The 57,671-nt window shown below is 32.3% G+C and carries 52 protein-coding genes, 1 other RNA gene and 2 other annotated features (1 of these 55 running past the window's edge); of the genes, 26 read left to right on the top strand and 27 right to left on the bottom strand.

Annotation, left to right across the window (positions count from 1 at the left end; all coding sequences use genetic code 11):
• Window positions 1–27, bottom strand: partial view of a desulfoferrodoxin family protein gene (locus tag DWY01_RS05015; RefSeq protein ID WP_117994138.1) — the 5' end (the start) only. The gene continues 342 nt to the left of window position 1, outside the view; 27 of the gene's 369 nt are visible here — the first part of the coding sequence; its start codon is at window positions 25–27; its stop codon lies off the left edge, out of view.
• A gap of 91 nt (window positions 28–118) precedes the next feature.
• Between DWY01_RS05015 and DWY01_RS05010 the strand changes: the two genes are divergently transcribed.
• Window positions 119–880, top strand: a complete 762-nt coding sequence (locus DWY01_RS05010; RefSeq protein ID WP_199519882.1) for an RluA family pseudouridine synthase — start codon at window positions 119–121, stop codon at window positions 878–880.
• Here DWY01_RS05010 and DWY01_RS11960 read toward each other — a convergent pair.
• From DWY01_RS11960 to DWY01_RS04990, 4 genes are read right to left on the bottom strand one after another with little or no spacing between them, the layout of a single operon-like run.
• Window positions 853–1,314: a prepilin peptidase gene (locus DWY01_RS11960; RefSeq protein WP_199519881.1), complete on the bottom strand. Its 462-nt coding sequence runs from the start codon at window positions 1,312–1,314 to the stop codon at window positions 853–855. The genes DWY01_RS05010 and DWY01_RS11960 overlap by 28 nt on opposite strands.
• A gap of 53 nt (window positions 1,315–1,367) precedes the next feature.
• A complete protein-coding gene (locus DWY01_RS05000) occupies window positions 1,368–2,564 on the bottom strand; it encodes a cation:proton antiporter (RefSeq protein WP_117994125.1) in 1,197 nt (398 codons plus the stop codon).
• Between the two features lie 15 nt (window positions 2,565–2,579).
• On the bottom strand, window positions 2,580–3,467 hold the full coding sequence (locus tag DWY01_RS04995; protein WP_117994121.1) for an RluA family pseudouridine synthase: 888 nt from the start codon (window positions 3,465–3,467) through the stop codon (window positions 2,580–2,582).
• Window positions 3,454–4,095 (bottom strand): HAD family hydrolase, encoded by a 642-nt coding sequence (locus DWY01_RS04990; protein ID WP_158553655.1) that lies wholly within the window; start codon window positions 4,093–4,095, stop codon window positions 3,454–3,456. Before DWY01_RS04990 ends, DWY01_RS04995 begins: the two co-directional genes overlap by 14 nt.
• A 137-nt stretch (window positions 4,096–4,232) precedes the next feature.
• Between DWY01_RS04990 and DWY01_RS04985 the strand changes: the two genes are divergently transcribed.
• Window positions 4,233–5,750: a 4Fe-4S dicluster domain-containing protein gene (locus tag DWY01_RS04985; RefSeq protein WP_117994114.1), complete on the top strand. Its 1,518-nt coding sequence runs from the start codon at window positions 4,233–4,235 to the stop codon at window positions 5,748–5,750.
• 59 nt (window positions 5,751–5,809) lie between these two features.
• Complete coding sequence (locus DWY01_RS04980) at window positions 5,810–7,720, top strand: NAD(+) synthase (RefSeq protein ID WP_243001964.1); 1,911 nt, start codon at window positions 5,810–5,812, stop codon at window positions 7,718–7,720.
• Window positions 7,721–7,734: 14 nt separating this feature from the next.
• Here DWY01_RS04980 and DWY01_RS11790 read toward each other — a convergent pair whose 3' ends face one another.
• Together DWY01_RS11790 and DWY01_RS11785 are read right to left on the bottom strand one after the other, a co-directional pair.
• Window positions 7,735–7,827 carry a hypothetical protein gene (locus tag DWY01_RS11790; protein WP_243001963.1) on the bottom strand — a complete coding sequence of 31 codons (93 nt, stop codon included), beginning with the start codon at window positions 7,825–7,827 and terminating at the stop codon, window positions 7,735–7,737.
• Window positions 7,828–7,850: 23 nt separating this feature from the next.
• The gene (locus DWY01_RS11785) at window positions 7,851–8,312 is read right to left on the bottom strand and encodes a YitT family protein (protein WP_243001962.1); all 462 of its coding nucleotides are present in this window, start codon (window positions 8,310–8,312) and stop codon (window positions 7,851–7,853) included.
• 659 nt (window positions 8,313–8,971) lie between these two features.
• Between DWY01_RS11785 and DWY01_RS04970 the strand changes: the two genes are divergently transcribed.
• The gene (locus DWY01_RS04970) at window positions 8,972–10,438 is read left to right on the top strand and encodes an ISL3 family transposase (RefSeq protein ID WP_117994105.1); all 1,467 of its coding nucleotides are present in this window, start codon (window positions 8,972–8,974) and stop codon (window positions 10,436–10,438) included.
• Window positions 10,439–10,630: 192 nt separating this feature from the next.
• Here DWY01_RS04970 and DWY01_RS04965 read toward each other — a convergent pair whose 3' ends face one another.
• The 6 genes from DWY01_RS04965 to mutS are packed head-to-tail and all read right to left on the bottom strand — an operon-like array spanning window position 10,631 to window position 18,838.
• A complete protein-coding gene (locus DWY01_RS04965; protein ID WP_117994101.1) occupies window positions 10,631–11,902 on the bottom strand; it encodes an HlyC/CorC family transporter in 1,272 nt (423 codons plus the stop codon).
• Window positions 11,903–11,940: 38 nt separating this feature from the next.
• Window positions 11,941–12,840 (bottom strand): diacylglycerol kinase family protein, encoded by a 900-nt coding sequence (locus DWY01_RS04960; protein ID WP_117994097.1) that lies wholly within the window; start codon window positions 12,838–12,840, stop codon window positions 11,941–11,943.
• Window positions 12,841–12,854: 14 nt separating this feature from the next.
• On the bottom strand, window positions 12,855–13,541 hold the full coding sequence (locus DWY01_RS04955; protein WP_117994093.1) for a ThiF family adenylyltransferase: 687 nt from the start codon (window positions 13,539–13,541) through the stop codon (window positions 12,855–12,857).
• Window positions 13,528–14,442 (bottom strand): tRNA (adenosine(37)-N6)-dimethylallyltransferase MiaA, encoded by a 915-nt coding sequence (miaA, locus tag DWY01_RS04950; protein WP_117994089.1) that lies wholly within the window; start codon window positions 14,440–14,442, stop codon window positions 13,528–13,530. The genes DWY01_RS04955 and miaA overlap by 14 nt, the downstream gene beginning before the upstream one ends.
• Window positions 14,435–16,267 (bottom strand): DNA mismatch repair endonuclease MutL, encoded by a 1,833-nt coding sequence (gene mutL / locus DWY01_RS04945; RefSeq protein ID WP_117994085.1) that lies wholly within the window; start codon window positions 16,265–16,267, stop codon window positions 14,435–14,437. Before mutL ends, miaA begins: the two co-directional genes overlap by 8 nt.
• Before the next feature lie 30 nt (window positions 16,268–16,297).
• Window positions 16,298–18,838 carry a DNA mismatch repair protein MutS gene (mutS, locus tag DWY01_RS04940; protein ID WP_117994081.1) on the bottom strand — a complete coding sequence of 847 codons (2,541 nt, stop codon included), beginning with the start codon at window positions 18,836–18,838 and terminating at the stop codon, window positions 16,298–16,300.
• A gap of 85 nt (window positions 18,839–18,923) precedes the next feature.
• Between mutS and DWY01_RS04935 the strand changes: the two genes are divergently transcribed.
• Complete coding sequence (locus DWY01_RS04935) at window positions 18,924–20,138, top strand: FtsW/RodA/SpoVE family cell cycle protein (RefSeq protein ID WP_117994077.1); 1,215 nt, start codon at window positions 18,924–18,926, stop codon at window positions 20,136–20,138.
• On the opposite strand, the gene DWY01_RS04930 is transcribed toward DWY01_RS04935, so the two are convergent.
• A complete protein-coding gene (locus DWY01_RS04930; protein WP_117994072.1) occupies window positions 20,135–20,908 on the bottom strand; it encodes an NAD kinase in 774 nt (257 codons plus the stop codon). The two genes, DWY01_RS04935 and DWY01_RS04930, sit on opposite strands and share 4 nt — an antisense overlap.
• A gap of 54 nt (window positions 20,909–20,962) precedes the next feature.
• On the opposite strand from DWY01_RS04930, the gene DWY01_RS04925 reads away from it, so the two are divergent.
• Complete coding sequence (locus tag DWY01_RS04925) at window positions 20,963–21,508, top strand: CYTH domain-containing protein (protein WP_117994069.1); 546 nt, start codon at window positions 20,963–20,965, stop codon at window positions 21,506–21,508.
• Here DWY01_RS04925 and DWY01_RS04920 read toward each other — a convergent pair.
• The 13 genes from DWY01_RS04920 to dnaA form a co-directional block, all read right to left on the bottom strand.
• Window positions 21,505–22,053, bottom strand: a complete 549-nt coding sequence (locus DWY01_RS04920) for a hypothetical protein (protein WP_117994064.1) — start codon at window positions 22,051–22,053, stop codon at window positions 21,505–21,507. The two genes, DWY01_RS04925 and DWY01_RS04920, sit on opposite strands and share 4 nt — an antisense overlap.
• A gap of 681 nt (window positions 22,054–22,734) precedes the next feature.
• Window positions 22,735–23,322 (bottom strand): recombination mediator RecR, encoded by a 588-nt coding sequence (gene recR / locus DWY01_RS04915; protein ID WP_117994060.1) that lies wholly within the window; start codon window positions 23,320–23,322, stop codon window positions 22,735–22,737.
• A gap of 10 nt (window positions 23,323–23,332) precedes the next feature.
• Window positions 23,333–25,096 carry a DNA polymerase III subunit gamma/tau gene (dnaX, locus tag DWY01_RS04910; protein WP_117994056.1) on the bottom strand — a complete coding sequence of 588 codons (1,764 nt, stop codon included), beginning with the start codon at window positions 25,094–25,096 and terminating at the stop codon, window positions 23,333–23,335.
• A gap of 123 nt (window positions 25,097–25,219) precedes the next feature.
• Complete coding sequence (gene tadA, locus DWY01_RS04905) at window positions 25,220–25,699, bottom strand: tRNA adenosine(34) deaminase TadA (RefSeq protein WP_243001961.1); 480 nt, start codon at window positions 25,697–25,699, stop codon at window positions 25,220–25,222.
• A 40-nt stretch (window positions 25,700–25,739) separates the two neighbouring features.
• Window positions 25,740–25,837, bottom strand: an RNA gene (gene ffs, locus DWY01_RS04900) — signal recognition particle sRNA small type.
• Window positions 25,838–25,897: 60 nt separating this feature from the next.
• Complete coding sequence (gene serS / locus DWY01_RS04895) at window positions 25,898–27,181, bottom strand: serine--tRNA ligase (protein ID WP_117994048.1); 1,284 nt, start codon at window positions 27,179–27,181, stop codon at window positions 25,898–25,900.
• A gap of 39 nt (window positions 27,182–27,220) precedes the next feature.
• Window positions 27,221–27,431 (bottom strand) — a binding site (T-box leader).
• 561 nt (window positions 27,432–27,992) lie between these two features.
• The gene (locus tag DWY01_RS04885) at window positions 27,993–28,328 is read right to left on the bottom strand and encodes a helix-turn-helix domain-containing protein (protein ID WP_117994041.1); all 336 of its coding nucleotides are present in this window, start codon (window positions 28,326–28,328) and stop codon (window positions 27,993–27,995) included.
• An 86-nt stretch (window positions 28,329–28,414) separates the two neighbouring features.
• Entirely contained in the window at window positions 28,415–30,883 is a 2,469-nt protein-coding gene (gene gyrA, locus DWY01_RS04880) for a DNA gyrase subunit A (RefSeq protein WP_117994037.1), read from the bottom strand.
• Between the two features lie 12 nt (window positions 30,884–30,895).
• Window positions 30,896–32,863: a DNA topoisomerase (ATP-hydrolyzing) subunit B gene (gyrB, locus tag DWY01_RS04875; protein ID WP_117994034.1), complete on the bottom strand. Its 1,968-nt coding sequence runs from the start codon at window positions 32,861–32,863 to the stop codon at window positions 30,896–30,898.
• Window positions 32,860–33,951 carry a DNA replication/repair protein RecF gene (gene recF / locus DWY01_RS04870; protein ID WP_117994030.1) on the bottom strand — a complete coding sequence of 364 codons (1,092 nt, stop codon included), beginning with the start codon at window positions 33,949–33,951 and terminating at the stop codon, window positions 32,860–32,862. Before recF ends, gyrB begins: the two co-directional genes overlap by 4 nt.
• Complete coding sequence (gene yaaA, locus DWY01_RS04865; protein WP_117994027.1) at window positions 33,948–34,151, bottom strand: S4 domain-containing protein YaaA; 204 nt, start codon at window positions 34,149–34,151, stop codon at window positions 33,948–33,950. Before yaaA ends, recF begins: the two co-directional genes overlap by 4 nt.
• A 114-nt stretch (window positions 34,152–34,265) precedes the next feature.
• The gene (gene dnaN / locus DWY01_RS04860) at window positions 34,266–35,384 is read right to left on the bottom strand and encodes a DNA polymerase III subunit beta (RefSeq protein WP_117994024.1); all 1,119 of its coding nucleotides are present in this window, start codon (window positions 35,382–35,384) and stop codon (window positions 34,266–34,268) included.
• Between the two features lie 145 nt (window positions 35,385–35,529).
• Window positions 35,530–36,897, bottom strand: a complete 1,368-nt coding sequence (gene dnaA, locus DWY01_RS04855) for a chromosomal replication initiator protein DnaA (protein ID WP_199519880.1) — start codon at window positions 36,895–36,897, stop codon at window positions 35,530–35,532.
• Between the two features lie 442 nt (window positions 36,898–37,339).
• On the opposite strand from dnaA, the gene DWY01_RS04850 reads away from it, so the two are divergent.
• The 20 genes from DWY01_RS04850 to DWY01_RS04755 all read left to right on the top strand — a co-directional run bounded on the left by DWY01_RS04850 (window position 37,340) and on the right by DWY01_RS04755 (window position 57,591).
• Complete coding sequence (locus tag DWY01_RS04850; RefSeq protein ID WP_117994020.1) at window positions 37,340–38,563, top strand: peptidoglycan bridge formation glycyltransferase FemA/FemB family protein; 1,224 nt, start codon at window positions 37,340–37,342, stop codon at window positions 38,561–38,563.
• A gap of 100 nt (window positions 38,564–38,663) precedes the next feature.
• Window positions 38,664–38,798 (top strand): 50S ribosomal protein L34, encoded by a 135-nt coding sequence (rpmH, locus tag DWY01_RS04845; protein WP_117994015.1) that lies wholly within the window; start codon window positions 38,664–38,666, stop codon window positions 38,796–38,798.
• Between the two features lie 44 nt (window positions 38,799–38,842).
• The gene (gene rnpA / locus DWY01_RS04840; RefSeq protein WP_117994011.1) at window positions 38,843–39,184 is read left to right on the top strand and encodes a ribonuclease P protein component; all 342 of its coding nucleotides are present in this window, start codon (window positions 38,843–38,845) and stop codon (window positions 39,182–39,184) included.
• Between the two features lie 11 nt (window positions 39,185–39,195).
• A complete protein-coding gene (locus DWY01_RS04835; protein ID WP_117994006.1) occupies window positions 39,196–40,188 on the top strand; it encodes a YidC/Oxa1 family membrane protein insertase in 993 nt (330 codons plus the stop codon).
• A gap of 9 nt (window positions 40,189–40,197) precedes the next feature.
• Entirely contained in the window at window positions 40,198–40,824 is a 627-nt protein-coding gene (locus DWY01_RS04830; protein WP_117994002.1) for a R3H domain-containing nucleic acid-binding protein, read from the top strand.
• A 42-nt stretch (window positions 40,825–40,866) separates the two neighbouring features.
• Window positions 40,867–41,427, top strand: coding sequence for an aminoacyl-tRNA hydrolase (pth, locus tag DWY01_RS04825; RefSeq protein ID WP_117993998.1), 561 nt, complete (start codon window positions 40,867–40,869; stop codon window positions 41,425–41,427).
• Window positions 41,428–41,439: 12 nt separating this feature from the next.
• Window positions 41,440–44,835 (top strand): transcription-repair coupling factor, encoded by a 3,396-nt coding sequence (gene mfd, locus DWY01_RS04820; protein ID WP_243001960.1) that lies wholly within the window; start codon window positions 41,440–41,442, stop codon window positions 44,833–44,835.
• Window positions 44,826–45,095 carry an RNA-binding S4 domain-containing protein gene (locus DWY01_RS04815; RefSeq protein WP_003865701.1) on the top strand — a complete coding sequence of 90 codons (270 nt, stop codon included), beginning with the start codon at window positions 44,826–44,828 and terminating at the stop codon, window positions 45,093–45,095. The genes mfd and DWY01_RS04815 overlap by 10 nt, the downstream gene beginning before the upstream one ends.
• Window positions 45,082–45,501 (top strand): (deoxy)nucleoside triphosphate pyrophosphohydrolase, encoded by a 420-nt coding sequence (locus DWY01_RS04810; protein WP_117993989.1) that lies wholly within the window; start codon window positions 45,082–45,084, stop codon window positions 45,499–45,501. The genes DWY01_RS04815 and DWY01_RS04810 overlap by 14 nt, the downstream gene beginning before the upstream one ends.
• Window positions 45,468–46,667 carry an HD domain-containing protein gene (locus DWY01_RS04805; RefSeq protein ID WP_117993986.1) on the top strand — a complete coding sequence of 400 codons (1,200 nt, stop codon included), beginning with the start codon at window positions 45,468–45,470 and terminating at the stop codon, window positions 46,665–46,667. Before DWY01_RS04810 ends, DWY01_RS04805 begins: the two co-directional genes overlap by 34 nt.
• 167 nt (window positions 46,668–46,834) lie before the next feature.
• Window positions 46,835–47,221 (top strand): DUF1934 family protein, encoded by a 387-nt coding sequence (locus tag DWY01_RS04800; protein WP_117993981.1) that lies wholly within the window; start codon window positions 46,835–46,837, stop codon window positions 47,219–47,221.
• Window positions 47,208–48,842, top strand: a complete 1,635-nt coding sequence (argS, locus tag DWY01_RS04795) for an arginine--tRNA ligase (protein WP_117993977.1) — start codon at window positions 47,208–47,210, stop codon at window positions 48,840–48,842. Before DWY01_RS04800 ends, argS begins: the two co-directional genes overlap by 14 nt.
• A gap of 25 nt (window positions 48,843–48,867) precedes the next feature.
• Entirely contained in the window at window positions 48,868–49,212 is a 345-nt protein-coding gene (gene rpoE / locus DWY01_RS04790; protein WP_117993972.1) for a DNA-directed RNA polymerase subunit delta, read from the top strand.
• A gap of 144 nt (window positions 49,213–49,356) precedes the next feature.
• A complete protein-coding gene (locus DWY01_RS04785) occupies window positions 49,357–50,187 on the top strand; it encodes an ABC transporter permease (RefSeq protein WP_117993968.1) in 831 nt (276 codons plus the stop codon).
• Between the two features lie 9 nt (window positions 50,188–50,196).
• Window positions 50,197–51,015 (top strand): ABC transporter ATP-binding protein, encoded by an 819-nt coding sequence (locus DWY01_RS04780; RefSeq protein WP_117993964.1) that lies wholly within the window; start codon window positions 50,197–50,199, stop codon window positions 51,013–51,015.
• A gap of 82 nt (window positions 51,016–51,097) precedes the next feature.
• Complete coding sequence (gene tagD, locus DWY01_RS04775; protein WP_040466417.1) at window positions 51,098–51,484, top strand: glycerol-3-phosphate cytidylyltransferase; 387 nt, start codon at window positions 51,098–51,100, stop codon at window positions 51,482–51,484.
• A 1-nt stretch (window position 51,485) separates the two neighbouring features.
• Window positions 51,486–53,723, top strand: coding sequence for a bifunctional glycosyltransferase family 2 protein/CDP-glycerol:glycerophosphate glycerophosphotransferase (locus DWY01_RS04770; protein ID WP_117993961.1), 2,238 nt, complete (start codon window positions 51,486–51,488; stop codon window positions 53,721–53,723).
• 17 nt (window positions 53,724–53,740) lie between these two features.
• Window positions 53,741–54,946: a CDP-glycerol glycerophosphotransferase family protein gene (locus DWY01_RS04765; RefSeq protein WP_199519879.1), complete on the top strand. Its 1,206-nt coding sequence runs from the start codon at window positions 53,741–53,743 to the stop codon at window positions 54,944–54,946.
• A 1-nt stretch (window position 54,947) separates the two neighbouring features.
• Window positions 54,948–56,012 (top strand): CDP-glycerol glycerophosphotransferase family protein, encoded by a 1,065-nt coding sequence (locus tag DWY01_RS04760; protein ID WP_117993954.1) that lies wholly within the window; start codon window positions 54,948–54,950, stop codon window positions 56,010–56,012.
• An 87-nt stretch (window positions 56,013–56,099) separates the two neighbouring features.
• Window positions 56,100–56,337: a binding site (T-box leader), on the top strand.
• 60 nt (window positions 56,338–56,397) lie between these two features.
• Window positions 56,398–57,591: a hypothetical protein gene (locus DWY01_RS04755; RefSeq protein WP_117993950.1), complete on the top strand. Its 1,194-nt coding sequence runs from the start codon at window positions 56,398–56,400 to the stop codon at window positions 57,589–57,591.
• Window positions 57,592–57,671 lie beyond the last annotated feature (80 nt).

The following is a 57,671-nucleotide window of genomic DNA, read 5'->3' as shown; positions in this document are numbered from 1 at the left end:
AGTTTCTAAATTTTTAAAGATTTTCATACAGTTTCCTCCTGTTCTTCTATTGACATTATGACACGCATCATTAAAATATTCTATTGATATGCTCATAAAAGAATTAAACGAAAACTACATGCGCTATAAGACAACTTCTCAAGAAATTTTTGAGACTTTTTTTATTTCAAAAGCGCACAAAAAATATTTGAAGATCGATGAAAATAAAAAGACGATTTATTTTAACTATCCCGAAAACAATGTTGAAATCAATTATGAACCCGTAAAAATCTTATACGAAAATAGCTTTTTAATTGTTGCCTTTAAACCTCCCTTCTTATTAGTACACGATGATGGAAACAACCAAGATACTTTGCAGGCTCGAATCAATGGTTATTTACAATTACATGGCAACAAATATCCAGCTCAAGCAATTCATCGTATTGATTATGAAACTAGTGGCTTGGTTTTATTTTGTAAGCACCCATTTTTTCAAGCTTATTGTGACAACAATATGCAAAACCATACAATTAAAAAGGAATATATTGCTCTTGTTGATGGAAAGACAAACTACAAAAATAAGAAAATCGTTTCTTATATCGCAAGAGATCGTCACAATGCCAAAAAAATGATTATACATCCCAATGGCAAAGAAAGTATTTCAATCTTTAATACACTTAAAAATTATAAGGATTGTTCATTAATTCAAGTCACAATTCTAACGGGTAGAAAACATCAAATCCGTGTTCAATGTGCTTCCTTGAAGCATCCCATCTTGAACGATACTTTATATGGCGGAAAAAAAATCGATAACACAGGACTACTTCTTCAAAGTCATCATATTCAATTTAATGATATAGATATCACATGTCCTCAAGAAAACAGATTCATAAGAAAATAAAATAAGGTATATCCCTTCATATAGGCAATCCATACTCCAATGGAAAGACATGACAAATATGGAAGGATATGCTTTTTTCTATATAAAATCCATAGAAAACCCAAAAACACACTAATATACAGAGCTATGAGCATCCGTTCAACACCCAAATAAAAGCCAAAAAAAGCTAAAAAGCATACATCCGCACTTCCAATCCAGTTTGGTTTTATAAACTTTATAGTTCCACTTACTATTAAGAAAAATAAACATGTACAAATTCGATTAAACATAGGTACATAGCTATATCCAAATATCAATAGTCCAACGGATGGAAAAATCCAATATCTTTCTATATACATCGTCTCATAATCTTTTTTGGCAAGGAAATACAAAAATAAAACTATATAAATAGTCGATAGTTGAAATGGTTTGATTAAAAATGTAATGATAAGCATTAAAAAAAGAGTCTTCATACATTATAGTATAAAGACTCTATGTGAAAACATTATTAACAATTTGCAATTTCTACAAAATCTGCATCATTTGATTTCTTTTTATATACAATCTTCAATAAAATCGGCGTAATAACCGTAGTAAATACGACACACAATAAAACCGGTGTAACAAACACTTCTGGTAAAATGCCAAGTGCCATTCCCTTATTTGCGACAATCAAGGCAACTTCACCACGACTAATCATACCACAACCGATACGGATAGCCTGTGTTGGTGTATATTTACAAATAATAGCACCCAATCCACAACCAATGATTTTTGTCAACACAGCAATCACACATAATACAATAACTAATTCAACTAGTTTTGCACTCCATACGATTGGCGAAAGCTTCAATCCAATGCTCGCAAAAAATACAGGTGTAATCAACATATAAGACAATGTTGAAGTACGTTTTGTGACATAAGCACATTGTTTTGTACCAGATAAAATCAATCCGGCCACAAAGCTACCTGTAATATCAGCAACGCCAAAGAAGGCTTCTGAACAGAATGCCATAATCAATGCGAACGCAAAAGATACGATTGAATATCTCTGTAGTCCGCCACGTGAATCATGTTCAAACCACCATGAAAATAGTTTGTGTAAAATAACACCAACAACAACCGCAAACACAAAGAATAATAAAATTTTAAACATGACAACACCAATATTGACAGAACTATCGGCCATACCTGTTACCAATGTCAAACAAACAATACCTAAAACATCATCAATAACGGCTGCAGCTAAAATCGCATTTCCACTTTCCGTAGACATACATCCCATTTCTTTTAATGTTTCTACTGTAATACCTACACTTGTTGCCGTTAAAATAACACCTAAGAATAAATTATGTAACCATGCATCAGGACCCACATTATAGAATCCTCCTACTACATAACCTACTGCTAACGGAACTAAAACGCCCAATGTTGCAATAATAAATGCTTTAAATCCGGCTTTTTTTAAATCTGTAATACTTGTCTCTAGACCAGCCGCAAACATCAACACAATAACACCAATCTCTGATAAAGATTCAATCAATTTGCTTGGCTCAACTATATTTAATACTGCAGGCCCTAAAACAATACCTGCAATCAATGCACCTACTACAGATGGCATACGTAAACGACGAGAAAAAAGTCCAAAGGCTTTTGTCATTAATAAAATTAAAGCAATATCCAATAAATATCGATATTCTTGCATATCCATGTCCTCCCACTATGCTCTAGGAATTTCAAACTCCATTTGTTGAAGTGGCAAATCTATATCATGAAACTCCAATCGATACGCCATCAATTTTATCGATTTCTTCTTTCCACGATATCCATATTTGACGTCACCCAACAAAGGATGCTCTATATGCCCCATTAGAGCACGAATTTGATGAAATCTTCCTGTATGAAGTGTAATTGTACATATTGAATTCTCGCCATCATCTGTTTCAACATGCACATCCATTAATGCCTTTTGATAGCCTTCCCTTTTTCTATCGCTTACCTTCGCAATCGTGTTTTCTTTTCGCAAGTAATAGCACATACTAAAATCTTTTTGTTTAAAAGTCCCAGACACATATGCTCTATACATTTTTTGAATACTGCGATTCGCGATTGCTTCATTTACTTTTCTTAAGGCATTCGCATTTTTTGCAGCTATGACTAAACCAGTTGTATTTCGATCCAGTCTATGACAGATACTAGGAGCAAAAGAATGTTCTTTTCTTGGATCATATTCATTCTTTTCCATTAAGTATGCCTGTATGCGATTGACTAAACAGTCTTGATTTTGACTTTGATCACTTTGCGACAATAAGCCATAGGGTTTATTTACAATCAAGATATTTTCATCTTCATAAACAACATCCAATTCAGAGGATATATATTCTTTTTCAACGCTTTTTTCTTCTAAAACATCCGGTGGTAAAAACAACAAAATAATATCGTTCTCCTGAATTTTTTGATCAAATATACAGCGCTTGCGATTCACCTTGATTTTTTTATTTCGAATCGCCTTATACATCATTGATTTAGTTAATTTAGGAAATGTCTTCATCAAAAATTTATCTAATCTCTGATTGGCATCATTCGAATTGATCTTAATCTCTTTCATAAATTAAATCCAAACTTTCTGTTAAACTGTCCATAACAGGTACATTAACACTTTCTAAAGTCTTACGATTTTGATGCCCCGTTGTGACCAAGATACATTTGGCATCAATACTTTTTGCGACTTCGAAGTCATGAACGCTATCTCCTACAAAATAAATTTCATCATCCAGGCTACAAGTTTGTTTAAACGCATGTGCAAGCTCCACCTTACTTTTTGCGTAAATATCATTAATTCCATAAATGGAATCAAACAACCCATTTACATGTAAGGTTTCCATTTGCTTTAGAAGATAATCCATTTTGCTGGCAGATAATACAGTTTGCGAAAAGCCTAATTCTTTTGCCTTTGCGACAACACTTAACACGTCTGCATGCAAATTACAGGCATAGCTTTTTTCTTGATAATCTTCCATATATTCGTGAGCTAATATGGAAAAAGGAATTTGATCAAAATCAAAACCTACTGTCCTATAATAATCTTCAATTGGAAAAGTAAATACTTCGCGATATTGATCTAATGTATCTAATGGTTTTAAATCATGATTGACTAAAAGTCGATTGATACAAGAGAAACATAAATCAACATCATCCAACAAAGTTCCATTCCAGTCCCATACAATTTTCTTCAAACAATTCACCCCGCTCGGTATTATATCACTATTAGAAAAAAATAATAACATTTTATACTAATTAAAACTTTCACAAAGACTCTTTTTACTATATAATGTTATTGAGTCTATGTTGAGGAAAAGAATTAGGAGGAAATATGAGAGGAATTTATAACTCGGTAACTGACCTTCGTCGTCAGGTCTTTACTGCCATCGCTTCAATGGCATACGATGACAATACAGATTATTCTAAACGTATGGAAGAAATCCCATACGAAATTTTACCAGGTACAAAAGCTAAATATCGTGAAAGCATATTCTTGGAACGTGCAATTGTAGGTGAAAGATTACGTTTAGGAATGGGATTGCCTGTTCGTGACATCACTGAATACACAAATGTTTCAGATGGTATTGAAGAAAGTACAATTGCGAAAAAATATTATGATGACCCTCTTATCAATATTATTAAATTCGCATGTAACGCTTGTCCAGAAAAGAAAGTTTTCGTAACAAATGCTTGTCAGGGATGTTTATCTCACCAATGTACAGAAGTGTGTCCAAAAGACGCTATCCATATTGTGAATGGAAAAAGCTGCATTGACCAAGAAAAATGTATTAAATGTGGACGTTGTATGGATGCATGTCCATATCACGCAATCACAAAATTAGAACGTCCTTGTGCTGCAAGCTGTGGAATGGACGCAATCAAATCAGATGAAGATGGAAAAGCAGAAATCGATTACGATAAATGTGTAAGCTGTGGAATGTGTCTAGTTAACTGTCCATTTGGTGCTATTGTTGATAAAGGACAAATTTTCCAAACAATTTATGCCATGAAAGAAGGTTATGAAGTAATTGCAGCCATTGCGCCTGCTTTCGTTGGTCAATTTGGTCCAACTGTAACTCCAGATAAGGTAAAAGATGCATTGAAAGCCGTTGGTTTTGCGGATGTTGTTGAAGTTGCGATTGGTGCTGACTTATGTACAATCGAAGAAGCTGAAGACTTCTTAGATAAAGTTCCAGAAAAACAACCATTCATGGCTACTAGCTGCTGCCCAGCATGGTCAGTTATGGCGAAGAAAAACTTCCCTGACTTTGCACCATACATTTCAATGGCACTTACTCCAATGGTATTGACAGGTCGTTTAATCAAAAAAGAAAAACCAAACGCAAAAGTCGTATTCATCGGTCCTTGTGCAGCTAAAAAATTAGAGGCTAGCCGTAAATCCGTACGTAGTGATATTGACTTCGTATTAACTTTTGAAGAAGTTATGGGTATGTTTAATGCGAAAGGTATTCAATTAGATCAAATCACAACTTCAGATCCAATGACAGAAGGAACAAATGCTGGTCGTGGATTTGCAGTAAGTGGTGGTGTTGCCAAAGCCGTTAAAGATTTAATTCTAAAACAACATCCTGGAACCGAGGTTAAGGTTCAGGCTGCTGAAGGATTAAAGAACTGTAAGACAATGTTAATGATGGCTAAAGCCGGAAGATTAAATGGATACCTACTTGAAGGTATGGCATGTCCTGGTGGATGTGTTGCCGGTGCAGGTACTTTGCAGCCAATCAATAAATCAAGCGCATTGGTTAAAAAATACGCTACTGAAAACGATAAGAAAGATGCAGATGAATCTGCATACGGAGATCGTCTTCACGATTTAAGTGAACATTAATCAAAGACGTCCTTAAAAAGGACGTCTTTTTTTGGTATAATCTTCTTTGGAAATGAGGTATGAACATGCATCGTTATTCATATTATAAAACGGCTGCCTGCACTCCTGAAGTTTATATTGGAGATCCACAGGCTAATAAAGAAGAAATTTTAAAATGCATCCAAGAATTAGATAAAGATACACAACTTGTAGTATTTCCAGAACTATGTATTACCGGTTATACATGTCAGGATCTATTTTATGAACACAGCTTATTGAACAAGACAAAACAAGTCCTATTTGAAATTGTAGAAGAACTACCCGAAAACCTAGTTACAGTTTTAGGCTTACCTTTAGAAATTGATAATAAGCTTTATAACTGTGCTGCCATCTGCTTCAATCATGATATTTTAGGTATTCAAGTTAAAACATATATTCCTAGCTATAATGAATTCTATGAGACAAGATGGTTTTCAAGCGCAAATGAACTTAAAGAAGATACTACATTTACATTTAAAGATAAAAAAGTTCCTGTATCGAATCACATTGTATTTAAAGATACAACTACATCAGCTACCTTAGGCATTGAAATTTGTGAAGATCTTTGGGTAACCATTCCAGTAAGTTCAACCCATGCTCTGGCTGGAGCTAATGTATTGTGTAATTTAAGTGCTTCGAATGAAATCATTTCAAAGGCCAACTATAGAAAAAATCTAGTCAAAGATCAAAGTGCTAAATGTTATGCAGGCTATGTATATGCCAGTGCTGGTCCTACAGAAAGTTCTAGTGATTTAGTTTTCTCTGGACACAATTTAATTTGTGAAAATGGAGCTATTTTAAGTGAAACAAAAACAGATAAAATCATTTATGGTCAAATTGATTTAGACCATTTAAACCATGATCGTCTACACTATAAGACAAGTATGCAAGATATTTTCCATGTAAACTATACAACTGTAGAATTCGCATCAAAACCAATTGATGAAATTGAATTCAATCGATTTATTGATGCCTATCCATTTGTACCAAACAATCAAGAAGAACGTATTGCCCGCTGCTTAGAAATCTTACATATTCAAGCACAAGGATTGGCAACCCGCCTTTCAAAAATTCATTGTCAAGATGTTGTAATTGGAATTAGTGGTGGATTGGATTCGACTCTTGCTTTACTTGTATGTCATGAAGCCTTTAAAATCAACAACTATGACGCTAAAGGAATTCATGCGATCACAATGCCAGGCTTTGGAACGACAAAACGTACAAAATCCAATGCACAAATCTTAATGGATCTATTACATGTTTCTAGTGAAGAAATTTCAATTGTGGATGGTGTAAATCAGCATTTTAAAGATATTCACCATAATCCTGAGATTCATAATATTACGTATGAAAACTCACAGGCTCGTGAAAGAACACAAATTCTTATGGACTTAAGCAATGCCTACAATGCAATTGTTGTGGGTACCGGAGATTTGAGTGAACTCGCATTAGGTTGGTGCACATACAATGGGGATCACATGAGCATGTATGCCGTAAATGCGAGTGTTCCTAAAACATTAGTTCGCTATATCGTTGAAAGTGTTGCACTAAAAGATGAAGTACTACATGATGTATTGATGGATATTTGTGACACACCTGTATCACCGGAGCTTTTACCACCTGATAAAAATGGCAAAATTGCACAAAAAACAGAAGAGGTATTAGGATCTTATGATCTTCATGATTTCTTCTTATATCAAATGTTAAGATATCATGATGAACCAAAGAAAATCTATGATTTAGCTTGTGTTGCATTCAAAGATGTAGAAAAAGAAACAATAAAAAAGGCCATCTCAACATTCTATAATCGTTTCTTTACGCAACAATTCAAAAGAAACTGTATGCCAGATGGTGTTAAGGTTGGATCTATTTGTTTCTCACCTAGAGGTGATTGGAGAATGCCAAGTGATGCATCAAGAAATCTATGGACAAAACAAGTGGAGGAAATTTAATTCCCCCACTTTTCTTATGCTTTATCTATATTATTTGAAAAGATATCTGCAACTTCACTCATAATAATATAAGCCCCAGAATCGATTTCATGCACTCTTTCTTTCATGCGGTTTACCTGATAGCGATTGACTACAAAATACACAATAGATTTCGTCGTTTTGAATATCCACACGTGCCATCAACTCTAGTAACGCCACTTGCAAACGTTTCACATATTTCTTTAGGATATTCTGTAACAATCATAGCACATTTTTCACGATCAATACCTTCAACAACAAAATTAATTGTCTTTAATGCCGCTGAATAAGCAACTACCGAATAAAGTGGTAATACCCAGCTATTTAGTACGATTCCACAAAACATGTATAAAATCACATTATAGATCATCACAAAGGTTCCTACTGTAATTCCAATGCGTTTTGAAAATATCACAGCCATGACTTCAATAACATCCATAGCACCACCAAAACGAATGGCTAAACCACTTCCAATGCCTGAAATCATACTACCAAATAGTGCACAAAGAAGTAAAGAAGTACCCGCTAGCGGTGAAGCAATACTTACATCAATGGGTAAAACATCCATAATCAACCATGCGAATAAAAAATAGATTAATACGGTATATATGGCATAGAGTATAAACTGCTTTCCTTATTTTTTGAGTCCAATCAAAAATAAAGGAATATTTAAAATCAATAAGAAGAACGACAAGGATAAATAAAGATGGTGTAATCTGTTCAAGTGACATGGATGTTCCAGAAATGCCACTATCATACAATTTCACAGGTGTCATACATAATATAATCAATTCCTGCAATTGTCATCATACATAAATTTGTAATACGAGGTGTTTGGTTTTGTTTAATAACTCAGCACTCCTTTTTAGAGCTTCATTTTAACATACATATACACTAAAATCATTTCATCAACAAATCTTTTAGACAATTTAAAAGAACAGACTATTTTTTAGCCTGTTCGGGTAACCAATTTTAATTGGGGTCATTATTTTTGGGGTCTAATTTGGGGTCAATTTTAGGGGTGACTTTTGGGGTCTATAAATTGACCCTTTTTCTTTTCTCTTTTCACCATAGATTGTTCACTTTTTATTTATTATTTCTCAGTTGTTTATTTATATTCGTTCAGAGCTATTTATAACCGACTCTAAAAGCTTTCTAGATTTATCAGAGTGAGTTATCACCTATAATGTTTATGTTGTGTTTTTCTTTGTTGTTCAGGAGGTAAACATTATTATGGAACACAACACTAATCAAAATTCTAATTATCTGGCTCTTCTTAATCTAGCCGATGATGGCACTTATACTGTTACTAAAATTGAAATCATTGGTTCTGATAAATTTGTTTATATTGAGAAAAACTTGAAACCTACTCTTTGTCCTATGTGTCAGTCTCGTATGCATTCCAAGGGTATATATGTTCGAAAAGTAAATCATCCTATCTCCCAAGATTCAATGGATACTTACTTGATAGTACGACAACGTAGATGGGTGTGTAAGGAATGTGGTCATACGGAGAATGATTCCTTCCCGTTTTTGGATAAATACTCGCATTCTTCAAATATCACTCCATATTTGATTCTTAATGCATTCAAGACTCTTACTAAATCAACAGCTGAGATTGCTGCTCAATTCAATATTTCTGATTCAACTGCACGTCTGATATTTAAGCGTTACGTAGATCTTCCCAGACTTCCTTTGCCTGAATACATATCAATAGATGAAGTATATCTGGATATCAGTAACACTGAAAAATATGCATTTGTCATTATGGATTTTTCTACAGGACAAATCATTGATATCATCCACAATCGCTGGCATTCTACTCTTGAAAGTTACTTCCTATCCATCCCACTTAAGGAAAGATTAAATGTCAAAGGTGTTATATCAGATGCTTACAAGGCCTACCTTACTATGCCTGAAGAGTTTTTTCCTAATGCGATCACAATCCTCGACTCTTTTCATGTGGTTAAAGTTATCATTTCTCAAATGAATGCTTATATCTACAAAGTAATGAAGAAATACAAGAAAAGAGACGAACAAAGGCTAAAAGAAAAAAATCACGATACGAACCGTGATGATAAGTCTATAAAGCCTTCTAAAGAAGTAATCCTGCTACAAAATTATAAATGGGTCATCCTTAAAAACCGTGATGAGATCAATTATTCTACAAAGAGATATTATCATAAAATGCTTGGTATGAATGTAGATACATTCACTATTGAAAAAATGTTCCTGGAACTAGATTCAAATTTTGAAAAGCTTCGCGATTTAAAAGAAGATTATATTGAATTCAACAACCAGGAATATGAAAGCGAATTGGATGTATTGACCAATTTAAATACTTTGATCAACAAATACAAATATTCAGATCAGTCGATATTTAGTGATTTTGCCTTGTTTCTTATAAAATACAAAGAACCAATCGTTAATTCCTTTATTAAAGTAAAGGTCTATAGAAAGAGTGCACGAACAGAACAAGAATACTATGCACGTCTTTCCAATGGACCTATGGAATCTTTCAACAGGAAGCCAAAAGATCTTAAACGAGAATCTAGAGGATTCTCTGATTTTAATTATACACGCAATCGTATTCTCTGGGCTACAAGAGACAATCCAAGTGTTAGAGGCATTCCTAAATCAAATAATGAGATAAAAAAGAACAAAGGAAAAAAACGCGGACCATACAACAAAAAGAAATAACTCAAAAAATATAACCATAATCAAATAATCATAGTAAGAAAAACACAACTAAAAAAGAGATGCACTTCTGCATGTACCAACATACAGATTTACATCTCTTTTTATTTTAAAATTTTAACGAATCTTACAGACCCCAAACTAGGCCCCAATTGTTTACGCTAAAACCCTAAATGATTTTGGTTACCCTTATAGTTAAACATCCTTTTCTTTTAATGTATCTGGTAAAATTAATCTTACGGATTCAATACGATTTTTTTCTACTTTTAAGACTTTAATACGAATTCCATTTGGCAATATCGTTTCATCATTTGTCTGTGGCAAACGTCCTAATGTATCAATTACCAATCCTCCAATTGAATCAAAATCTTCACTGTCTAAGTCTAAATCCAAATAATCATTTAGATCATGTAAACTTAAATAACCTTTCACATCATATGTCTGATTATTTAGTTTTACAATATTTTCTTCTTCATGCGCATCATATTCATCTTGAACATCACCAACAATTTCTTCAATGATATCTTCCAATGTTACAATTCCGGAAAACTCTCCATATTCATCCATTACAATTGCTAGGTTAAATGTAGATTCTTTCATTTCCATCAACAATTCAGACACTTTTTTATTTTCATATGTGAATTTTGGTTTACGGAGTATTTTTTTTATGTCAAACTGTGAAAAATCATCGTACATCAATAAGTCTTTCATATTCACAATTCCAACTATATTATCGATTTTTTCTTTATAGATTGGAATACGCGTAAACTTTTCTTCTCTAAATATCGCCAATAAATCCTTATATGTGCAATTTTCCTCCGCCATCACAACGTGTACACGAGGAACCATGACTTCCTTTGCTTTGGCATCCCCCAAATCAAACACTTTATTGATCATATCTTTTTCATCTTCTTCGATGACACCTTCTTCGTGGGAAACATCTACAATTGTACGTAGCTCACTTTCAGTCATAGATATGTTTTTATTAGGATCCTGTATACCCATCAATTTTAAAATAGCTGAACTAAATAAGTTTACAAACCATATAACAGGTGTCAACAATTTCATCAATAAAGATATAATTGGTGCATATGTAATGGCGAGTTTATCCGCATTGATTGTTGCCCATGTTTTAGGTGTAATTTCTCCAAAAACCAAAATTAAAAAAGTAATGATAAAAGTAGCAATACTAACAGCAGCTCCACCAAAGGAATAGGCTATTAAAGAAGCAATACTGGCCGCTGATGTATTAACTAGGTTATTTCCAATCAAAATTGCACTTAGCATTTTTGATTGATTCTCCAATATTTTTAAAGCCAATGCAGCTTTTTTATTGCCTTCTTCTTCTAATGTTCTTAAGCGAATTTTACTTACTGAAACCATTGATGTTTCAGCTGAAGAAAAGAAGCCAGATAAAGCTAATAAAACAATTAATTCTAGGATTTGTATCCATAAATCCGAGTCCATTTTTCACACTCCCTATATTTTTGACTATTGTATCATACTCACGAAATTCTAGGAAGAGCGAGACGAATTGCTTTTTCTACAATTTCAATTGTAGGATTTTTAAATTCTTTTACTTCACCATCCAAATTCGCATAAATAATTTCATTTTCTGTATCTATATGAACCGTTTTAGCTTGGTACATAGAGACTAAATTTTTATATTGTGTATGTGTTCCTTCTTGATACTTTTTAGCTAATTTTACAATCTGATGCCTTTTTACATTTGAAATCAGACACACGTCCATCCAACCATCGGCAATATTGGCTTCTGGACAAGGTTTAAATCCTCCTCCATAGTATTTTCCGTTCGCAAATACCAAGAATCCATAATTATCTTTTGCTAATTTTTCTGTATCAATCTGGACTTTGTATTCTTTACATATTGGTTTTCTTAAGCTTACCAAGGCCGATAAGGCATATGGAATAATACCTTCTGTGGGCATTTTTTTCTTTAATTCATTTACTTGTCTTGCGACTTCAACATCAAAACCAAAAGAGACAGTATTTATTGAGTATTCTCCATTTACACGTATTAAATCACAGTCCATATATTCTGGATTTGAATAGTTTGCCAAATTTAAAAAATCTTCTTTTTTGATGTTTTCAAAGTATTTGACAAAATCATTCCCTGTACCAATTGGAATTACTGAAATAATCACATTTTCCTTTTGCGCACACCCATTGATTACTTCATGTAATGTTCCATCTCCTCCGCATACATATAAATGTACAGGTTCATTCGATAAAGCATATTTTTTCGCAATAAAAGTTGCATGTTCAGGACCTTTTGTTTTTTCAATGATAATTCGTTTACCTTGAAAATGCTCTTTAATTTCTTTTATTAATTCATACTGGTTATTCTTTCCAGATTTGGGATTTACAATAAATACATCCTTCATATGCTTTTTCCTCTTTATACTTCAATTAATCTATGTATACACTCACTCGCAAGAAGTAACCCCGCACTCGCTGGTACAAATATTGCACTTGGCAATGGTTGACCTGATTCTACCGGTGTTGGAATTTCTGTCGATGCAACAACCCATATTTTATTTCGGATACGATTTTTTCTTTTCCATTGACGAATTTGTTTTGCCATTGGATCGTAACTTGTTTTTTCAATTTCTGTAACAATCAATTTAGTAGGATCTTTTCGTCTAGCCATCCCCATACTTGATAAAAACGGAATATTTCGGTCAATACATGCCTGCATTAAATCTTTCTTACTTTTTATAGAGTCAATGCAATCTACGACAAAATCGATAGGTTGTGAAAAAATCTCTTCATCCTTTGTCTGATCGTAAAAAAATGCATATGTATCCACAATACAATTAGGATTTAACTTAGCGATTCTTTCCTTTAATACGTCTACCTTGATTCTATTTACCGTATCTAAGGTTGCGACTAATTGTCGATTTATATTGCTTGGCTCCACACAATCCTTATCAATTAGAATTAAATGTCCTATACCCGTTCTTGCGAGTGCCTCAACACAAAATGAGCCAACACCACCAACTCCAACAACTAGAACAGTCTTTTCCTTAAGTGTTTCTAAAGCTTCTTTTCCTAACAATAGTTCACTTCTCTCATTTGTCTGCATGACTTAACCATTCCTTTACTGCATCATATATTTCATCTCTATCCTGTGCTTCAAACCAATGTACTGGCATTTGATTTTTGAACCATGTATATTGTCTTTTCGCATATTGCCTTGAATGTGTCTTGATAGCTGTCTTTACTTCATCTAAATTCTTTTCACCTAAAAAATAATCTTTAAACTCTTTATATCCTATTCCTTGAAAGCTTGTATATTCCCATGTTTGTGGATTAGAAAATAATTCTTCTACTTCTTTAACCAAACCATTTTCAAACATGATATCCACTCTTTTATTGATTCGATCATGTAAAATATTACGATCCACATCCAGTCCTAAGAAATAAACATCATATAATGGAATGTGCTGCTGCTTGTCTTCTTGTTCTGATTTTGATGTACCACTATGGCAAATCTGAAGAGCTCGTATCAGCCGTTTACGATTATTGGGATGAATCTTTTCCAAAGCTTTTCTATCTTGTTCTTCCAACATCTTAACAAGTTCTTCATTGCTTTTTGAATCTAAATAACTTTTAAAAGCTTCATCTTCTTTTTCTTCTTGAAATTCATAATCATATAAAGCAGCCTTTAAATAAAGCCCTGTTCCACCACATAAAATAGGAAACTTTTGTCTTTTTACTACATCATCTATTGCCTTGCGACATTTTTCTTGAAACACTTTTACATTATAAGCTTCATCATAATCTTGAACATCAATAAGCTCATGATGTATACCTTCCATTTCTTCTTTGGTAACTTTTGCAGTTCCAATATCCATTTTTTTATATACCTGCATACTGTCACAAGAAATGATTTCCCCATTAAATCGCTTTGCCAGCCATACAGATAGACTTGTTTTACCAATTCCTGTTGGTCCTACAATCGCTAATATTTTTTGTTTATCCACGTTCAAATTCCTTTCTTAATTCACTATCACTCATCACAATAACAGTTGGTCTTCCGTGCGGACAATGATATGGCTGTTTACACTTTTGTAAATCGAGAATGACCTGCTTCATCTCCTGCATCGATAATGGACGATTGAATCGAATCGAACTATGGCACGCCATAGTCGCAATCATATGCTTTCTGAGTTTTGCCATATCAACATCTTGATTTTCCACAAAATAATCAAGTAAATCTTGTAAAAATTGTTTTTGATCTACATCATGAAACCAAAGTGGAATTTCTCTTAAAATCAATTGATCGGTTCCAAAGGGTTCAAATTCAATCCCAAAAAACGCTGTTTTTTCATTGATTGTCATATATTGTGCCAATACATTACTTGATACATCTAATTGAATTGGCACCATTAATGGCTGTTTATTTGTGCATTGCACCAATAGTTTTTCATTTAATTGTTCATAATGATATCTTTCTTGGGCAGCATGCTGATCAACAATCACAAGTCCGTCTTCATTACTGCACAGGATATATGAATCGTGTAATTGAGCTAAAACCTGTAAATGTAAAAAGAATTCTGGTCCTTTATCATTCTTATCTTCCTTAGGAATTGGATATGAAATCGGCTCTTCCTGTATTTTTATTTCAGAAACTCTTTTATCTTCATATACTTTTTTTTCCACAGTAATCGGTTTTGTATCAATTTCTCTTATAGGTTTATAATTTTTAAAGCTTTGTTCAATTACTTTATTCTCTTTTTGTTGCTTCACCGGATATGAATATTGAATTTCAGGCTGCTCAAAAACCACACTCCTCTTTTCCGGCTTACTTACAGAAACCGTTTTTAAAGAGGCGTTTAATGCATTTTGAATCGTAGTTTTGATTAAATCCAACATTTCTCCTTGTTTAGATAAACGTACTTCCCATTTATTCGGATGTACGTTTACATCCACCAATTGCGTATCTGAATCCATTTGTAAAACAACAATTGGAAAACGATTTGGTGGCATATAGTCACTATATGCATCTAAAATTGCTTTTTGAATAGCTACACTTCGAATAAGTCGTGTATTTAAAGTCAAAAACATAAAATATTTTGTAGCACGATTGATTTTTGGTTGAATTGCATATCCATGAATATGAAAATCATCATTACTTCCTTCAAAAGGAATTGCATTCTGTGCCACTTCTTTTCCATACATTTGGTAAAGAATCTCTTGTATATTCCCATTTCCACTTGTTTGAAATACAACTCTTCCATCATGCGAAAGTGTAAATCGTATATTTGGATGTGATAAAGCCATTTTATTCATTAAATCGGCAATAACTGAAAATTCATAGGATGTACTTTTTAAATGCTTAAATCTAGCCGGTGTTTTCACGAATAATCCAGATACATCTAATTTAGTTCCTCTAGGACAATTGCATTTTTCATCGACATCTAAGCTTCCATAGTTATATCTTAATAAGGTTCCTTCGTTTCCATCGCTTGTTTGTAGCTCAACTTGTGCTACTGAAGCAATACTTGGCAAAGCTTCTCCTCGAAACCCCATCGTTTGAATATTGAACAATTCTTCTTCTGAATGCATTTTACTTGTGGCATGGCGCATAAAGGCTAAGTGGGCGTCTTCATGATCCATTCCGCATCCATCATCTGTTATAACGATTCGCTCTATACCACCTTGATATACTTCCACTTCAATCACTGTTGAACCAGCATCAATACTATTTTCCACGCATTCTTTTACAATTCCCGCAGGACGTTCAACAACTTCTCCTGCTGCAATCATATTTGTTAAATGTTCACTTAAAACATGTATTTTAGCCATTTTCACACCTCCATTCATATGAATTTCATATTATGAATCGATTTTTTCACTAAGTTTCTTTAACTCATATAAACAATCTAAAGCTTCTCTTGGAGACATCGAATCAATATCCAATTCCTGTAATCGTTGTAAGAGCATCGATTTTTCTGGTTGAACTTGATCCATGACAAATAAGCTTGGTTGATAACTTTGATTTGTTTCTTGATTTTCATAATTTGATAAAAGTTGCGCTGCTCGATCTAAAACAACTTTAGGCAAATGAGCTAATTTAGCAACATTAATTCCGTATGATTTATCTGCTTTACCATCGACAACACGATATCTGAATTCAATTTCATTTTTTTCTTCTCTTACATCAACATGAACATTACGCATTGATTTATGTTCTGCTTCTAAATCCGTTAATTCATGATAGTGAGTCGAGAAAAGTGTTTTTGCACCAATAGCTTCATCAATATATTCAAGCATCGCTTGTGCCAATGCCATACCATCATATGTTGCGGTTCCACGTCCAATTTCATCAAACAGAATCAAAGAATGCTTTGTGGCGTAGCGTAAGGCAACATTAGCTTCCATCATTTCAACCATGAAAGTACTTTTTCCTGTCAAAATATCATCGGATGCACCTATTCTAGTAAATATTCGGTCAAAGATTGGTAATTCAGCTTTTTTAGCAGGAACAAAGCTTCCCATTTGTGCCATGACCACTAACAATGCATTTTGACGCATATACGTTGATTTACCACCCATATTTGGCCCCGTAATTAATTGGATATGCTCATCTTTTGACATTTTCCAATCATTAGAAACATATCTTTTTTTCTTCATACGGTCATCCAAAATAGGGTGTTTTCCTTCTACCACATTTACTTCATAATTCGGATGGAAGGTCGGGCATACATATCCTTTTTCACTTGCCAAAATAGCTAAAGAAACAAGTACATCAATTGTTGCCAACGCTTGTGCACATGCATGTAAATCAAACAAATCCCTTTTGATTCTTAACAATAAATTCGTAAATAAAGTCTGTTCTAATTTTACCTTCGTTTCTTGTGCATGCAATATTTGATCTTCTTTTTCCTTTAATTCCTGCGTAATAAATCGAGTCGCATTCGTCAATGTTTGCTTTGTATGATACCCAAATTCCTCTTTGATATTTCCTAAGTTACCATTTCGAACTTCAATGAAATATCCAAAAATACGATTATATCCAATTTTTAAAGACTTTACTCCCGTTCTTTCGCGTTCCTTAGCTTCAAGTTCTAAAATAAAATCTTTGCCCTTCTTCGCAATCTCTCTTACTTCATCCAATTCTTGGTTATAGCCATCATTAAAGACGCCACCTTCTTTTAATGTTAATGGTGGATTTTCAACAATTGCATTTTTTATTTCATTATATAAGTCTTGGCATGATGGCACACTCAAAAATTCTGGATATGAATTTAATGAAGAAGCTAAATCTAATATTGGTTTGGCATGTTCTAATGTAGCTACAAGCTGTAACACATCTCTAGGACTCGCATTTCCATAAGCCATACGACTGGCTAAACGTTCCATATCATAAACGTAAACTAAATGTTCTTTCAGATTCTCTCTTAACATAAAGTTTTCTTTTAAATCTTTTACCGCTTCTTGCCTTTTCGCAATTTTTTCAACATCAATTAAGGGATATTCAATCCATCTCTTTAACATTCGAGATCCCATCGCACTTTGGCATTTATCCATAAAAGACCATAAACTTTCCGCTTTTGCATTTGTTGATTGACTATAAACAAGCTCTAAATGATTCTTAGTCTCATAATCCATCACCAATACTTTATCTTTATCCATAGATTCTATTGGTAAAAAATGATCGATATGTTGTTTTTGTGTGTCTTTTAAATAAGCCATCAACAATGCGAATGCCTCTTTTAATGACTCTGATTCAATTCCATTTAATAGAGGTAAATCCTCAGAATCAATATTTGCCTTTTTATGTTTTGAAATGAGCATTGTATCCATTTCTTCTAGAGCAGCCATCCATTTTTTATCCATTGTCATTGGGCAAACAAGTTCACTTACATTTTGTTCTAACAATGCCTTTTGCAGTGCCACTAAAGATCTCTGTAATGTTTGATACTTCAACTCACCCGTGCTTAATTCGCAATAGATGACTGTGATTTCAAAACTCGAAACATCGCAAGATGCCATATAGTTTGTTGACTTGGCATCCATTGTTGCATCCATATAAGTTCCTGGTGTAATTATTTTAATAATTCCTCGATCTACTAATCCTTTTGCGGTAGATGGATCTTCTAGTTGTTCACAAATCGCAACTTTATACCCTTTTTTTACAAGTCTTTGAATATATGAATTGGCCGCATGAAAAGGCACTCCACACATAGGAACCTTTTCTTCTACGCCTGCACTTCTTCCTGTTAATACCAAATCTAATTCTTGCGAAACCAATTTTGCATCTTCAAAAAACATTTCATAAAAATCACCTAAACGATAAAATAGAATCGCATCCGGATTTTCTTCTTTCATTTGTAAATAATGTTGCATCATTGGTGTATATTTTTTTTCTGCCATAAATCATCTTCCTAACAGGACTATTATACCAAAAAAACACAATAAATATGTTATAATTAAGATTATTGAATAAGGAGGTTTTCTGATGAAACAAACAATTCAATGGAAAAATAAATCTATCCAGTTTGACATTGGTTTGATTCTTATATTAATCCTTTTTGGTATGACCAGTTGTTTTGCGTTATACAATTCATTTAACTTGATAAAATCTGGAAGTGGAAATTCTTATTTATTACGACAATTATTCTGGTTTGTTGTTGGATTCATAACTATGTTTATCCTTTCAAACGTTCAGAATAAAAAAATATATTCTTATATGAATGTAGCATACAAGATATTGATGCTTTGTCTAATTTATTTGTTCTTTTCTCGCTTATTATTTAACATCATTGGTTTTTCATTGCCTTTCGCAAACGAAGTAAATGGTGCCATTTCATGGTTTCAATTGCCTTTGATTGGTAGTTTTCAACCGAGTGAATTTATAAAAATCGTACTTATCATATTGGTTTCTCAAATCATCGTTGACCATCAAAACGAACATCCAAACCCATCTCATAAAGACGATTTATTATTACTATGGAAAATTATTAAAGTATTATTTCCACCATTATTCTTGATTATGATGCAACCTGATACTGGCGTGTGTATCATCATTACCTTCAACATTTTCGTTTTATTATGTTGTAGTGGAATTCGTAAGGAATATATCATTGGAATCTTTGCTTTCGTAGTTATTGTAGTATGCACATTCTTATTCTTATATTTTGAACATCCGGAAATTCTTTCTTCATTTATTTCTTCTTATAAACTCCAAAGAATTGATGCATGGCTAGAGCCAGAAAGTAACATTCGCGGTAGTTCTAACCAGCTTTATACCGCTTTATTATCATTAGGTAGTGCAGGGCTTACCGGATATGGTTTACAAGCAAATATCATTTCAATTCCAGAAGCACATACCGACTTCATTTTTGCAGCATTCGGCCAATGTTTTGGCTTTATCGGAACAACATTTATTCTATTACTTTGTCTGCTGTTAGATATTTATTTATGTAAAATCGCTTATGCTACAAAAAGCCGAAAAGATCGATTTGTCGTTATTGGTATCATTGCTATGCTATTATATCAACAACTTCAAAACACAGGAATGATTGTTGGATTGTTACCAATCACCGGTATTACCCTTCCACTTATATCCTATGGAGGAAGTAGTATTCTTTCATATTTTATATCATTTGCTATTATTTTAAACATTTCTCCCGCATCAAAAAGAACGATTCGATTGAATCGTTCTAGAAGTTAATATAGATTTTTTAATCTTGTTAAGTAAGAATAAGTACGGTATCTTGCAAATCGTACTTTTTTTTCGCTCGAATGAATGATGATTTCAGAAATAGATGCTAAATCTCTTTCTAAATGATCGTAACATACATGTGCATATGCCAAAGTATCTCCTCGAACACCAATTTTTCTTGTATCATTCATAATATATGGATTTTTTAGGGAATGGTGATTCTTATGTGATATTGGCATGATTTCACATAATTGAAGCACTTTTAATCCCGGATCAACTACAGCACCTTTCAATGCACGATTCACTGCTGTAGAACCTGATTGTGTACTAACACAAATTCCTGAACCTTGACAACTTTCGAAAAATTCATCGTCAATTGATATATCTAAAACCAATGTTTTAGCTAAACTCTCTATACGAACTTCGTTTAATGCATATAAAGTCTCATTAACTTGTGGAAGATCCATTTGCAATAAATTAAACGCTTCAATTCTGGGTTTATTATGCTGTAAATCATATACTAAATGATCCACTTCATCTTGTGTATAATCTGTAAAAAAACCTAAATTACCCGTATGTATCGCAACAAACTGAATTTCATCCAATCTATCTATATATGTGTGAATTGCTCTTAATAAAGTACCATCTCCACCAACAGAAAAGATGATTTCAGATTTTTCTTCATCATACTCCCATCCAATGGCAATACATTTTTTCTTTAGAGTTTCTGCTACTCTTTTTGAATTATCGTCTCCTCTGTCTACTAAACTGAAACGCATCAAATCACTTCCTCTTTTATTGAATCTATTGTAACATATTTATGGGTGATATGAATGTACGATAATATTGAAAGAGAATTGAAATTATTGGTTGATGAAAAAGCATATAACGAATTACTCCGTTCATATGATTTTCATAATCCGATAATACAGACAAACACATACTTTGACACAGATAATCAAGATGTAAAAAAACAACATGGTGCAGTACGAATCCGAACAATTCAAGGCAAAAAAATATTCACATTAAAAATTAGAAAAGATGAATATACACACTATGAATTTGAAAAAGAGATCAACACTGAAAATATAAATGAAATTAACGATCCAGAAATATTAAATTGGTTTGATCAATATCAAATTCCTAAAAATTTAAATCCAATAGCAAGTTTTACTACTTTAAGAAATGTATATGAATTTGAAAATGGAGAATTATGTTTAGATAAGACTGTTTACAATCATAAAATAGATTATGAAATTGAATATGAATACACTTCAGATCATGATGGAATCCACTTTTTTAATTCAATCTTAGAAAAATACGGCTTAAAATGGATAAAAAATTGCCCTAGCAAAATCGCTAGAGCTATGAATGATTAAAATTTATGTGTTAATCGATAGAAGAAGGATTTAGAGTTATATTCTTCTTCTTTTTTCTTATAATTTTCAATTTCTTCCTGATTCTTATTATAACGTTCTTCAATCTCTTTTAGTTTCTGATTTTCAGATTCCAATTCAGATATTTTATCATCTTTTGATTGAGCTTCAATCAAAAATGTTTGTTTACTTTTTTCAATTTCCAATTTTAATTTTTCTTGATATAATTGCTCGATCTGTGCTTGCGCTTTCTCTTTTTCTTCTATAATAGCCTTTAATTTCTCATTTTCAAATCTTAATTCCATTTCTACTGTAGAAACTTCATGTTTTTCTTTTCTAAAATAAGTAGATAGCCTTTCTACCCCTTCAGCTTTAATTGTTATTCTTCGAGTTGCAGGATTTTTATATTTCCAATCTTTATCTGGGTTGTCTTTTACAAGTTTTGCGATTGCTTTATCCACTGTATTTCTGGATTTATTAAAATGCTGGCATATCTGAGCAATATCCATATCATAATAAACATCAATTGCTGAAGCTTCTTCAGGCATATTTACGTCCCCTTCCTATGAAATTCATAATAATGTTATAACGAGTCACGATTAGTCTATCATAGTTTCTTAAATAAATCTACAATAATATATGAAATTCCTATATATTTTATCTGACATTCTCATAATACTTCTTTTTTCATACCCTTCTCACGTGAATCATCCTATTTGAACTTATACACCTTTTATAGTTATTGTACATGTTCATATTTATTTCACATGAACAGGCATTTTATTTTCCTATAGGCTACACTTTTCATATGAATATTTAGATTCTAAATTTATGTTCATATGATTTAAAAATTATTGTTTTCTTCTTCATATGAACTAAAATTCACATGTTTTTAAAATCATATTTGAAATCATATTTTAAATATCTAGCTTTATTAAAATCACATGGATTTAAATTTTAATTAAATCGAATAGGATTTGTCATATTTCAATCATATGATTGGCGTGATTTTATATTTAGATATTTTACTTCTCCATGCACTTCATATGATTTATATACCCCTTTCATATTATAATTCAACAATTTTACATAATTAATTTTACCTGTATACTTTTCATTCTCAACGTTCATATGATTTATAAAACATTATATGAATTTACTTATTTAAATCATATATACATAAAAAAATCGTATGATATGTCATAAATATATCATACGATTAAGCATATTTAAGAGCTTTTACGCCCTTCAAATGCTTTTAACAATGTCATTGCGTCTGTATAGTCCAAATGGCTTCCTACGGGTATACCATGTGCCAGACGAGTGACTCTACACTTCCCTTCTAATAGCTTAGATATATAAAGTGATGTTGTTTCTCCTTCTACTGTTGGATCCAATGCTAATATCACTTCTTCAGTATCATTGTTAATGCGGTCTACCAAAGACATAATATTTAATTGATCTGGCAGAATTCCTTTCTGTGTATTAATTAATCCATCCAATACATGGTACACACCATTATATTCCTGCATCGACTCAATAGTAGATATATCCTTTGGATTTTGTACCACACATATGATATTCTGATTTCTACTTGAATCATTACAGAAGTCACATAGTTCACCCTCTGTTAAGTTTCCGCATCGAGTACATTTCTTCACATTCTTTTTTAAGACTCTTAAAATATCTGAAAATTCAGATATCTCTTCTTCAGACCACCCAAGTACTGTAAAAGCATAACGTTCTGCTGTTTTTGCTCCTACACCTGGTAATTTCTGAAATTCATATATTAAATCATCAAAAGTTTTAGGATACATAGTTCACCTTCTAATCTTCTTTTATTTCTATGTCTGGAAACAAACTTTTCATATGATCTTCAATACTCATATGATTCTCATCTTCCGTATGTTTATTCTTTAAATTTATCTGACATGGTTCTGGAAGATTACCACTAATCATTTTCTCTTTAAAGCTATCTAACACTCTTGTTTGTTGTACTTTATCCAATGCGAATACTTTCTTAGCTTTACCTAGTAATACTTCCATAAAGTCTTCATATCCATACTTTAATTCAAACTCATTAATTTGTTTTGCGAATATTTCACTTGCAACACAAACCACAATATAATTTGATCCACTAGCCATAATAGTACTATTTCTTAATGTTGCTGCATATTTTCCAAATTCTAAACTTGATATGAATTGTCCTAAATTATTGAATTTACTTGTATCAATGTTTCTTTCCATTTTTGTAGCGCCAACTAGTAGCTGTACTACAAAATCATCATTTAATATGATTTTATTATTTGTGTTTTCTGATCGTTTTAATGTTTCACGTGAAACATCAGAAATTTCAGATTTATCAGAAGCCTCTATTTTATCGTCTATCTGGTTCTTATTCTCAATAATATCTGAGTTATCAGAAGTCTCATCATATGATGTTTCATAATCTTCATCTTCCACATTTTCATGAGAAGGTTCATTGTCCATTTGTAAATCATATCCTTTTGTTTCATATGAATAACTTGATATTTTTAATAAAGACGCTTCTAGATAATCTAATGCATTAGATGCATAAGTATACTTATTGTAGGTATCCATCAATTCATCCATACACTTAATTCTGAAATTTACAGGTGCTGTTTTAAAATATTTCTGAATCATATTTTTATTCATATCAGATACTAATGTTGAATTTTCTGAATAATCTAGTATTAAACTATCTTTAAGCATATGAATGAAATCAGCAGTTAATCGCTTAATATCCATTCCCATATCAGAAAATTTCTGAATTGCGTTTACAAATGTATCTACATCTTTTTTATATACCGCATAAAATAATTTTCCAATATCTTCAGATGTGACGACTCCATAAATTTTACGAATATCATTCACATCAATATGTGAAGAACAATATGCAACACATTGATCCAATATAGATAATGCATCTCTCATTCCTCCATCCGCCAGTTGTGCAATAAGTGTTAAACCATCTTCAGCAATATCGATACCTTCATTCTTACAAACAATAGAAAGTCTATGCTTAATGTCTTGAATACTAACTTTGTTGAAATCAAATCTTTGACAACGAGAAATGATTGTAGGTAATACTTTATTTGGTTCTGTTGTCGCAAAGATAAAAATTACATGAGCAGGTGGCTCTTCGATTGTTTTTAACAATGCATTAAACGCTCCGGATGTCATCATGTGAACCTCATCAATAATATAGATTTTGTATTTACCTTGCATAGGTGCATACTTCACTTTATCAATCAGATTTCGTACTTCATCGACTCCGTTGTTACTAGCCGCATCTATTTCAATAATATCAGGGTGACTCCCATTTGCAGCCATCTTACAATTCTCACAAATGCCACATGGAGCATCTTCGTTATTCGTACAATTTAAAGTCTTCGCAAAGATTTTCGCAATAGAAGTTTTTCCAGTTCCTCTAGGTCCACAAAATAAATACGCATGTGCAATACGATTTTGAACAATCGCATTTTTCAATGTTTGGATTATATGTGTTTGACCAACCACTTCATCGAAATTGCTTGGTCTATATTTTCTATATAATGCTTGATATGCCATTACTATTATTCCTTTCTATATTCATATTTGAACAAATATTTATTCACTTCTGTATCTTATTTTATCATAAATTTATACCAATTAATGTACGATATTTGACACTATATGAAAAGCAGAAACCATTCATATCGATGATTTCTGCTTTTTTTTCTCTCTTTTCTTTTTAAAGAATTGTTTTAATAAATCTGAACATTCAGATTCTAAAATACCATTTGTATAAATAGGATGATGATTGAACTCAGATACCTCAAATAAATTCGTACAAGTTCCTACGCACCCACCTTTAGGATCTGAAGCACCATAGACAACTCTTGTGATTCTTGACTGTATGATTGCACCTGCACACATAGGACAAGGCTCTAGAGTAACATATAGACTACAATCTTCCAATCTCCAGGTTCCCAGTTTTTTACATGCTTTTTGTATAGCCATAATTTCTGCATGAGCAATACTTTGTTGCAATGTCTCACGCTTATTATATCCACGAGCTATAATTTTATTATCTTTTACAATAACACATCCTATAGGAACTTCATCATAGCTTTCTGCTTTTTTTGCCTGCTTGATAGCTTCCCTCATCCATTTCACATCATCCATATTCATATCCTCTTCCTATATATTTAATCATACATGAATTTAAGTAAAATATAAAAAAACTACTACACATGATGGAGCTTGCTCAAGGCTGCTTCGTTCCCGACCTGACCTGATTCACAAGATATCATTGTAGTAGCTCAGTAATTATACCAAATCCAATTTCAATACGCAATAGAAAAAAGCTGTCAATGACAGCCTTTCATATTAACCAATTTTCTTTTTTCCACCCATGTAAGGTTGTAATACTTCTGGAATCAAGATTGATCCATCAGCCTGTAAGTTGTTTTCTAAGAATGCAATCAACATTCTTGGTGGAGCAACACAAGTATTGTTCAATGTGTGTGCATAATACTTCTCGCCATTTTCTCCCTTAACACGAATCTTCAAACGACGTGCCTGAGCATCTGTTAAATTAGAACAGCTTCCAACTTCGAAATATTTTTTCTGACGTGGAGACCACGCTTCAACATCAACTGATTTACATTTTAAATCTGCCAAATCACCTGAACAGCATTCCAATGTACGTACTGGAATATCTAATGTTCTGAAGAATTCTACTGTATTCATATATAGCTTTTTAAACCATTCCATACTTTCTTCTGGTTTACAAACAACAATCATTTCTTGTTTTTCAAATTGGTGAATACGGTAAACTCCACGTTCTTCAATACCATGAGCACCTTTTTCTTTACGGAAACAAGGTGAGTATGAAGTATATGTGTAAGGTAAATCTTTTTCTTCAAGAATTGTATCTTTGAATTTACCAATCATAGAGTGTTCACTTGTACCAATTAAATACAAATCTTCACCCTCAATTTTGTACATCATACCTTCCATTTCAGCAAATGACATTACACCATCAACGACTGAACTACGAATCATATATGGTGGAATTACATAAGTGAATCCTTTTTTATCAATCATGAAATCACGAGCGTAATTTAAGATTGCTGAATGTAGACGAGCAATATCTCCCATTAAATAGTAGAATCCATTTCCAGCTACACGACGTGCTGCATCTAAATCAATGCCACTTAAACGTTCCATGATTTCAGTGTGATAAGGAATTTCAAAATCAGGAACAACAGGTTCTCCAAATTTTTCTAATTCAACGTTTTCACTATCATCTTTTCCAATAGGAACACTATCATCAATGATATTTGGAATCTGCATCATTTTTTCAGTTACCGACTCTCTTAATTTAATTTCTTTTTCTTCCAAGGCTGCTAACTCATGAGCAATCTCAGCCATTTGTTGTTTAATTTCTTCAGCTTCTTCTTTTTTACCTTGGCCCATCAACTTACCAATTTCTTTAGAAATCTTTTTACGATTAGCACGTAAATCATCTGCATGCTGCTGTGTTTGACGAAGTTCTTTATCCTCCATCAATACTTCATTTACTAAAGGCAATTTGTAGTCTTGGAACTTTTTCTTGATGTTCTCTTTTACAATGTCCGGATTTTCACGGACAAATTTCATATCTAGCATGATATCCTCCTTGCATAAAAAAAGAGACACCCGCACCCATAAAGGGACGATGTCTCGCGTTGCCACCCTTTTTACCATATATATACATATATGATCTCTTAACATGATAACGGTATGTACCGGATCAAACTACTTAATTTCATTTGATCACTCTAAGGTGCTGTTCAATTATTCATATCAGTATTTTCACCAAACATACTGTCTCTATAAATATATGAAATAACCTACTCATCCTTATCTTCGTGTTCAACACATTTATACCATTAAAACAAAGCTAAAGTCAACTGCTTATTCTTGTAATTAGCTTCATTATATCGGATTTGTCATATGATTTAACTTATCTACAAATCATATTCAATATCGCAAAAAAATAAAGTGTTAAAATATAAGAAATCCATTTATAATCCATTCCCATAAACACTAAAAAGTTGAACAAGAAAGACTTTTTCTGCGAAAAAGTAACACGTCCAAATAACGTGTACAGTCGTCCGGTAACATTTCAATAAGAACTCCATCCTAAATAAGGCTATTTACAATAGTCTGTTTTGTCATACCTATATAATTCAAGATCCAAATAATTCAGTCATTTTTAAATTTCCAAATTCATCTTCTCCGAAACCAAAATCTTAATACATAAACAAAAGTATCCCTATTAGGGAAAAGAAGGCATAAATTCTTTTAGATAAATTTGCATAATACAAATAATATAAGCCAATCACAGACATCGCAAAGATAGCTCCATTGCATAAAGAACCTAAAATACTTCCATAATCAGAAACATAAACACATGCCAAAACAAATATCATACATACTACGACAATTTTATCCACTGTTCTATCTTTTCTAAATTAAGAATAATATTTGTAACTCCTTCATTCGAATAACTCAAACTCTTTTTACATGATATCAATTCAGCCACAGAAACATGCAAAGATTCAGATAGGGCAGGTAACAATTGAATGTCTGGATATCCTATTCCACGTTCCCATCGGCTAACAGCTTTATCTGTGACATGTAGCTGTTGAGCTAATTCCATTTGCGTCATATTGTTTTCTTTTCTTAACTTACAGATAAACATTCCCATATCTTTTTCATCCACATATCTCACTTCTTTCGATAATAATTTATATCCATTATCAATCAACATAATGTTTATATCTGGGTTTTAGGTTGTTTTCGTCTGATTTTTCATATGAAAAAGGAGTAAAATCATAATTTCACTCCTTATATACTTTATTCTTCCGTATTTTCTTCTGATTCTTCTTCAGGCTCTTCATGATCTACTAATGTCATACGCGTTACTTTCGCATCGCCATTTAGGTTAATCAATCTTACGCCTTGTGTGTTTCTTCCGTAGATTCCTACATTCTCTAAAGCCACACGAATCATGATTCCATCACTCGCAACAATCATCGCATCTTCTTTACCTGTAACAGCACGCATACACATTAGCTTACCAGTCTTTTCTGTGATATTAATTGTGCTAACACCTTTTTTACCACGAGAAGTCAAACGATAATCTTCGAACTTACTACGTTTACCATAACCATTTTCTGAAACAACTAGAACGGTATCTCCCTCACTTGATAATGCAGCACCTACAACTTCACTGCCATCACAATTGAATCCTAATACACCACTTGCACTACGTCCCATGATACGAACTTGATCTTCGTTAAAACGTACAGCTTTACCATTAGATCCAGAAATAATAACTTCATCTTTTCCTGTAGTCAATTTTACAAATCGCAATTCATCATCTTGTTTTAAACTAATCGCAATCTTACCATTACGATTAATATTTTCAAATTCAGATACAGATGTACGTTTTACAATACCATTCTTTGTGACGAACAATAATGTTTCACTCTCATCATCCTTAGGAACTGCTACAAGAACATTTACTTTTTCACCTTTTTCCAAAGTCATTAAATTAACAATTGGAATACCCTTAGATGTTCTGGATCCACTTGGAACATTGTATCCTTTTAATCGATATACACGACCTTTATCTGTAAACAATAACAAGAAGTCATGTGTAGACATAGAAATCATTGTATCGATTGAATCCTCATCATTTAACGTCAATGATTTAATACCACGACCACCACGATTCTGAGCACGATATGTATCTACAAGCTGACGCTTAATATATCCTGACTCTGTTAATGTAATAATTACATCTTCTACTGGGATTAAATCTTCATCTTCCATATCAACAGAAGCATCACTGATTTCTGTTCTTCTTTCATCTCCATATTTCTGATCAATTTCAGATAAATCATCTCGAATGATTTGAAGAACACGATCATGATTAGCTAAGATATCTTTCAAATCTTCAATCGTTAATAATAACTGCTGATATTCATTTTCAATCTTATCTCTTTCCAATCCAGACAATCTTCTTAACTGCATTGCTAAGATAGCTTTTGCCTGAATCATACTCAATCCAAATGCATCACATAAATCTTGAGATAAGCCTGCTTCATCCTTTTTAGAACTACGAATCATATGAATAACTTCATCAATATGATCCATCGCAATACGTAAACCTTCTAAGATATGTGCACGATCCTGTGCTTTCTTTAATTCAAACTTCGTTTTTCTTACGACTACATCAACCTGGTGATCAATATAATCATGAATGATGTCTTTTAATGGCAATTGTTTAGGACGACCATTTTCCAATGCCAGCATATTAATACCGAATGAAGTTTGAAGAGGAGTTAATCTAAATAACTGATTTAAAATAACTTCTTCCTGTGCATCCTTCTTTAATTCCATTACAATACGTATACCTTCACGGTTACTTTCATCATTCAAATAAGTAACACCCTGAATGGCTTTATCACGAATTAAAGAAGCCATCTTAGTAATTAAGTTTGCCTTATTTACTTGATAAGGAATTTCATAGAAAATGATTTGTTTCTTTCCGTTCGATAATTCTTCCACACGATACTTCGAACGAATCATAATTGATCCTCTACCTGTTTCAAAGGCTTGACGAATACCCTTACGACCTAAAATAATACCACCAGTAGGGAAGTCTGGTCCTTTGATGACTTCCATCAATTGAGGAACCGTAATATCGGGATCATCCATTACTGCAAAAATGGCTTGAATTGTTTCTGATAAGTTGTGAGGTGGAATATTTGTTGCCATACCAACCGCAATACCCACAGCACCATTGATTAATAAGTTTGGAATACGACTAGGAAGCACAACCGGCTCATTTTCTTCACCATCATAGTTTGGAATAAAATCAACCGTATCCTTTTGAATATCTCGCATCATCTCCATAGATATTTTAGACATACGAGCTTCCGTATAACGCATTGCCGCAGCTCCATCTCCATCTAGAGAACCAAAGTTACCATGTCCATCCACTAATGGATAACGATAAGAGAAATCTTGGGCCATACGTACCATTGCATCATATACAGCTGTATCGCCATGAGGGTGATACTTACCAATAACTTCACCAACAATACGAGCACTCTTCTTATGTGCAACACCCGAAGTAATTCCTAATTGATTCATCGCATGTAAAATACGACGATGAACAGGCTTCATTCCATCACGAACATCTGGTAACGCACGTGAAACAATAACAGACATTGAATAATCAAGAAAGGCTGTACGCATTTCTTTGGATATTTCAACATCTTCTACATAGTCATATCGCTTATTTTCTTCTTCCATAAGGACCTCCTATTAGTAATCCAAATTAGCGTACACCGCATTTTCCTGGATATATTCACGACGAGGCTCTACATCCTCTCCCATTAACATATCAAAAACACTGTCCGCTTCCATCGCATCATCAATTGTGACACGCTTTAATACTCTATGATGAGGATCCATAGTTGTTTCCCACAACTGTTCTGCATCCATTTCACCTAAACCTTTATAACGCTGAACTTTGTAGCCTTCTTTAAATTCCTCACGCAATTGATCCATTTCCTGTTCTTTATATGCATAAGCAATTTTCTTACCTTTTTGAACTTTATATAAAGGTGGTTGCGCAATATAAACATATCCACCTTCAATAACAGGCTTCATAAAACGATACAAGAATGTCAACATCAACGTACAAATATGACTACCATCAACATCGGCATCGGTCATAATTACAATCTTGTGATAACGTAATTTAGATACATCTACATCTTCCTGAATTCCACATCCAAAAGCCGTAATCATACTACGAATTTCCTGATTTTCAAAGATTCGATGTGTTCTAGCTTTTTCAACATTTAAAATCTTACCACGCAAAGGTAAAATTGCTTGAGTTTTCGCGTCACGACCTTGTTTCGCGCTGCCACCGGCAGAATCACCCTCGACAATATAAATTTCACATTCACTTGCGTCTTTACTTGAACAATCTGTTAATTTACCTGGCAATGAGCTAATTCCATCCAATGCCGATTTACGACGAGTTAATTCACGAGCTTTTTTAGCCGCAATTCTAGCCTTGCTGGCGATTTCTGCTTTTTCCACAATAGCCTTAGCTACATCTGGATTTTCTAAGAAGAAACGATTAATTTGTTCACCCGCAATATTAGAAACAATTTTACGAACTTCACTGTTTCCTAATTTAGTCTTTGTCTGTCCTTCATACTGAGGATCCGGGTGCTTAACAGAAATAATCGCAACCAATCCTTCTTTAACATCATCTTGAGATAAAGACTCATCTTTTTTGATCATATTATTATTTTTCGCATAAGCATTAATACAACGAGTTAAAGCCATTCTAAAACCATCCTCGTGGTATCCACCTTCATGTGTATGAATATTATTACAGAAAGAATAAATACTAGATTGATATCCATCATTATACTGTAAAGCTACTTCAGCAAGAATTCCATCCTGTAACCCTTCTACATAAATGACTTTATCACTGATTGTACTTTTATTTTTATTCAAAAATTGTACATATTCAATAATTCCACCCTCATATTTATAGTCGTCGCTTTGACCATCTTCTGTTCGCTTATCAGTTAAAGTTAAACGAATGTCTTTATTTAAAAACGCCAACTGACGTAAACGAGAATTTAGAGTTTCATAATCATATACAGTTGTGTCTTTGAAAATTGTAGGATCTGCTTTAAAACGAACTAAAGTACCTGTTTCTTCTGTAGTTCCTATAACCTTTAAAGGTTCCACTGCATGTCCACCATTTTCAAAACGAATAAAATAGATCTTACCATCCTGATAAACAGTTACCTCTAACCATTCGCTTAATGCATTTACAACACTGGCACCAACACCATGTAAACCACCAGAAACTTTGTAAGCTCCGCCACCGAATTTACCTCCAGCATGCAAAACAGTCATAATTGTTTCAACAGCACTAATCCCTGTCTTTTCATGAATTCCAACTGGCATACCACGACCATTATCACGTACCGCAATAATATTGTTAGGCTCAATCGTTACATCGATTCGATTCGCAAATCCAGCCAAAGCCTCATCTATACCATTATCTACAATTTCCCATACTAAATGGTGAAGACCACGTACCGAAGTCGAACCAATATACATACCTGGTCTCAAACGAACCGCTTCTAACCCTTCTAACACCTGAATATCATCCGCAGTATACGAATGATCTACCTGTGTCGCTTGTGTTTCCAATTCTTCAAATTCAAGAATCTCTCTATTTAATTCATCCTGACTCATTTGTAGACCTCCTTAATTCTCCCTTGTTCTATATCATAAAATCGCACCTCGCGATTCCATTGCATATTTAATTTTTCGGTTGTTGTGATAAAAATCTGCATATTTTTAGGAAGCTTCTCAATTAATTGTTGCTTTCTAAAATCATCTAATTCACTAAATACATCATCCAATAATAAGATTGGATATTGTCCGCTCTTTTCATAAATTATTTGAGCCAATCCCAATTTAAGAGCTAACACAAAACTTCTTTTCTGCCCCTGACTAGCCACTTCACATACAGGCTTTCCATTTAATTCAAACAATATGTCATCTCTATGAATTCCAATTAAAGTTTGATGATATTTTTTTTCTTTATCAAATACCTTATCATAAGCTTCTTTCATATGACTTTTCATATCACCATCCAAATCGATAAAAGTCATATATTTTGCCTCAATATTCTCTTTTTTATTTGAAAAAAAAGGATATAATTCCCGTGCTTTTATCATCAAAGAATTTATAAACTCATTTCTTTGCTTCATAATAATGCTTTGAACATCTATCATTTGCTCCAAATAAATTTGAACTAAACAATCATCTATCTTGCCTTGCTTTAAAGCCTGGTTTCGCTGCTTTAGCATTTTTTGATAAGAAGATAATGTAGCCGTATATGTTTTAGACAACTTCATTAATTCTATATCAATAAACCTTCTTCTGTTTTTAGGAGAAGAAGTAAACAAAGATAAATCATCCGGACAAAACAAGATAGCATTTTCAATACCAATAAAATCTGAATACTTTTTTACTGGATTTTGGAAACGAAATAAATGTTTTTTTTGATGATCCACAATCACCTTTAGTTCTTCTTTTCGATGATTTGATTCCACCGTAGCCTGAACACAAAATTCATTGCAGCCATGCATGATCATACTATCTAACTGATTCGTTCGAAAAGAACGTAAATGACTTAAGAAATAAATAGCTTCAATTAAATTTGTCTTTCCCTGTGCATTTTTTCCATATAAAAAATGAATGCATTTTGGTGAAAAAGAAAAAGACATGGTTTCATAATTACGGAAATGAAAACATGTCAATCTTTCAACATTCATTTCACTTCAATCCTTATTCCATTAGTTTCTACAACATCACCATGGTAGATCTTTTTTCCACGACGATTTTCAGATTCGCCGTTTACTAATACTTCCATGTTTGCCAAATATTCTTTTGCCTGTCCACCACTATAGACAACATCGCAAGCTTTTAGCAATTGGGCTAATGTAATATACTCATCTTTTAGTTCAAATTCCATGAAAATACCTCTTTCCGCACTATAATTATATCATAAAACGTCATAAATATCTATGCGTACAGAGATACCGATATAAAAAGAAACCGTTTAAAATGAATTTAAACGGCATTTTTCTTAATCATAACTACGAATAGGAACTAAAATCATTAAAACCGATGCATCTTCCGGATTTGATACTTTGATTGGCTTCATAAATCCTGAGAATTCAATCAATACTTTTTCACATCCCAAAGCCTTAATTGCATCTAACATATAAGTACCATTACATGTTAATGAAATCTCTTCTCCTTCATATTCACATTTTGTCAACACTTCATCCGAGTTACCAATTTCACTTGAATAAGTTTTAACATGTGTTTCAGCAGTAGAGCATTCCAACTTAATTAAATGTACTTTGTCATTACGAATAAAGTTTGTACGATCAATCGTACCCGCAATCTCATATGAATCAACTAACATTTTCGCAGCACTGCTAGTTGGAATAATTCTTTGTACATCTGGAAAAGTTCCATCGATCAAACGAGTCTGAATAATAGTTTTATCAAATACAAACTGTGCCTTTTTAGAATCTGCATAAATATCGATCACATCATCATCTGAAACAGAACGAACAACTTCTGTCAAAGATTTACTAGGAATTGTAATATTGAAATCCTGACTTGAATCTAACTCAATTGTTTTTCTAGCTAAACGGTAAGAATCCGTTCCTGAACAATACAACATATTTCCTTGAGAATTGAAGTTTACACCCGTTAACACTGGACGCTGATCTTTATCACTACATGCGAATGCAGTTTGCGAAACAATGGATTTTAAATCAGTTGCCTTTAATACAAAATGATGATTAGGCTGAGTAAAATCAATATCTGGATATTCATTAGAACGAATACCATTTAAATTAAATTGACCATTATCACTAGATATACGAACTAAAGAATAATCAATAACTTCAATTTCGATATTTTTACAATCTAATTTACGCACAATCTCTAGAAGATATTTAGAATCAATAATGATAGATCCTTCTTCTTCAATATCTAAATTATTCAATTCACCAGGAACAATAACAGTACGAATGGATATATTAGAATCACTACCTGTTAAAATCATAGATTCATCTTTTAAATCAATACAAATTCCTGATAATGCAGGTAATGGAGAAAAAACACTAATAGCTCTAGAAACTATAGATAGTTTGTCATAAAAATATTTTCGATCAATTGAAAAATGCATAAAATCCTCCTTTTATTAATATATTTATATATTAATTATAATATAAGGGAGTGTATAAGTGTGCAAAATTTGCTTAGACTCCCATAAATACGTGTTTATAGCTTATTTTTTGTATGTGGATTCCATGAGGAATACAGTGTATAAATTAAGAATCCAATGTACTACGTATCTTTTCTACAGCTGTCTTAAAAGCTTCATCTTTTTGAATTAATTTTTTTGCACGCTCATAAGAACTAGAAATAGTAGTATGATCTCTTCCACCAAGTTCCTGACCAATGGATACATAAGATTTGTGAAGAAGATCTCTTGATAAATATACACAGATATGTCTAGCGTTCGCAATGAATTTTTGACGGCATTTACCCTCTAAATCCTTATAAGATAGGCCATAAAAGCGTGTTACAGCTTTTTTGATTTTTTTGATTGTTAATTCATCTGACTGCGATACAATAGGCTCTTTAATAAGTACTTTTCGTGCAAAATCCATATCAATTACATCGGGATTAAATAATGTTGCATTAAAAATCAAGCGATTTAATGTTCCCTCTAGATTTCTAACGTCATTTGAATATTTACCTGCTAGATAATCAATAACTTCTTCACTCATATTTACACTTTCTTCACGGCCCTCAATTTTTTTCTTCAAAATAGCTTTACTTGTTTCAAATTCAGGCTTAGAAATACTGATTGTAAGTCCAGAAACAAAGCGAGAAATTAAGCGAGACTGTAATCCACTGATCTCACTAGGATGCATATCACTTGTGATGATAATCTGTGTGTTCTTTTGAATCAATTGATTATATACTGTAAAAAAGATTTCTTGACTGCTTGAATGCTGCTGTAAATTCTGAATATCATCAATTAAGAAATAATCGCAATCCAAAAGTTGTTCTTTCACTCTTTCTACTGTATTTCCATGAACATTTTTCGTCTTCATAGCCTCTATTAATAAAGAAACTAAATCTCCACTATACATATAAATGACTTTACATTCTGGATGTTCTTTAGCTAGGTAATTTCCCATCGCATGTAGTAAATGTGTTTTACCTAAGCCAGAATTACCATATAACATAAGTGGATTAAATAGATGAGAAGTCGTTTGTGTGCAACAGGCTAAGCAAGCTGCATAGGCTTCTGCATTTGAGCTTCCTTCGACAAAATTTTCAAATGTGTAAGAAGGATTAAATTTATTTTCTAATAAGACATTCGTTCTTTGTTTTACAACCTCTTCAGGCATCATCTTTTCCATTTCTTTTTGATGAATATACTGAATGGTTAATGTATCTCCCCATACTTCACTAAGTGTGGATTCAAATAGCTCTTTTTCCTTTTGTTTCTTTAAAATACTAAAAGTAATTGTAGAACGGTAAGCTACATAAGCTATATTATCTTCTATTTTAAATAGTGTTGTTTTAGAAATCCAGGAATTAAATGTATGACTATCAAAGTAGTTGGATTCTTGAATTTTTTGTAAAGTTTCATTCCATATCGATGCATAAGACATGGTTGACATAGTAAAACCTCCTTGCAATAGTATTATTATACACGATTTTTACACTTATCCCCATTTATTCTTTGGGGATATAAATTTTCCTAATGTGGACAAATGTGTAAAAAAAATAAAAAATATTGGGATAACTTGGTTTATATTCATATTATACATATATAAGAGAATGGATAAATAAAGGCTATAAATCACTTTTCCATAGTTATACATAGGATAAATTTACTTTGCTTTTATCCACTGTATAACTTATGTATTTATATACAATTTTATTAAATAGAGTTGGTATAATGCATATTAACAAATGTATGTATACAATTGTTATGTGGAAAATTAAAGAAAATGCTATAATGTAGAACGCATGATGTGTGTAAAACCTCAAATGCAAAATAAATTAAAATTTTGATATTATATATAAGGATGTATTTGAAAATATTGTGGAGGATAGAATATGCAGTATGAATTTAAAATAGATTTAAAACAAGATGAATTTGATGGATTTGTAAAAAATCATGAATATTGTAACTTACTACAAAGCTATAACTGGGCTAAAGTAAAGAGTAACTGGGACCACCTTTATACAGGAGTATATAAGGATGGAACATTAGTGGCAGTAGGACTAGTTCTTATTAAAAGATTGCCATTAACATTTTGTATGTACTATTTACCTAGAGGTCCTATTATGGATTATAAAGATAAAGAACTAGTTCAATATTATTTTGAACAGCTAAAGAAAGTCGCAAAAAAGGATCATTGTATCTTTATCAAATTTGACCCTGCTATTCATGTGAATGACTATGATTCAAAATCATATAATACAGATAGATATGAAGATACAAATACTTATTTAGATATATTCAAAAGTTGTAAAGCTAAACACCATGGATATACAATGAGCATTGCCGATACAGTTCAGCCTCGTTTTCAATCTAATGTATATGCTTGTGAAAATGTAGAAGATGCATTGCCAAAACACACAAAGCGTTTAATTAAGGATGCAAATCGTAGAAATGTTCAAATAATTCATGGACAGACAGAATTATTAGATGAATTTAGTCGTCTTGTAGAATTAACAGAATCAAGAAAAGGAGTTGCCCTTAGAGATAAAAGTTATTTTAAAACATTATTGGATAATTATCCGGATGGTGGAGTCATCTTTTTAGCAACTTGTAATGTGTATCAATTAGATAAAGAAGCAAAGGAAAAGAAAGTACAGCTGGAAAAGGATATGGCAGCAACACCAGAAAATGCTAAAAAGAAATTACATCGATTAGAAGACCAATTGAGAAGTGTAAATAAGGATATAAATGAATATAAAGAAATTTTTGATGAGTTTGGTCAAGAAGACAGAGATATTGCGATTGCCGGTATATTAAGTATTCAGTTTGGAAATACCTGTGAAATGTTATATGCAGGTATGGATGAACGATTCAAGAAGTTTATGCCTCAGTATAAGGAATATGTTGAAAATTTTAAATGGGCGTTTGAACGTGGATGCTTATGGAGTAATATGGGCGGTGTAGAAGGGACTTTAGATGATGGATTGACAAAATTTAAAGATAATTTCAACCCAACTATAAATGAGATGATTGGAGAATTTGATATTCCAGTTCATCCGATTATGTATCGTTTAACACAAAAAGCATATGAAATATTGAAAAGTAAGCATATGTAATAATTATTTTATTGACAATTATTTTGATTTGTGTTTATAATGTTTGAGCAATCTTATTTGAAAATTTAGAAGAAGAAAAAGACTGAGGGGTGTAATCAAGATGAAAAGAACATATCAGCCAAGTAAGAGAAAACACCAAAAAGTTCATGGCTTCCGTGCTCGTATGGCAACTGTTGGTGGACGTAGCGTTCTTTCTAGAAGAAGAGCGAAAGGCAGAAAGGTTTTATCCGCATAGAAATCACCTGCTAGGTGATTTTTTTGTCTGGATAGGGAATTAACATGAAAAAAGAATTTCGTGTGTTAAAAAACTATGAGTTTTCTTCCATCATCCAGAATCGACAATTTGTTAAGTCGTCATCATTTGTTTGTTATTTTCAAAAACGAAAACTAGACCATGCTAGAGTAGGAATCAGTGTGGGGAAAAAATTAGGAAATGCCGTTTGTCGTAATAAAGTAAAAAGACAACTTCGTAGTATGGTGGATGAAATTTTTACTTTTGAAGAGGGTTATGATCTTATTATCATAGTTCGACCTGCATTCACTAATAAATCGTTTGAAGAGAATAAAAAAGAAATGAAAGAAAATCAAAATCGGATAAATAAAAGATTTTTGAAAAAGTAGAGGAATAAAAAATGAAACAATTTTTGCAAAAAAAAGCGAAATTGGTCTTTTTATGTATGTTGGTATTATTAACATGTACGGCTTGTGCAAATCCAAGAGGTAAAGATGGAAAAACAAGAGCAGACCAAATTATTGCAAGTGAAGAAACAACAATTGATGTAAATCAAATTAATGTCAGCGATATTACTGATAAAGCATTAAAGAAAGAAATTAAAAAGAATATTAAAGATGGCAAATATACAATTCAGCCAACAACTTTCAAAAATTCTATGTCACACGGTTGGTTTGATGGATTGATTGTTTGGCCAATTGCCCAAATCATCAACTTAGTTTCCGCAAAAACTGATGCCGGAGTTGGTATTATTGTAACAACTTTATTGATTCAGATGCTTGTATTTGTATTTACACGTAAATCACAAATGTCTACACAAAGAATGCAGGAAATTCAACCTGAAATTCAAAGAATCCAAGATAAATATAAAGACAAAACAGATGAACGTTCTAAAATGCAGATGGCTCAGGAAATGCAAAATATTTATCAAAAGTATGATATTCATCCATTTGGATCAATGTTAGTAACATTTATTCAGTTACCAATTATGATGGGTATGTATTATGCTACAATGCGTGCTGTAAGCGTTGTTAGTGGTAGCTTTATTGGTATTTCATTGTTTGGTACTCCAATTGAAGGAATTAAAGCATTAAATATTCCTTGTATTATTATTTATGTATTAATGGTTATTTTCTATATTGTCTCAATGAAATTACCTCAATGGTTAAAGAAATGGCAAGATAAGAAAGATAACGTTAAAGTTAAAAAATATGCACAAAACGATGGAAATCCTATGGCTAACAGTATGAATATGTATATGTATTTCATGACTGGTATGATTTGTATTATGTATATTTCATGGCCAATGGCAATGTCATTCTATTGGTTAGTATCTAGTGTAATCCGTGTAGCTCAATCTTTAATCCTACACCAAATCATGAACAAAAAGTAGGTAGCTCATATGGAATTCGATAAATATACTGGAAAAACATTAGATGAAGCTTTAGCAGCCGCATGCAATGCGAAGGGTTGTACTAAAGAAGAACTTCATTATGAAATTACAGAAGAAAAAAGTGGTTTTTTAGGAATTGGTAAAACAATTGAGATTGAAGCTTATTGCCAAAAAGATATTGAAGATTTTATTAAGTCATATATTCAAACATATTTTGATAATGCAGAATTAGATGGAACTGTTGAAATTGAAAATGATCATGGATTCTATCGCATTACTGTAAATACAAAAAACAATGCGATTATGATCGGTAAAGCAGGTAAGTCTTTGCAAGCATTCAATCGTTTAGTTAAGGCTGCAGTTAGCGCAGCATTCAAAAAACGTATCGGCTTATTGATCGATGTAAATGGTTATAAGGAAGAAAGATACGAAAAAATTTGTAAAATGGCAGTGCGCGTAGCTAAAGATGTACGTCGTACAAAAGTAGACGCTGTACTAGATCCAATGCCAGCTGATGAAAGAAAGGCAATTCATAATGCTTTAGCAGGAATGAATGATATTTCTACTAAGAGTGAAGGTGAAGGAGAAGGACGTCGTTTACATATTTTATATACACCAGGAAAAGATGAAGAATAACGGGATTATCCCGTTATTTTTTGTAAAAAAGGGAGGTTTTTTATGAAAATTATTATCGGATTAGGGAATATCGGTAGAGAATACGAAAACACACGTCATAATGCTGGATTTATGGCAATTGATAAATTGGCTAAAATGCTAGAAATGGATTTTAATCAGGAAAAATTCTCTGCTTATTTTTCAAAAAAGAAAATTGATGGTGAAGATGTTATTTTATTAAAACCAACCACTTATATGAATAACAGTGGTATCGCATTAAGACAGTGTATGGATTTTTTTAAAGTGTCTTGTGAAGATATCCTTGTGTTGTACGATGATATGGATATGCCAGTTGGAAAGCTTCGCTTACGCCAAAAAGGAAGTGCTGGAGGGCATAATGGTATAAAAAGTATCATTTCGCATATTGGTACACAAGATTTTGATCGTATCCGCATAGGCATCGGAAAAGATAAAATGATTCCAGTTGTAGATTGGGTACTAGGAAAATTTCCGCAGGAACAACAAGAAGAATTAAATAAAGCATTAGAACAGGCCGCAAAAGCAGCTAAGTTTTCAATTAAACACTCTTTTAGTGACACAATGAATAGGTATAATAAAAAGTAGAAGGTGGTATTTTTGAAAGATACAATATTAAAAGAACTACAAACAAATCCTGTAACGCAACAAATGATTCATTTTGGAAATAACATTGGTAATTTATTTCCGAATGAAGAAGCTTTGTGCTTAGCGAGTGCATTTCAGATGGATAAAAAGACAAGAATTGTGGTTAAAAAGAATCGCCATGAAGCACAGCAGCTTTACCAAAGACTACAGCCCTTAGTAGATGATGCATTACTTTTTGTGATGGAAGAATCTTTACGTGTTCAGGCCATCGCATCCAGTCCTGAGGATAAACAGGAACAAATTTATGTATTAACACAGCTTGTTAAGGAAGATAAGCCACGTATTATTGTATGCAATACGGCGGCCTTTTTTCGTTACTTACCAGACAGAGAATTATTTAAAAGTCTATGCTTTCAATTTGAGGTGGATCAAGAAATTTCTATGTCAGAATTGAAGCGAATATTAAATCGCGCAGGTTACACAAAAGTAAACTACGTTGATCGTCCATGTACATATGCAAGTCGTGGAGGTATTGTGGATGTTTATTGTTTAGAATATGAGCATCCAATTCGTATTGAATTTTTTGATACGGTTATTGAATCAATTCGATTGTTTCATGAAGAAACACAACGTACGATTAAAACAATTGACTCTGTATTTATTAATCCAGCAACAGATTTATTATTTACGGATGAACAAATTAATTATCTACAAAAAGAAATTGATAAAGAATTAGAAAAACAACAGACAAAACTGATTCCAGATGATTATGAGTTCTTATTGGATTATATAGAAAAAGATAAGATCTCTTTAGAAAATTATGATATTGACCCACATTTATATATTTATTATAGCTATTTGAAAGCTAATAAATTAACGGATTATGTGAATGGAAATATTATTTTTTCAAGTCAGGAAGAAGTTGAAAATGGATATAAAAAACTAAATGAAGAAACAATTACATTTATACAGGAAATGGTGCAATCTCATCAGTATTTGCCAAAGTATAATATGTTTCATGATATATTCAAATTTGAAGAAGATTACAAAATTCAAATGTTCCATGATTTTCTAGATTTTAAAAATCCAATTTTCTCGAAAATAGAGACATTAGAAAAATCAGATCAACCATTGATTCAAATTTTAGAGAATCTTGAAGGGGAAAATATATATATTTCTTTGGATGAGGAACATACGAAAAAAGTGCAGGAAGCCTTAAAAGCGTATTCAATTCGTAAGAATATCACATTTATTGAAAATGATTTTTATGAAGGATTTACATATGAGGATATTTCTGTATATACACAACAGGAATTATTTCATCGTCCTAGTCAAATCAAACGTTATCAGAAAACCTTTAAACAAGGTCAAATTATACAAAATATACTTGAATTAGAGCCAAATGATTATGTTGTGCATGAACAATATGGGATTGGTCAATATGTTGGAATTACAACACGAAAGGTCAAAGGGAAAACATTAGACTATCTACATGTTTTATATAATGGAGGAGACGAACTATTTGTTCCTCTATCACAATTTCAACTTGTAAGAAAATATGTATCAAAAGAGGGTGCAGGGATCAAGCTATCACAGTTAGGTTCAAATAAATGGAAGAAAACAAAGGAAAAGGTATCAAAGAAAGTTGAAGAAATTGCAGCTCGTCTTGTAGAGTTATATGCGAAGCGAAATGAAGATATTGGTTTTGCGTTTAGTAAGGATGATGAACTGCAAAGAGAATTTGAAGATGCATTTGAATATGACCCAACTCCAGATCAAATAAAAGCTACAGAAGAAATTAAGCGTGAAATGGAAAAGCCGAAACCGATGGATCATTTACTTTGTGGAGATGTTGGATTTGGAAAAACAGAAGTAGCTATGCGAGCTGCTTTCAAAGCGATTTCTAATAATAAACAAGTAGCTTTATTGTGTCCAACAACGATTTTATCGATGCAGCACTATCAAACATTTATGAAGCGGTTTGAAAATGTGGGTGCGAATATTCGAGTGGTAAATCGTTTTGTACCGACAAAAGAAATTAGTCAGATAAAAAAAGAATTAGAAGAAGGACAAGTCGATATCATAATTGGTACACATAAATTATTAAATAAATCCTTTAAATATAAGAATTTAGGGTTATTGATTATTGATGAGGAACAACGATTTGGTGTAGAACACAAAGAGAAAATCAAAGAAATGAAAAACGCAATTGATGTTCTTTCATTAAGTGCAACGCCAATTCCTAGAACTTTACAGATGTCTTTAATAGGCGTTCGTACAATTTCACAATTAAATACTCCACCATTACATCGTCATCCAATACAGACGTATGTTATGGAAAATCATAAAAACGTAGTCAAGGAAATTATACAAAGAGAATTATCACGTGGTGGACAGGTTTTCTATTTATATAATCATGTATCGAATATTTATTCTGTCGCAAAAAATATTCAGAATATGTTTCCAGATGTTAAGGTGGCTGTAGCACATGGGCGTATGGATAAAAATGATATAGAGCAGACAATGATTGATTTTGAAAAGGAAAAATATCAAATTTTAGTATGTACAACTATTATTGAAACAGGACTTGATATTGCGAATGCGAATACAATGATCATCGATGATGCGGATCATTTTGGTTTATCTCAGTTATATCAGATTCGAGGGCGTGTTGGGCGTCGAGAAAAAATCGCATATTGTTATTTATTGGTGCAGCCTCAAAAGGAATTAACGGAACAAGCTCATAAGCGATTAAAAGCTATCAAAGAATTTACTTCACTCGGCAGTGGATATAAAGTAGCTATGCGAGATTTAACAATACGTGGTGCAGGCGATATGTTAGGGCCTCAACAGGCTGGCTTTATTGATGATGTGGGATTGGATTTATATCTTGAAATGTTGGCAAGTGCCATTAAAGAAAAGCAAGGAAAACCTATGGAAGAAAATAAGAATGCTAAAGTGGCTCAAGTACAATTATCAGGCTATATTCCTAAACAATTTACGGATAATGATGGAGATAAATTAGAAATTTATCAGCATATTAAAAAAACAGAGAATCTTGCCGAGCTTATTGAGTATGAAAAGCGTGTTGAGGATTTATTTGGACATATTCCTAATGAAGTAAAACAATTATTCGAACAGAAAAAATTAGATTTCTTTGTGAATCATGAGGGTGTTGAGTCTTTAAAAGAAACGGAAGATGTAGTAACAATCACAATGAGTGCTCAATGGTCTAAAAATTGTGATGGAGTTAAGTTATTTGGTGCTATTAATGATATTAGTCGAAAAATCAATTTGAAATTAGAAAATGGTAAAATTAAAATCATGATTTCTAAACGATTGAAGAAACATATAGAATTGTTGATGCAGGTCATTGAAAAAATAGAGGGAGATTTTGAATGCGATTAGATAAATATTTAAAAACAGCAAGAATTTTAAAAAGAAGAGAAGCCGCAAAAGAATTGGCATTACAAGGACGTATCTGGGTCAATGACAGAGTCGCAAAACCAAGTACAGAGTTGAAAATAGGAGATACTATTCGTATTCGTTTTGGTGCAAGATTACTAGAAATTCGTGTATTAGATATTCAAAAACAAGTTTCAAAACAAAATGCACAATTATTATTTGAGATTATTCACGAAGAAAGAATTGAAGATGAACAAGCTTAATGTTGTATGTGGTGCTCTTGTCATAGATGAAAAAGTGATGATTGCTCAAAGAAGTTATGGATCTAGTAAAGGTTTCTATGAATTTCCTGGCGGAAAAGTAGAAAAAAATGAAACTAAGGAAAAAGCATTGATTCGAGAATGGAAAGAAGAATGTGAAATTGATATTCACAATGTTCAATATCTAGCTTCAAGTATTGATTATCAAGATGGATATGAAATTCATTTGACTTGTTTCACGTGTACAGCCAGTAAAAAGCCAGTGGTATTAAATGCACACTCTGAGTATATTTGGACAACACCAAATCATATATATGACTACAATTTCTTTAAATCTGATAAAATGCTTGTAGAAGCATTAAAGGAGGCGTGGCCATGTTTAATAAAACAAATGAAACAAAAGTTTTAAGAGATCCTGTTCATGGGTACATTCATGTGAAATATCAAGTGATTTGGGACTGCATTAATGCTAAAGAGTTTCAACGATTGCACCGTATCCACCAGTTAGGCGGAGATTTTCAAATTTATCATACCGCAGAGCATTCTCGCTTTTCACATAGTTTAGGTGTATATGAAATCACAAGACGAATGTGCGAAGAGGTGGATGCAATTTCAGCTACTTTGAGTGAATATGAAAAGATTCAGGTTTTATGTGCAGCCCTTTTACATGATTTAGGACATGGTCCTTTTTCTCACTTTTTTGAAACATTGCATAAGAAGCATCATGAACAAATGACTTGTGATCTAATTTTGGATCCAGAAACAGAAATTCATCAAGCTTTAATTAAAGAGGATGAATCACTCCCACAAAATATTGTGTTGATATTAACACATAAACACTCAAAGCCATTAATGTATCAAATGATTAGCTCGCAATTAGATGCAGATCGAATGGATTATCTTTTAAGAGATGCCTATGAAACGGGTACGAGCTATGGTAATTTTGATCTAGAAAGAATTTTACGAACGCTACGAGTTAAAAATGATTCATTATGTGTGAAATTAAGTGGAATGCATAGTGTAGAAGACTATATCATGGCTAGATATCATATGTATTGGCAGGTTTACTTGCATCCAGATGCCAAATCATATGAAATTATGATTCAACAGTTCTTTAAGCGATATTCAAAAATTCGGAATATAGATGTCTTTGAACCTTTGATGAATGGTAGTTTATCCAATAAAGAATTTTATCTAATGGACGAGCATCGTATGTTTTATGGTTTTCAAGAAGCCTTAAATAGTGAAGATGTGATTTTAAAAGATTTTGCGAATCGTATTTTAAATCGTCATTTATTTGAGTGGATCGAAGATCCAACAAAGCAGCAGATAATGGAAATCAAAAAGAAATTAGAGCAACAAGACTTTAATTTAGATTATTACTATTATGAGGTGGTTTCACATTCTAAAGCGTATTTGCCATATACAGAAAATGATGAAAATCAAATTATATGGATGTTAAATTCAAAAAATGAATTGATATCATTATCAAGTAGTTCACAGATTGTTAAGGCATTGTTGAAGATGAAAAATCAAACAAATAAATGTATTTATTTCCCGAAAGAAATTATTTAAAAGAGGCGGTAACATAGTGTATGTTACCGTTTTCACTTGTGAAAATATAATATAATTGTTTAAAAATAATAATTATTTTAGTAAACTTGTTAGTTTTTAATTAATTTGTTATGTTTTTTAATAAATTTTCTTGCAAAAAAATCAGAGTGTGATATTATGCACTAGCTATGACAAATCAGGTACATTTATTTGATAAAATTTCCAACCAAACATTATATAAGGGAGCCGCTTCGATTGACTTTTGTGCTAACGATGGGCTACTTGTTTCTTTTAATAATGAAACAAGTCAATTTGAATGGAAAATATGGAAAAATGGACTCATTATTCGAAGTGAATCAGAAATCACTGTCAATTTAACACTTCGTTTAAATAGTCGTACTAAAGGACATATTGAAACTGAGTTTGGACAAATAGAATTGGATTGTCATACAAGTCATTATGATGTGAATGAAAATTGTGTAGAAGTTAAATACAGTCTTATTCAAGGGAATGAAGAACAAAAATTTCATTTTGTACTATATATAAATAAGGAGGAAACATATGCAGTCAATTGAAGTTGAATTAAAGCAAGCTATTCAAAATGCTGTAAAAAAAGCTTTTGATCTAGATTTAGATGTACAAAACATTGTAGTTGAAACACCAAAAAATAAAGATCATGGGGATTTCTCTAGTAATGTTGCGATGCAGTTAACACGTCAGTTACACCAGAATCCAAGAATGATTGCACAAAATTTATTAGATGCATTTTCATTGGAAATGGTTTCTAATGTTGAAATTGCCGGACCAGGTTTCTTAAATTTTACTTTGTCAAAAGATCGTTTTTCTAAGGTTATTTCTGATGTACTAGCGCAAAAAGAAAATTATGGACAACAACCAGCTAATGGAATCAAAGTGGATTTAGAATACGTTAGTGCAAATCCAACTGGATCATTACACTTAGGACATGCTCGTGGAGCTGCCTGGGGAGATAGCTGTGCTCGTATCATGAAAAAAGCAGGATACGATGTAACGCGTGAATATTATGTGAATGATGCTGGTAACCAGATTACAAACTTAGCATTATCTTTAAATGCTCGTTATCGTCAAGCACAGGGAATTCCTACTGAAATTGGTCAAGATGGCTACATGGGTAAAGATGTAGAAGAGAAAGGATATGAATTAGCGAAAGAATATCCTGAAACTTATTTAGAACCAACAGAAGAAAATTTAAAATTCTTCAAAAAAGAAGGAATTAAATTTGAATTAGATAAAATCAGAAAAGATTTAGATCGCTATCGTGTACATTTTGATGTTTGGTCAAGTGAACAAAGTATCCGTGATGCTGGAAAAGTAGATGCGGCTGTAAAGAAATTAGATGAAAAAGGATATGTATACGAAAAAGATGGAGCTTTATGGTTTGAAACGACAAAATTTGGTGATGATAAAGATCGTGTTTTAAGAAAACAAGATGGGTCATTAACATATTTAGTTCCAGATATTGCATATCACAATGATAAATGCCAACGTGGATTTGATGTTTTAGTTGACTTCTTTGGAGCGGATCACCACGGATATATTCCTCGTTTAAAGGCGAGTATGACAGCATTGGGAAATGATGCAGACAAATTACATGTCGATATTATTCAAATGGTTCGTTTAGTATCAAATGGTGAAGAAATGAAGATGTCAAAGCGTTTAGGTAATGCGACTACAATTAATGAGTTATGTGATAAGGTTGGAGTCGATGCAGCGCGTTATTTCTTTGTACAAAGAGCATTGGATTCGCATTTAGATTTTGATATTGAATTAGCAACTAAGAAATCAAATGAAAATCCAGTGTATTATGCACAATATGCACATGCTCGTATGTGTTCGATAGAAAAACAAGCACAAGATATTGAGTTAGCTACATCATTTGATGATTTGACAAATGAAAAAGAAATTGAGTTGATGAAATCATTACAAGAATTTAATAAAGTAATCATCGATACAGCTCAATCTCGTCAAGTACATAAGATGTGTCATTATATTCAAAATTTAGCTAGTAAATTCCACAGCTTCTATAACGTGTGTAAAGTTGTAGATCGTGAAAATTTAGAGTTGAGTTCACAACGTCTTGCCTTAGTTAAGGCGACACAAATTGTTTTGGCAAATGCATTAGATTGTATTGGTGTTGAAGCAGTTGAGTCAATGTAAGTATTAAGAGGAGTTTTATTGAATTATGAAAAAGTCTATGATTGAAGTTGCATATCAAGTATTAACAAATAATAATGGAGCTATGCCATTTGTTGATCTTTGGAAAGATGTAAGTCAGGAAATGGGATTCACTCAAACACAATTTGAAGATAATATCGCACAGTTTTATACAGATTTATCTTTAGATGGCCGTTTCTTGAACATGTCACAAAATACTTGGGATTTGCGTTCACGTCACACGTATTCAGAAAGTGTTATGGATACAGATTCTATTGCGATCGATGAAGATGATGAAGATGATGAAGAATCAGAATTGATTGAAGATGAATTAGACGAAGTAGAAAAAGAAGTCGAAGAAGAAAATGAATAAAATGCCCCCTTTTCACAATAAATTCACATTGAATTGGTAGAATATAAGTGGAAAGGAGAAGGAATGCAAGAAAATCTGCTTCATGCAGATTTTTTTTCTAGTAAAAATTTGATAAACTAGAAGTTGTTAAGGAGAAATTTTATTATGTTTAAAAGCATTTCATACGTTATAAAAGAAAATTGTTCAAATTTTTATCGTATTTTCTGCATCGCAAAATATGAATTATTATCCGATATGCGTGATTCTAAATTTGGTATTTTTTGGAATTTTGCATCTCCTGCGATTCAAGTGTTTACTTATTGGCTTGTATTTGGTATTGCCTGGGGAAGAAAAGCACAAACATACAGAGGGATTACTGTTGAGTATTTACCTTGGCTTGTTGTGGCATTTAGTGTGTGGTGGTATATTCGTCCATGTATTGTTGATGGATGTTCGGCTGTATTTTCAAAGACAAACGTTATCACAAGAATGAAATTTCCAGTTTCGGTTTTACCTGCAACAGTCTGTTTAAAAGAATTGTTTAATCACTTTGTGATGTTGATAATTACATTTGTGACTCTAATCTTAAGTGGATGGTATCCTAACTTCAATTGGCTATGGATTATTTATTATATGATTTGTGCCTTTATGCTAGGAGAAGCCATTTCTCTTGTTTTATCTGTACTTACAATGTTGTGGCGAGATGTAAAGAAATTTATTTCTTCTATCATGCGAATGTTGATGTACTTCTCACCTATTTTATGGGATTGTCATTTTAAACCGGATGTTCCATTCGCAAGCATCTTAAATAAGCTTGTTAAGGTAAATCCAATCTATTATATTATCCAAGGATATCGAGATGCGGTATTTTACGGAAGAAATCCTTTTGATCACCCAGCTATTACACTGTATTTCTGGTGTTTAGTATTTGTGATTTTTGCGTTAGGATGCTTTTTGATGTATACCTTCAAAAAGAAATTCATTGATATGATTTAGGAGGTTTTTATGTCTAAAGAAGAATATGCAGTTGAAGTTGAAAATATTTCTAAAATCTATACTTTAAGAAATAAAAACAATCAGTATAAAACAGATAAGAAAGAATTTTACGCGTTAAAAGACGTATCTTTTAAAATAAAAAAAGGCGATGTAGTAGGTATTTTAGGTACAAATGGATCTGGAAAGTCTACATTATCTTTATTATTGTCAGGTATTTCTGAAATTAATAGTGGTACCATGAAAATTAATGGAGAACAAGCTTTGATTGCAATCAACACGGGTTTGAATCAACAGTTGACTGGGCTTGAAAATATTAATGTAAAAGGTGCTTTAATGGGTTTGAGAAAAAAGCGTATTCAAGAAATTACAAATGATGTAATTGATTTTGCAGAATTAGGTGATTTCTTGTATCAACCAGTAAAAAAATATTCATCGGGTATGAAATCTCGTTTAGGTTTTTCTATCTCGCTTGCATTAAATCCGGATATCTTTATTGTCGATGAAGCGTTAAGTGTTGGAGACAAAGGTTTTGCGAAGAAATGCATGAAGCGTATGATGAAACTTAGAGATGAAGAAGGAAAAACGATTTTCTTTATATCGCATTCATTAAGTCAGGTTCGGGAATTCTGTAAGACAGGAATGTGGATCGAAGGCGGACAACTAGTTGAAATGGGCGACATTGACAAAGTATGTGATGATTATTCTGCCTATGTAGATAAGTTGGAAGCAATGAGTAAAAAGGAAAAGAAAAAATTCCTAGATGAGAAGTTCGAAAAGCGCTTATTGCCAAAAAAAGAAAAAAAGGGAATCGCAAAGTTATTTGGTTAATAAAGGAGTTTCACGACTCCTTTTCAATTTATCAAAAATAGTTTACAATTACAGTGTTTATATATAGGGAGGTTGTTGACTGATGAAAACAGTAATAACATATGGGACTTTTGATTTATTTCATGTAGGCCATTTAAATTTATTACGTCGTGCAAAAGAATTAGGCGACTATTTAATTGTTGCGGTAAGCAGTGATGAGTTTAATTTGGGAAAAAATAAAGTATGTAAAATTAAAGATACAGATCGTATGAAAATTGTTGAAGCAATTAAATACGTAGATAAAGTAATTCCAGAAACAAGTTGGGAACAAAAAATTGAAGATGTAAAGAAATATAATGTAGATGTATTTGTCATGGGTGATGATTGGAAGGGAAAATTTGATTTCTTAAAAGATTATTGTGAAGTTGTATATTTGCCAAGAACAGAAGGTATTAGTACAACTCAATTAAAAGAGGAATTGAAGGGTTAATATGCATACAATTAGTATTATCCTTCCTTTTTTTAAGTACAAACATTACTTGAAGGAGTGTTTAGAAAATTTAGAACAAAGCACATTTAAAGATTTTGAGTTAATCATTGTACTAGACCATCCAATCGAAAATATAGATGACTTATTAGAAAAATATAATGCGATTTTTGATATACGAGTATATGAATTACCTGAAGGGGCATCAGGATCTGCCGCATGTCGAAATGTAGGTATCCAAGAAGCTAAAGGGGCTTACCTTTATTTTTTAGATAGTGACGATTATATTTTAGAAGATACATTACAAAATATGATTAAAGCCATGGATCATGATGTAGATATGGTTTATGGTATGTTGAATCATACTTGGAACAACAAAGCGAATTATCTTCACAAAGTTGAAAATAAAGAAGTTGATGAAGAAGACTTAGAAGAAAGGGAACAACGTCGATTAAATAAGCTTTCTAACTTTGTAACTTTTGCATCCTATGAAAAAGATGAGCAGCAAGCACAGGCGATTTTCTATACAATGGATAATCGTAAAGAAATTCGAACATTTACTGTATTGGGAAATTTATATAATCGTGACTTTGTGGTTCGTAATCATTTAAGATTTAATGAAAACTTTAGATATTATAGTGATATGACATTTATGTGTCCTTTACTAGATAAGTTGAATACTGCACTACGTGTAGAAGATGCAATTTATGTAAAACGTAAGCATAATGATCCAATCAATGAACCTGCTTTAAGCCAGGAAGAAAATGATAATCGATTCAATGAACGATGTGAAGCTGTCGAATATACACGTACGCTTGTAAAAGAAGAGGGTGTTGTTCGTTTCTGTTTAGATCGTAAAATTGTATCTTATTTTGTGACTCGTATGTCTAAAAAAATTCGTCGTAGCCAAGATGAATTATGGCGTACAGTTTATTTTGAACGAATTGCCCAAACAATCGATGGTATTCGTCCAGAAGTTATGAACCGTTATAAGCGTAATTCTAAGAAAATGGTTTCCTATTTAAAGAATCGAGACTTAAAAGGTGTACAAAGCTGTGTAAGAAGAAAATTAGGAATTAAGAAATTCTTTAGAATCTTTAAAAATAAGAATGTATTATTTAAATTAGCTTATTATCACATTTATTCTAAAAAACCAATTCAAGATAATGTGATTTTATTTGAAACATTTATGGCTAAAAATTATTCAGATAGCCCTAAATATATATATGAATATATTGCCAAGAATTATCCAGGTAAATATAAATGCGTATGGGCTTTGAATGATGGACATGAAGTTCCTTATGGTGCTGAAGTTGTAAAACGTTTTTCTTTTAAATATGCATATTACTTGGCTGTTAGTAAATATTTTGTGTTTAATGTTCGACAACCATTATGGTATCGAAAACGTGAAGGACAGGTGTTTGTTGAAACATGGCATGGAACACCATTAAAACGTCTTGTTTTTGATCAGGAAGAAGTGACTTCTGCTTCACCAAAATATAAGCAACAATTCTATCGTCAAAGACAAGAATGGGATTATTTAGTAAGTGCCAATCCATTTAGTACAAAAACATTTAGAAGCTGTTTTATGTATGAAGGAAAAATGTTGGAATATGGATATCCTAGAAATGATATTTTATATTGGCCAAATAAAGATCAAATTGCCAAGGACCTAAGAGAAAAATTAGGTATTCCAAAAGACAAAAAGACAATTCTATATGCACCAACATGGCGTGATGATGAACATTATGGAAAAGGTGAATATAAATTTACTTTAGCTTTGGATTTGAAGCTTATGATGGAAAAATTATCCGATGAATATGTTGTTTTATTAAGAACACACCATTATATTGCAGACAATATTGACACAACAGGTCTTGAAGGATTTGTGTACAATTTAAGTAAATATGATGATATTAGTGAAATCTATTTAATTAGTGATATTTGTATTACCGATTATTCAAGTGTATTCTTTGATTTTGCGAACTTAAAAAGACCAGTATTATTCTATACCTATGATATTGAGAAGTATAAAAACCAATTGCGCGGATTCTATATTGATATGAATACAGAAGTTCCAGGACCATTATTATATACGAGTGAAGAAGTTGTGAATGCAATTCTAAACATTGATCAAATCAATGAAAAATATAAAGAACGTTATGAAGAGTTCTACAAACGTTTCTGTTGTTACGATGATGGAAATGCGTCAAAGCATATTGTAGAGGAAGTATTTAAATAAAAAGAGGAGGGGTAGTCATGTTGATAAAACTTTTGAGACCCATTAAAAAGTTTGCCGGAAAATGCATACGCCTAGCATATAAGTTAACTTATCGTCTATTTAAAGTAGATGATAAACTTGTTATCTTTATATCTTTTCACGGCCGTGGCTATTCAGACAATCCAAAGGCTATTTATGAACAAATGAGACAAGATCCACGATTTGATGGATATCGCTTTATTTGGTTTATAAAGAACCATAAAGAAAAAGATATTAAGATTGAGGGAGCTGAAATAAAAGAATATTTCAGCATTCCTTATTTTTATTACTTATCAAAGGCAAAATTATGGGTTGTAAATTGTAAGTTGCCAACTTATATCTTTAAAAAAGAAAATCAAGTTTATTTACAGACATGGCATGGAACACCATTAAAACGTCTAGCTCACGATATCGATGTGAGTGAGGATACAACTTTTTATCGTTCAGGCGTCAGCTATGAGCAGATGTGCCATTCCTATGATGTAGATGTTGAAAGATACAACTATATGATTAGTCCAAATGCTTTCTGTACGAAGGTTTTTCAAACCTCTTTTCAAATTAATAGGGAAAGGTTGATTGAAACAGGATATCCTAGAAATGATTTTATTTCAAATGCGACAAAAGAAGAATGTAATCAAATTAAAGATAAGTATCATTTGCCTATGGATAAAAAAATCGTGTTGTATGCTCCAACTTGGAGAGATAATTCCTATGTATCTGCTGGATATACGTTTGAATTGAAGGCAAACTTTAGGAAATGGAAAGAGATTTTAGGAAAAGATACGATTGTCGTATTTAAACCACATTATTTGATTATCAATACTTTTAAGGATGATCCAGAATTAGACGGATTCTTATATTCTATACCTGCACAGGCAGAAATCAATGAGTTATATGTGATTAGTGATGTTTTGATTACGGACTATTCAAGTGTATTCTTTGATTATGCCATTTTAAAACGACCTATCTATTTCTATATGTATGACTTAAAAGAGTATGCGACAGATTTAAGAGGGTTCTATTTAGATATTCATAAGGATATTCCAGGACAAATCTATATGGATGAAGAAAGTATGTTGAAGGATATCAAAAATGAAGTATATGATTATTCAAAATTAGAAGAGTTTAATGCATATTTCAATAATCATGAAGATGGAAATGCATCAAAAAGAGTTGTTGATATTTTATGTAAGGCGGTGCAATAAAATGGGATTAAGTAAAATAATCTTAAATATTGCCTTATGGATTGTAAATGTTTTGACTTTTTTTGTTCATCCTAAAGACAATCGAATTACTTTTATTAGTTTGACACAAAGTGAATTATCTGGTGATTTTAAACTTATTGATAAGCAATTGCGACATGAGAACAAGTATGACATTCATTATATTTTATTGATGTTTGAAAAAAATTTATGGGGAGACTTTAAATATTTTTTGAATTGTTTAAAACAGCTTGTAGAAATCAAAAAATCAAGTCTTGTGATTTTAAATGACAATAATTATGTGATCAGTCATATGAAACCTAAGAATGTAAAGGTACTCCAAGTATGGCATGCGTGTGGAGCTGTAAAAAAATTTGGAAACCAAATCAAAAGACAATATCCCGTACGTAATTATGATTATGTCTTATGTAATGCAGAATATTGGAAAGAACCATATTCTAAGGCTTTTGGAGTAGATAAAGATCAAGTATTAGTGACAGGAATGCCGCGTGTAGATACATTATTAAATGCAGATCGAACAGATGAATTCTTTTTGAAGTATCCACAGTTAAAAGGCAAAAAATTATGCTTATATGCACCTACTTTTAGAGGAAACATTATCGATGGATTTAAAATCCAGTCTTTTGATTTTACAAAAATCCAGGATTATGTCATTCTTTATAAATTTCATCCTTTACTTGGGAATATTCAATGCGAAGGTGGTATGAATATGAATAAAGAAGATTTATATACGCTGATGCAGGTAAGTGATTGTTTGATTTCAGATTACTCAAGTGTTATCTTTGATTATTCTTTATTAAATAAACCAATGATTAGTTACATTCCAGATATTCAGGAATATAAACAAAGCATAGGATTGAATATTAATTTTGATGATTTTCCTGGTCCAATATGTACAGATGAAAATCAATTAGTAGAAGCTTTAAAATTAGAAAATTATGACTATGATAAATTATCTTATTTCCAAATGAAATATATGGTATTTACAGATGGAAAAAACACAAGTCGCGTCGTAAATACGATCGACCAGATTATGAAAGAGGCTTAGGCCTCTTTTTATTTACATAAAAATGTAAATAAATGTAAAATGTTTACATTTATGCTTGTAAAACAATGAAAAATGATGTATTATACAACCAACACATTGATATGGAAGAGTAATTCACTAAAGCTTTGGCCTAGAGAGATATTGGTTGGTGTAAAATATCGGAAGCTAGAGAATGAAAATCACCATGGAGTGGCTGTAGCGATAATGTAGTTATAGACGTGAGTCTTACGATATAAAGACTAGATGTGATAGCATCGATGAGGGCAATCAATAGAATGAAAAAGAGTGGTACCGCGGAAGAAGATTATAACCTTTCGTCTCTTATGCTGATTATAGGCAACAAGAGGCGGAAGGTTTTTTGTTGCAAGAGAAGGAGAATTTGAAAATGAAGAAGAATCAAGTAAAAAACATGAATCGATCATGGATGGCTGCATTTTCCGTTGCGATAACTGCATTTGCAGCACACGCAGGCGGAGGCTTTGCGACAGGAAATCAGGAAAATACATGGTTTGTTAGTTTAGGGTGGCCAGCTATTGTTGGTGTTGCTGTTGCAATGTTACTTCTTGCGATGACAATTCGTGAAGGACAAATTATGATGAACTCTCGTGGGTTAAAAACATATAAGGAATTGTTTGAGTGTTTATATCATCCATTTGATAAGGTTGAATTATTGTTTGAATTATTCTTTAATATCATGGTTTTAATGGTTGTTGCGTCTTGTATTTCTGGTGCTGCAAGTGCCTTAACACAATACTTTGGATTGAACTACTATCTTGGAACACTAGTAATTGGACTTGTTGTATTATTCCTAACAATTTTTGGAGTGGACTTAATTCGTAGAGCAAGTACATATATGGGCGTAGTGATCTTAGTACTAGCTGTTTCTATTTATACAGTCGGTTTATTGAATGGACATATTTTATTAGATGTTATGCGTGTTGATTTTTCAAACAATGGGTGGAATCAACTTCCAAAAGCTGTATGGAATGGTGTAACATATTCAGCATTCCAATGGGTTACAGTACCAGCTATCTTAGTTTGTGGAACAAGTGTTTTAAAAACAAAACAAGATTGCGATCGTTCAATGGCACTAACATTTACATTAAATATGTTGGGACTAGGCCTTGCTGTATTAATGTTACTTTGTTGGCAACACTATTATTTAACACAGCCAAATGGAACAACACTTCCTACATTAACAACATTAAAATCTTTTGGAGCTAACTGGCTTGTCGCACTTTATGGACTTGTATTATTCTTATGCTTAATTTCAAGTGCTGTTTGTGTAATCTTTGGATTTGTGAATCGCTTTGAAAATGTGAAGTTTCTTCAAAAAGTAGAAAATGTACCAGTTCGTAGAGCTTTAGTTTCTGCCTTTATCATGGTGGTTTCTATGGGAATCTCATTCGTTGGACTTACAAATGTAGTTAAATATGGATATGGATATTGTGGATATTTAGGTATCGCAATTATCATCGTACCATTATTAACAGTTGGTTTTTATAAGAATCGTAAATTCATGAAAGAAAACTCACAAGACGCAAAAGTGTCTTTTGAAGAAGTATATGAAGAAAATTAAGACGGGAAAATTAATTTCCCGTCTCAGATTGTTGACAAAAGCCTATACCTTTTCGTAAGGACATAGGCTTTTTATTGTAT

The organism is Eubacterium sp. AF22-8LB (assembly GCF_003458715.1).
Classification (GTDB): Bacteria; Bacillota_I; Bacilli_A; order Erysipelotrichales; family Erysipelotrichaceae; genus Holdemanella.
The sequence above is the reverse complement of the archived record's forward strand: the minus strand, read 5'-3'. Positions and strand labels throughout refer to the sequence as shown.

Coding starts and splice junctions, on each gene's coding strand:
- recF (WP_117994030.1), bottom strand. CDS start 33,951: ATGAATGTTGAAAGATTGACATGTTTTCATTTCCGTAATTATGAAACC.
- DWY01_RS04765 (WP_199519879.1), top strand. CDS start 53,741: ATGTTGATAAAACTTTTGAGACCCATTAAAAAGTTTGCCGGAAAATGC.
- DWY01_RS04755 (WP_117993950.1), top strand. CDS start 56,398: ATGAAGAAGAATCAAGTAAAAAACATGAATCGATCATGGATGGCTGCA.
- DWY01_RS04780 (WP_117993964.1), top strand. CDS start 50,197: ATGTCTAAAGAAGAATATGCAGTTGAAGTTGAAAATATTTCTAAAATC.
- DWY01_RS04885 (WP_117994041.1), bottom strand. CDS start 28,328: ATGTTGATTGATAATGGATATAAATTATTATCGAAAGAAGTGAGATAT.
- rpmH (WP_117994015.1), top strand. CDS start 38,664: ATGAAAAGAACATATCAGCCAAGTAAGAGAAAACACCAAAAAGTTCAT.
- DWY01_RS04805 (WP_117993986.1), top strand. CDS start 45,468: ATGTTTAATAAAACAAATGAAACAAAAGTTTTAAGAGATCCTGTTCAT.
- yaaA (WP_117994027.1), bottom strand. CDS start 34,151: ATGGAATTTGAACTAAAAGATGAGTATATTACATTAGCCCAATTGCTA.
- pth (WP_117993998.1), top strand. CDS start 40,867: ATGAAAATTATTATCGGATTAGGGAATATCGGTAGAGAATACGAAAAC.
- mutS (WP_117994081.1), bottom strand. CDS start 18,838: ATGGCAGAAAAAAAATATACACCAATGATGCAACATTATTTACAAATG.
- DWY01_RS04815 (WP_003865701.1), top strand. CDS start 44,826: ATGCGATTAGATAAATATTTAAAAACAGCAAGAATTTTAAAAAGAAGA.
- DWY01_RS04785 (WP_117993968.1), top strand. CDS start 49,357: ATGTTTAAAAGCATTTCATACGTTATAAAAGAAAATTGTTCAAATTTT.
- dnaX (WP_117994056.1), bottom strand. CDS start 25,096: ATGGCATATCAAGCATTATATAGAAAATATAGACCAAGCAATTTCGAT.
- DWY01_RS04800 (WP_117993981.1), top strand. CDS start 46,835: ATGACAAATCAGGTACATTTATTTGATAAAATTTCCAACCAAACATTA.
- DWY01_RS04995 (WP_117994121.1), bottom strand. CDS start 3,467: ATGAAAGAGATTAAGATCAATTCGAATGATGCCAATCAGAGATTAGAT.
- DWY01_RS04830 (WP_117994002.1), top strand. CDS start 40,198: ATGGAATTCGATAAATATACTGGAAAAACATTAGATGAAGCTTTAGCA.
- DWY01_RS04985 (WP_117994114.1), top strand. CDS start 4,233: ATGAGAGGAATTTATAACTCGGTAACTGACCTTCGTCGTCAGGTCTTT.
- DWY01_RS04930 (WP_117994072.1), bottom strand. CDS start 20,908: ATGCGTTTCAGTTTAGTAGACAGAGGAGACGATAATTCAAAAAGAGTA.
- gyrA (WP_117994037.1), bottom strand. CDS start 30,883: ATGGAAGAAGAAAATAAGCGATATGACTATGTAGAAGATGTTGAAATA.
- DWY01_RS04935 (WP_117994077.1), top strand. CDS start 18,924: ATGAAACAAACAATTCAATGGAAAAATAAATCTATCCAGTTTGACATT.
- DWY01_RS04925 (WP_117994069.1), top strand. CDS start 20,963: ATGTACGATAATATTGAAAGAGAATTGAAATTATTGGTTGATGAAAAA.
- dnaN (WP_117994024.1), bottom strand. CDS start 35,384: ATGCATTTTTCAATTGATCGAAAATATTTTTATGACAAACTATCTATA.
- tadA (WP_243001961.1), bottom strand. CDS start 25,699: ATGAATATGGATGATGTGAAATGGATGAGGGAAGCTATCAAGCAGGCA.
- DWY01_RS11960 (WP_199519881.1), bottom strand. CDS start 1,314: ATGCTTATCATTACATTTTTAATCAAACCATTTCAACTATCGACTATT.
- tagD (WP_040466417.1), top strand. CDS start 51,098: ATGAAAACAGTAATAACATATGGGACTTTTGATTTATTTCATGTAGGC.
- DWY01_RS04920 (WP_117994064.1), bottom strand. CDS start 22,053: ATGCCTGAAGAAGCTTCAGCAATTGATGTTTATTATGATATGGATATT.
- mutL (WP_117994085.1), bottom strand. CDS start 16,267: ATGGCTAAAATACATGTTTTAAGTGAACATTTAACAAATATGATTGCA.
- dnaA (WP_199519880.1), bottom strand. CDS start 36,897: ATGTCAACCATGTCTTATGCATCGATATGGAATGAAACTTTACAAAAA.
- DWY01_RS04850 (WP_117994020.1), top strand. CDS start 37,340: ATGCAGTATGAATTTAAAATAGATTTAAAACAAGATGAATTTGATGGA.
- DWY01_RS05010 (WP_199519882.1), top strand. CDS start 119: ATGCGCTATAAGACAACTTCTCAAGAAATTTTTGAGACTTTTTTTATT.
- DWY01_RS04760 (WP_117993954.1), top strand. CDS start 54,948: ATGGGATTAAGTAAAATAATCTTAAATATTGCCTTATGGATTGTAAAT.
- DWY01_RS04770 (WP_117993961.1), top strand. CDS start 51,486: ATGCATACAATTAGTATTATCCTTCCTTTTTTTAAGTACAAACATTAC.
- serS (WP_117994048.1), bottom strand. CDS start 27,181: ATGCTAGATATGAAATTTGTCCGTGAAAATCCGGACATTGTAAAAGAG.
- rpoE (WP_117993972.1), top strand. CDS start 48,868: ATGAAAAAGTCTATGATTGAAGTTGCATATCAAGTATTAACAAATAAT.
- gyrB (WP_117994034.1), bottom strand. CDS start 32,863: ATGAGTCAGGATGAATTAAATAGAGAGATTCTTGAATTTGAAGAATTG.
- DWY01_RS04980 (WP_243001964.1), top strand. CDS start 5,810: ATGAACATGCATCGTTATTCATATTATAAAACGGCTGCCTGCACTCCT.
- DWY01_RS04965 (WP_117994101.1), bottom strand. CDS start 11,902: ATGGACTCGGATTTATGGATACAAATCCTAGAATTAATTGTTTTATTA.
- argS (WP_117993977.1), top strand. CDS start 47,208: ATGCAGTCAATTGAAGTTGAATTAAAGCAAGCTATTCAAAATGCTGTA.
- recR (WP_117994060.1), bottom strand. CDS start 23,322: ATGTATCCTAAAACTTTTGATGATTTAATATATGAATTTCAGAAATTA.
- DWY01_RS04960 (WP_117994097.1), bottom strand. CDS start 12,840: ATGAAGGATGTATTTATTGTAAATCCCAAATCTGGAAAGAATAACCAG.
- DWY01_RS04810 (WP_117993989.1), top strand. CDS start 45,082: ATGAACAAGCTTAATGTTGTATGTGGTGCTCTTGTCATAGATGAAAAA.
- DWY01_RS04835 (WP_117994006.1), top strand. CDS start 39,196: ATGAAACAATTTTTGCAAAAAAAAGCGAAATTGGTCTTTTTATGTATG.
- rnpA (WP_117994011.1), top strand. CDS start 38,843: ATGAAAAAAGAATTTCGTGTGTTAAAAAACTATGAGTTTTCTTCCATC.
- DWY01_RS11790 (WP_243001963.1), bottom strand. CDS start 7,827: ATGAAAGAAAGAGTGCATGAAATCGATTCTGGGGCTTATATTATTATG.
- DWY01_RS04955 (WP_117994093.1), bottom strand. CDS start 13,541: ATGCAGACAAATGAGAGAAGTGAACTATTGTTAGGAAAAGAAGCTTTA.
- DWY01_RS05000 (WP_117994125.1), bottom strand. CDS start 2,564: ATGCAAGAATATCGATATTTATTGGATATTGCTTTAATTTTATTAATG.
- DWY01_RS04970 (WP_117994105.1), top strand. CDS start 8,972: ATGGAACACAACACTAATCAAAATTCTAATTATCTGGCTCTTCTTAAT.